This is a genomic window from Paenibacillus sp. PsM32 (assembly GCF_030433815.1).
GTDB lineage: Bacteria > Bacillota > Bacilli > Paenibacillales > Paenibacillaceae > Saccharibacillus > Saccharibacillus kyungheensis.
On sequence record NZ_JARUWY010000001.1, the window covers coordinates 461,371 to 519,041 of the forward strand.

Consider the following 57,671-nt stretch of genomic DNA (forward strand, 5'->3'; position numbering starts at 1 on the left):
AGCTACTAGCAAAATAACAACGATCCATAACCATTGCATACCAATCCCTGTTACCGCTTCTGTTGGAGTTAATTTGCCTGTAATCATATTGACAGGAAAAAAGACAATATAGGAAAAAGGCAACATGCCTAATAATTTGGCGATAGTCTCTCCGAAAATCGTTAATGGAAATACACTGCCACTAGCAATATAAATAATCAACGATAACGTATAAAATAATCCGGTAGATTCTGTTAGCCAGAAAGCAATACCACTAAGTGCATAATAAATGACAAAATTCAGTAACAGAGCGCCGGGTAATGCAATCAGATAACGTAGCGCACTATCCCAACCGACAGGAACATGTAGACCGATCCGCAACCAGATCAATACGACCGCTGCAAATACAATAACAAGAACAGACTGAACAGCTTTGGCTCCAAGAAATTTCAAAATGCGATATGCAAAATAATTTAATGGCTGTACCAAAAATTTACCTAATCCGCCTTCTTTGATATCGCCAGCGATCTCGTATTCAAATCCGGCTGCGACTAATTTGCCTGTGACTGCCGCCATAATGATATAGATCAGCATTTCTTGAAACGTATATCCTACTATCGTTCCCTGACCGGAGGATTGAAAAATCGCTAACCATAAAAAAAACTGGGTCATCATTGGTACAAAAAAGCTCACCAGTTGAATCCAATAATTAGTCCGGTATTCCATTTCATTCTGGATCCCCATATGTAAAATTTTGCGATACACTTTATTGGGCATGGGGCAATCCACCTTTTTCGTACAGAATCGCAATCCCTTCTTCTAAAGGAATATCTTCTATCGTAAAATCGATCACTGGCAAATGATCCAGTATTTCTTTGGATTTGCGTAATACATCGTGTTTGCTTAATTCAAATACGACTTCCAATTCAGAGCGAGAACGAATCTTACCGTATCCATTTAAAGACAGTTCCGATACCGGTGCTGACAGTTGGATTTTGAGCAATTTCCAGGAACCGATCACATCATTTACACTTTTGAGATCACCATCGTAGACCAGTTGTCCATGATTGATAATCATCGTTCGTGAACACAAATCTTCAATATCACGCATATAATGACTGGTTAACAAAATCGTGGTATTGTACGTCTGATTGTATGTTTTGAAAAATTGTCTGATTTTACTTTGAGAAATAATATCAAGTCCGATAGTCGGCTCATCAAGCAAAATGACTTTCGGGCGATGAAGTAGCGAAGCAATCAATTCCATCTTCATCCGTTCGCCTAGAGACAGACGGCGTACTTGTACATGTAACTGTTCGCCTACACCGAGCAATTCTACCAGTTCATCCAGTGTGCGCTTATATTCAGTATCGTCCAGATCATAGATTAATTTGTTGAGTTCAAATGAATCGCTTGCAGGCAAATCCCACCACAATTGATTTTTTTGACCCATCACAATCGAGAACTGACGTTTAAATTCTTTTTTACGTTCCCACGGGGTATATCCAAGTACGGAAGCTTCTCCATCACTAGGATGTAGAATACCGGATAACATTTTGAGCGTTGTTGTTTTTCCTGCTCCATTGGGTCCAAGAAAGCCTACAATCTCGCCTTCGTTAATATCAAAGCTCAGATCGATCACTGCTTCTTTATGCAGTTTTTCCCGTTTGAATAAATTGGAAAATGATTTGCGTAAGCCGGGCTCTTTTTTGTAATATTCAAATGTTTTGGACAGTTGATTTAATGTGATAGCAGACAGATGACACGACCTCCTTCATGTTGCCTATTCCTATAGACGGACCTGATGTACCGTCATTCTCATGCGTTCTAATACCGCTTTTAATTCTGCTAATAAACGCAGACTGTGTTGAATATATTCTGGTAATTTATCACGATTAACACGTAGACCTATTTTGTACAATTGAAGCAGATGTCTTTTCCATGTTTGTCTGAGTTCATACAGATCTGATCGCAATAGATCTGTATAATGCTCACCGCCCATCAATCCTTCATACCGACTAATAAATTGCTCGGTATATTGTAATAAATGCATCAAGCTCTCTATCCGTAACTGGTAATATAACGTATCGCAATTGGCTCGAAATTGTTCATCATCCATATCTAACAAACGATCCAGATCACAGAACAAAACAGCATAGGCAGACCAACTTTCTTGCAAAAATTGCTCTAAATGAAGATCACACGCTTGAATGACTTTTTTTACACTCAACTCTTCTGCTGGATTGCCATTGAGATACGCGTATTCTGATATGCCTTCTAACAATAAAGTGAGATTGGTTTTGCCACTATAACTAAGCACATGCCCTGACTCTTCTAACAAAAAATGATCAGATACATACGCTTCATCTTGCTTCATATCTAACCCGTACAATTGGATAACATGCCCTTTACTCGGGTTATTTTGATACACGGGATGGAAATTTAGACAATGACTTTGTAAATGTAAAAGAATACTTTTTCCATTTTCCAAAGCATTAGACCAATCCTGCAAAATCAAAAAATCGTTTCGCTTTGAAAGCGAAGGATCGATAGTGACATGTTTTACTTCAACCTGTGTATTGGTTGACCATTGAGATAACAAATCCGCCATCGGACGTAGACCAAATGAATCGAAATTCCCTTTGTACGAGATCGACAACCCGTTGCAAAGAAAATACAAATCAGCTTCATCGGTATATACACCTTGACGCAGTAGCAAAGCGTGCAGGCTAGCATAAAAGCAATGCTGTCCTGGCGCTCCTACTGTTTCAGGCAAAACTTGTTTGGCAAGTGACCTTTTAAACATATTGGGCTAATATATTTTCAATTCGGCGTAACGTCGATAATTCTTCCAATAGTAGATTATCATCGTCGATCATGATATTTAGATGGTTTTCCAACTCTACAATTAATTCGACTGCCGATAATGAATTAAGACCGTATTCTCGTAGATCATCGTCTGGCTGTAGATTTTCCAGATCGCCTAGAGCCATTTTTAACACTTGAGCAAGCAATGGTACAACCTGTTGTTCACTTACTTCCATCGTTGTGCCTCCTTTTAACATATCGTTGACGATCACTTGGTTATAATCCTGCAATAATATGTTCTAATTGTTCTTCCAGTCGCTGCGCTTCCTTTTGAGTATCTGCAATTACAATCGCAAAAATCCGATTGTTATACCCGCTGGTAGTTTTACTGGCTGATAATGTACCTGCCGTATAAATCCATACACCAAATGGATGCAAAGACGTATACAACAGATCATGCTCTTCCAACGTCTGACAAAGGGCTTGATAAGTTAAGCGCTCTTTCGTAATATGCCGGAAATAACGAGAACGAAATATTCTAAGTCCAAACACTTGCGGTAATAATGAAATATACGTGGATAACGTAAAACGCCCGTTAATTTCGATAACAGGAATCAACTCGCCACTTTCATCAATAAAAGCATCTATCGAAGCGATCCCGCGATACTGCTTTTCATACAAATAGTGCCCTAATTCCATCGCATATTGACGGGATTGCTGCCGAATCGTTTCGCTTACACCTGAAGGCATATACGACCCAATATAGACAGTGCCATCCACAATCTGACGTTTGAGTGAAAAGACTTCTACATCTCCATCAGGATGAATATAAATCTGGTAATTCAGATCCATTTGCTTTTTGTGCCAGCGTTCCACCAACCATGCTTGGTCTGGATTATTTTGCTTGCGTGCAAAACGGCTCATTACACTCAGCGTTGCATCAAGCTTTTGCGTACCTTGTAATAAATATAAGCCTTTGCCAGAAGCGCCATAAGGTTCTTTAATAATAATTTGCGCTTCTGCATCAGCTGTACCTATCGCCAAACACTCACGTCTAATCTCTTCTACCGTCGCACATACGGTTCCGCTACTGACAGGGAATCCTAATTCAATCGCTGCTTGGCGACTGAATATTTTGTCATTGACTAATTTACAGATATCCGAAGGCGCTCCGATATACGGAATCTCACAAGTACGCGCAATTTCTTCTTCCCACTGTGTAACAGCATAAGGAACCAGATACGTTTCTTCATAAGCTGCACGCCCTTGCATACCGTATAACTGCAATCGTTCTAACAGCGCTTCATCTTGCAAAATTAATTGCGATATCGATACAAAAGGATCATCACTTTCCCCTTCAGGAATCTCGATTCGAGGTAACTCAAAACCCAGATTTTCCAACATATCTAGATAATCCGGGTCTGGTTGTTTACGCAAAATCATAATATCCTGCTTACGACAGAGTAAAAGATTCATCTCTTCTATTCGATTGACTACTTCTTGTTCCTGGGGATCACTCACTCCTTTGCTGATATTATGCCAGACCGATTCAGCGCCAATATTAAAAATCCATACTAAGCGACCTTTATCACGCCGATCGGTCAAAGCATCCATTAAAGATAGCTGCTGTCTCATAAACTCCCTCCGCTCTTAAATATAGTCGAGCGAATTGACTGTACCTGCACCATGTAGATACAATACACTGCACTTCGAGCACGCAGGCGTTAGCCCTTCTTTATTAATAATATGTCTTACATTTTCATATTCTTCAGAATCCCAGATTTCTTTCAAGCTTTTCTCTTTCAAGTTCCCTACGGTAAACTCGGAAAAGAATTTACAAGGCATAACACTACCATCCGGTACAATATCTGTACGTGATGTTAACGCTAGACAGTGATTAGAACAACGACTTGTCATTTCATCACCATGAATAAATTTATCAATTTCATCGTAATCTAGACCTGGTTGATAACGAACACGGATTTTCCAGATACGATCATTGATCTTATGCAAGTCTTCCATCAATGCATCCATACGATCTGGATTGATTTTATATTTAAATGCATGCCAGCTACTGATATGACGCTCATCCAACTGACGCAACCACTGGAATTTTTCTGAGAAATACGTATCCATTTTGAGCGATGTTTCCCGTGAAATATACCAAGGGAAGCACAGCATCACTAGATCTAACTTTTTCGATTCGAAAAATTCTAGCAATTCAGTCATACGTCCAATCATATTGTCATTAATAACCGCATGAACAGAAATTCTGCCTTTGTATAATCCTTGATCACGTAATTCAACTAGGCGATCAATTTGTGCCATTGTTTTTTGAAATGTGCCTTTACCACGAATCAGGTTATGCTCATATTCAAATCCTTCAACAGCAATAAGTAACTCTAAATTTTCAGAGAGATCCAAAATAGGTTCCAAAAATTTGTCGATCAGCAATCCATTCGTACAGATTGTCATCTCACGACGATCGTTTTGAATATATTCTAATATTTGTCCAAATTGACGGTGGAACATCGGTTCTCCGCCCCATAGATACAAGCGAGATTTAGCTTCTTTGGTATCATCCAACAGTTGTTTGAAAATAGCCGGGTCCAGATCCATGTTCTGTTCCGCTTTATCCATTTGATGATGATATCCATCTTCATTCCATTGGAAACAGTGTGTACACCGTAGATTACAACGGTTGGTTAATTTAATCCCTAGAGATTGAGGGATAGGCGTTTTGTATGTCGGATCTTTAATCTGATTACGGTAAGAGACAGTTGCATTACGAACAGTTCGTTTGATCAATTGGAATTCTTTGCGGTCAATGGTTACTTCGCTTCTTGGTTGCAAAAAAAACACCTCTTCCTTTGAATTCAATGTTCAAAGCATACTTGAATCTGATGACGCATAGCATCATAAGCCCGATAAGTGTCAGAAAAAGTGATTTTGTACACAATTTGTACATCAATATGTGTTAGCGGTATTCGATAAAATCGGTTTGGAATAAGTACCTAAGCGTGTAATTATGGTTAATAAGTGTTAGCGCTTTAATTTTTATGTAAGCGCTTATAACGTGTTGACCTTTTCTTCAGTCAGATTGTCTTGACCTGTCTCATGACTCACAAAATTGCAGAACGCTTGTATAGAACCCAAATGCTCCATATCAAACTCTTCAAAATCAATTTCGACATTAAAGTCATCTTCTACACGTAAAATAAAATGAATCAATTGGATTGAATCCAGTCCGGCATCGTGAATAATATCAGAATCGCGGTCTAGACGTGTCAAACAGGAAGGGTCTTGTTTTACCTCACTAATCATAGTAATAATTTGCTCTACAGAAACCGGGGATTGCTGCATTCTAATTCCTCCTTCTAGATATAGATGTATCGAGTGGCGAGAATCAGGTAAAGCACGATTACACATGAAGAATATAATGAACTAAAAATGGTGCTGTACAGCTGATAATCCCATGCACCAATTAATGGAATTATATGCATATATATTCATCTATATTCCAGAAATAGTCAATCCTTATAATAAGAAACTGGTCAAAAGACCCAACGTGCATAATTACCACTAAAAAAAACACTACTCGTATGTGAAAACCACATGAGTAGTGTTTGTTCAATCGTTTTACAACACTTTTTGATCTTTGTTTTACAGAAAGCAAGTAGATACCCCTGTAATTATTTTGTCGAAATCATGCATGAATCTGAATACATTTTGTCCGTTTATTGACAAATTAAGAAGATTTTTCAGACACAATTTCGTCACTTTCTACTAGAGCATTATTTTGATCCAATGAATGATTTAATATATCGATCAATTGTTTTAATTCATCAATACTGTTTGCGATACTGCTTACTCGTGTTGATTGTTCTTGTAAGCTCGAAGTCATTTGTTCAATAGAAGCACTCGATTGTTCTGTAACCGCGGAGATCGTGCCTGTTTCTAATACAGAATGGCGAATACCTTCGATCAATTCTTTGATCATACCACCGATTTCTACCGAGCAATCTGATACTGTATTAGCTTCTGTCATAATATCTCCAAAAGATGATTCTGTCTGTTCGGCAGAGAGCTGAATCACATCAATCGCTTCTTTCCCTTGCTGAATACGACCGGATACTACTTCTGTCTGATCATGAATACGATGCAAAATATCGGTAATCAAGACGGTCGATTGCTGTGCTTCACTAGCTAGATCACGAATTTCAGTAGCGATAACAGCGAAGCCACGACCATGTTCTCCAGCGCGTGAAGCTTCGATGCCTGCGTTAAATGACAGCATATTGGTTTGACGAGCTATATTTTCGATAGCTTGAGAAACGGAAGAAATTTCTTGTGCATAATTACGTAAAGTATCCATTGCAGCATGTGTGTTATCAATCGTCTGACCTACTTCATGCACACCTTCACGTAGACGGATCACTTGCTCATTGCCTGAACGTGTTAAGGAAGCAGTTCGTTCAGCAAGCTCTGTCATGTGATTAGCAGTATTACCAATATTGCGGATAAATGTTTCTGAATTTTGCATCGATGTATTAATTTCGCCAATACTACTTGCTTGGGAATCAATACCTTTAGCAATTTCATTAAACCCTGTATTTAATTCTTTACCTATGCGATCGGTATCTTCTGCATTACGTTGCAATTGTCCACTAAACTCGGTCAATTCTTGTGCAGAACGTTCTACTTCTTGAAGTAAATTATCAATTTGCGTTTTTTGTTGATGCAAGTTGCTCATCATTTTCTGACCCAAAATACAAATCGATACACCAGCAGATCCAACCATGATCGTTACGACCACTAGTACAATAATATCCAATACAGAGATCGTTGTAACGATAGGATCAAATAGTAGCAACACTGCTTCTAAAACAACAGCATAGATAGTCGCTACAATACTTACACGCATATTCAAGTAAACGACAGAAAGCGTCACATAGATTAGAAAAGCAGACCATGAAGCTTGAGAAGGAAGTACCCAGATCACTGCCGTACAAGCGATAAATGATAATGGTGTTAATAGATATTTACCTATAGATAAATGATTGGTCTTTTTGAAAATAAAGAAAGCAGCTGGTACCAAAATACATACGCAAACGATTAAATATAACCATGCATACAAATCAACCAGATGAAGAAAATACATTGCTCCATAAATAGGAACACAACTGGTTAAAATAATAGCCAATGTATATAGCAAAAGCTTAGAAGCTAATCTTTCATAAGGTGTTGCTTTTGTTTTGTCATTTTGTGTTAATACGCTGTTCATAAGCGCCTCCTTCGATGTGTTGAATTCTCATTAGTGAAATAGTTCTATTTTACTATTTCGTCAAAATTCAGCAAAAAGTTTACAGTTAATTTACTAAATTTTTTAGTTATTTTTTTGCATAAATAATCACGTAAAAAAGCAGTAACTCTGAGATCAGAATTACTGCCTTTTTCTCCTATATGAACAGCTTATAACATTGGACTTCTGCGTGCAGGTACTGTTTTTTCAAAAGCATAAGCGATTCGGATCAAATCAGGTTCTTTGTACGCTGTACTCATAAAGCTGATTCCGAAAGGCATACCGTCTCTACGATATCCTGCGGGTACAATAATCGCTGGATAACCACCTACTGCTGGTGCATCGGTATGCCAGGATGGCGTAAAGATGGCATCCAACTGATGTTCTTGAAGCAGACGGTCGATTCCTTCTTCACGCGCCTGACGCCAGTTGTTAAGACGTGCTTGAATGTATTTGGCTTCTGTTAATGTACCTGATGTTTCATACTGAGCTTTGATTAAAATCTCCTGACCATATTTAAGTGCATCTTGATGATGAAGATGATTATAATCAATCATATCTTGCAGTGTACGAATTCTGGAATGTGCTCCTAACGTGGATAGATAACTATTCAGAGCAGACTTGAATTCGTATAATAATACTGTCATGTCTTCTGATACAATTTCTGGAAGATCGGTATGTTCTATAATCACTGCTCCAGCATGATACATCGCTTCTATGGAAGCTTCGATAATTGACTTTTCTTCGTCACTACATTGCTGTTCAAATGCCCGGTTAATGCCTATTCTCGCTCCACGTAGTCCTTCTGGATCAAGATAAGCGGTATAATCAAGCGCAGGTGTTGGTGAAATTTGTGTCGATACATCTTGTTCATCTTTGCCTGTTAGTGCACTTAACAAAATGGCTGCATCTTCTACATTTCTTGCCATCGGCCCGGCTGTATCTTGTGTATACGTAATCGGTACAATTCCTGTGCGGCTAATTAATCCCAGTGTAGGCTTGATACCTACCAGACTGTTTTTACCTGACGGATTCAGAATCGAACCTGATGTCTCTGTGCCTACAGCGACTGCACATAGATTGGCTGCTACAGCCGCTCCCGAGCCTGCGCTTGAACCGCCTACATCTAATCGTCCGGGGCCATACGGGTTAAGAGTCTGCCCTCCGCGAGCACTATATCCATTTTTCATATTAAAAGCCATAAAGTTCGCCATTTCAGTTAGATTGGTTTTGCCTAAAATAACCGCTCCAGCGTTGCGTAATTGCTTCACTAAAAAAGCATCTTCCGGTGCAAATGAATCTGCTAATGCCAGCGATCCTGCACTGGTATGCATATGATCGCCTGTATTAATATTGTCTTTGATCAATACAGGTATGCCATGCAGTTCACTACGAACATGTCCTTGAGCTCGTTCTTGATCCATTTGAGTAGCCATATAGATAGCATCTGGATTCAGTTCTATTACAGATCGCAACATCGGCCCATCCTGATCTATTTCTGCTATACGCTGCATATATAAAGAGGTTAACGATACAGAAGTCTGTTCTCCTGCCTCCATCCATTGTTGCAGATCTCGAATACGTGCCTCTTGTAAAGGAAAATCGATCATATCTGTGCCCCTTTCAACTTTGCTTACAATCTTCTATCGATTCTATAATTGATTGGTCTGTTGTGCAAATGTTAACCTGTATCTATGTATCATTATAGTGTACAAAAAAAGAACCTGACATGTAGATTCAGATTCTTTTGCTCAATGGTATCGTAATCCGTTATCTATTAGCTTAACCATACACCTATCCCTACAACAGCAGCCAGTATACCCACGCCAATCAACAAATTCGTAGCTTCATATAGAAAAGAATACCCTTTGTGTTCTCTGCTTTCTCGTTCTTTATGTTTGAATTGAGCGGCTCTTTGTGCATTTTCATCAAGTGGACGGTCTCCTAGATTAGTAAACATCTCATTCATCTTATTCAACTCCTTCGTCTTTTCAATATTTTAACAGACTTTGGTGGATGCTGTAAAATGGGGCGGTTTACATTTATCATCATTTCGTTAAAATATAAAGACAGTCTATTACTTCTTTATCTATACATATTTATTATAGAAGTAATAACAGAAAGCATCACTATAGAATACGAAGTAAAGGATGGAGCCTACAGATGGAATTACTGATTAAGCAAGTCGAAAATGAATATGAATTGGATCATTGCCTGTTTGTTCGCAAAGCCGTATTTGTGAATGAACAGGGTGTACCTTTGGACGAAGAATACGATGAGTGGGATAATGCAAGTACAACTATTCCGCATATTATTGTATATGATGGTGAGACACCTGTGGCGACTTCACGTCTGCGTGTTGTTGAAGGAGTAGCCAAGTTAGAGCGTATCTGTGTATTACAAGAATATCGTAAGTATGGTGTTGGCAAAATGCTTGTTGACCATATGGAACAATTAGCAAAAGAACAAGGGCTAACTCAAGCCAAATTACATGGTCAGACACAAGCAGCAGCTTTTTACGAGCGCTTAGGATATGTACAATCTTCTGATGTATTTTTGGAATCCGATATTCCTCATGTCTTGTTCACCAAATCATTATCATAATAGGTAATTATTCATAAACATGAAATAGTCTATAATTATACATGATCTACTGACTATAAAATAAAACTTTACACAATCAAGGAGTTGTTGCACTTGTCTATATTATCTTTATCTCAACAGCAACAACTCCTTATTGTGGAAGAGTTGCGTAGCCGATGCGATGCTCATACAATTATTATTTTTGGTTCGGTTGCCAAAGGTACGATGCGACCTGAAAGTGATATCGATATTGCTTATTTATCTTCTATACGCAGATCGACATACCAGCGATTTCGGATGGGGCAACAAGTAGCCGACTTATTGGAGCGAGATGTAGATTTGATTGATTTTCAAGAAGCAAGCACTGTATTTCAGATTCAGATCGCTACTACAGGAATTGTATTATATGAAGAAAATCCTTTGCTAAGGCAACTCTCCTATATGCAGGCTTTTCGCGAGTATGTACAATTGAATGATAAGCGACAATATCTACTAGATCACTTTATAGAGAAAAGAGGCACGCTATGAATCAAGATATTTTACTTAACAAAACGGCTACGATTCGTCGCTGTGTTGCCCGTATTCATGAAGAATATGCCGGCGAAGAAGATAATTTATTCAACTATACCAAGCAAGATTCGATTATTTTAAATCTTCAACGGGCTTGCGAAGCTTGTCTTGATCTAGCGATATATATTATTTCTGAACGTAATCTTGGAGTACCGCAGAGCAGTCGAGATGTGTTTGATCTGCTTTTTCGCAATGGAATATTGGATAAAGAACTGAACCAAAGTATCAAAGCCATGGTCGGTTTTCGGAATATAGCTATTCATGATTATCAAGGTGTACAGGTAGAAATTATTCAAGGCATTATAGAAGAACAATTGGATGATTTTGAAAAGTTTATTGCTGCGATCAGCGCTTAATGAATCAAAGATACTGTTATCAAAAAAACCGAACACTTTTGATTGAATAGAGATTCAAAAGGTTCGGCTTAATTGATTATGAATTAAATTGTTTTAAGACTACATTCTCAAAAATGGCTTTGCCACCTTCTGCAAATAGACTGATTCCTTGATCTTCTTTGTTCGGGAAAACCAGACTCGAATATGCCACTGTACCATCATCTACAAACACTTCGATACTATTTTTGTCCACTAACACTTTCAAATGAACTTTTTTCTTATCGGTATTAAATGCCGCCTGACTTTCCAGACTTTTTCCATTGGTATCAGGATGTCCGGTGTATGCTCGGTTCACATACGTATACTTGCCTTCTACGAACACTCCTACATCCACATGACGGCTTTTGTCCGCCGATTCTCTTAGACGTAATCCTACATTTTTCAAGTCAGACCACGAAATATCAGCATCTAACTGATAAGAAGCTCCGCTCATAGGGAGTGCTTCCGTGCCTTCTACTTCTATTCGTTGAACGGTCTGAGTAGATGCAGGAATCTGGCTGATTGCTCCGATCGGTTGCGAAGATAGATCATAGGATTGACCATTGAATCGAAGTCGTATTTTACGAACAATCGAATCCATGCCGTTAAATCCTTCTTTCATCGTCGGTGTATTGTTCACATAATCCCAATTGTTCATCCAGCCAAAAGCATAACGTTGTTCATACGGATTAGAAGCTCCAGCAATCTCAAATGTTACTGCCGCATACCAATCAAATCCATGATCCAACCATTTCGGCTCTTTGCGGTCAGCTATAAATTTCTTGCCATTAAAACTTCCTGTCCAGTAAGCATACGTATTTGGATTACCTGCTCCGCGACCATTAGCGCTTGCACCCAGTACCCATTTATAAGCTCCATTGGCGGCTTGCATCAGGTACAGATCAGGACATTCCAGTATCCCTACATTATCTGTAAGAAATCCACTGGTATACGTCCAATGCTTCAGATTAGTCGATGTGTAAAAGCCTATTTTGTTTCCTTCTGCCATTAACATAATCCAGTGTTTGGAACGAGCATCCCATGTTATTTTTGGATCACGAAAATCCGCAGTTCCGGGATTGGATAAAATAGGTTTTTTTCCATAAGGCGTAAAGGTATTACCTCCATTTTTGCTATACCATAGATACTGTTCTTGTGCTCCTCCATTAGCTGAAGGTTGCGTTACGATAGCGATAAAAGCATTTTTACCAAATCCAGCGGTATTGTTCGTATCGACAACGACAGAACCTGACCATGGATCACCATTTTTATTTGTATATTTAGGAATGGCTACTCCATGATCTTGCCAGTGAATCAGATCGGTAGAAGTAGCATGACGCCATTCGGTGCCATTGCCATTCGGATAATCTTTGTTATAGAGATAATAGTAGTGATACTTTCCTTTAAAATAAATAGGACGTTGCGGATCGTTTTTCCATTTGTCCGGTACTGTAAAATGATAATCAGGACGTTCGCTACTGACAGATGTTGCATTTGTATTAGAAGCGCTATAGTTAGGAAGACTGTTCTGAGTACTCTGAGTGCTTCCTTTTGCACTAGTCTGTGTGAAAAAGTAGAGTAAGGCACCTAATATAATACATCCGAACACACTGAGAACAACGAGTGTCCGGCGATATTTCGATGCGTGGTTGCTGTTGTTCAAGTGAGCACCTCCATATATTAGTGTTTCCTTTTTGAGACTGCATTTCAATCTACAGATAAAAGCAATAAAGGAAAAGAAAATGCCGCTCTTTGACGGACATTTTCTTTTCCTGTCTCTTTATTGAATCTTCAAGACTTATTGATTTAGAACGTATTTAATTAGAAGTGACTTGACCTTGCTCTAAAATGCTATTAGGAACGACTTTGGTTTCACTACCGTTAATTTCTACTTCAAAGCTTGGTGCAAATGTAGAATGATGATCGGTATAGAATCCTCTGTTGGTCATATAGCTTGTAATTACAACTTTGTTGCCTTTTACTTGTGGAATTGCGAAATGAGCATAATTCCATGTAACATCACGTTTGTTCAAATCTTGGTGTAATACCAGTCCACTACCGTTAAGTGGTTTGTAAGGCCCATCAATTGAATCAGCTACATATCCAAGCATGTAGATATCTTCTGCATCAACACCATCTACGAACATTTTAGCACCACGTGTATCTGTGAATAGGTACCATTTGCCGTCTTTTTCAAAAATGTTAGCACGTTCGATCTCATCGGTTACTGTATTGGAAGCAATCAATGGTTTCATTACTTTTTTAAGAGAATAATCGTTATTCAATTCAATAATACCTAATGCACCGTTCGCAATCGTCATGTAATTACGACTCGGGTTATTCATTACTTTTTGGTATTCTGATTTGAAAAATTCGTCATCTCCACCATAGTAAGCTTTGTTTGAGAACATAGATTGACCTTGATAACCTGTTTCAGAACCTGTATTTGCTTCAAATACTAGATATTTGTGTCCATTGTCTTCTACATAATGCGGATCTCTTAATGTGTGGTTATCGGAATAATCACCAGCACGGAATGCTTGATCAACTGTTTGATACATTTTGCCATCACCATCAAAAATAGACTTGAGGTCTTCTACACCGTTGATCTGAAGTGTTCCATTAGAAGGTTCAGACACATTGATTTGAGCAGTGGTTAATGTTTGTTTACCGAAAAATCCTTTGTCTACATCCCACGGTTGACGGTTAGTATAGAACAAACGCACTTTGCCCTCTTTGGTCATTGTTGCAGAACCTGACCATTCTTCAGATTGATTATTTAAGATCGTATCGTTAGGAACCATTTTGTCGTTGTCTTTAAATACACGACCTGCATTTTTCCATGCATCTAATGATTGGTCACCTGCTTTTTTGTAGAACAGATAAATAAATGTATCTGACGATACTTTTGGATCTCCTGCTAATCCAAACACGACTTCATATCCATTATAGTTCGCTACAGTACCATCTGCATTTTGCAATGGCCATGTATCCCATACATCAAGATCAATCGTATTACCATTTGTATCTTTACCTTTAGCAGACGGAATGTTACGAATGGTAGATGCATCAAATTGTGGAACTTGATAGCGAGATTCTTTTTGCTGACTAGCTATTTTCAATGCATCAAAGCGTGTAAGATGTGTAAATCCATAAGTATCATTAAAAACAGATGATGGTGTTTCTACAGCAGGTGTTGGTGGAGTTGGCTGTGTACCATTTCCGTAATCTGATTCTGAACCACTTGCAAAAACAGAAGTTCCTCCTGTTAGCATAGTAGCCGCCATCATTATAGCAGCTGTTTTTCTTGAGAAATTCTTGATTTTCATTGTGTTCTTCCTCTCTAATTTCAAATTGTGGCTGTTTTGGCGCACAAAAAAGACCTAAAAATTCCTCTGAAGAACGAACGACACTTGTCGCCCGGATTCCTCACGGAGTTTTTAGGTCTTGCCTGCTTTACCAGTAACACACCCGAATATGCTGTTGCTGACATTTATTCTATAGGGCAAATCGATAACACACTATAGACTGAATGAATCAATTTGCAAAAAGAGGGAAAAGGATAATTCTGTAAATTTTCATTGATTTTCACGATATTTAGTCTTATTTTCACTGTTTCAAAGTTTACAATTTTGTAATCTACGAGAATTTATCCATACTTTGTACCTAGTCAATTGTATATTTATGCTATTCACTGCAACCTATCGACTCGGGTCGTTAGTCTATATGAATAGTTATTTTTGGTATGATTAGCGACTTTTATTCCGCTATCCACAGAATCATAAGCGACTGTACAAGTGATTTCTTTTATATTATCAGGAGCTATGACCCAGTCTTTCCCGTAGACGATTCACTTCGATCGTCATCAATACGCACTGACTCTCTGTAAAAGTATAATCATATTCATCTTCCATATTCTCTGCCATCTCTTCTACTTGCTCATATAATGTTTTATATTTCTCTACAGCAATCTGAATCAACTCGCGATTAAGCTCACTTCCTGGCTGATCTTTTTCATATTCTTGAAGAATACTTTTCAGTTGGCTGATCAAACGCTCATAATCGGCTGACTTATGATCCAGTGGTTGGTGTAACATGTATTCGATATCTTTCACCATATCTTTGATCATGGCTGCCATGCTTGCGGCTGTTTCTTGAGCTCCTGCATTCATTCGTGCGGTATGAATATGCATTGCAATATATCCGACTTCATCTTCAGGAATATCGATCTGCAAGTGCTGTGTAATCAACTGCTTCGCATGTAGCCCAATTTCAAACTCTGCGGGATACAGCAATCGAATCTCTTCTAATAAGGTGTTATGAATAATCATGCCATTGCGCAGACGTTCTAGAGCAAATGACAAATGATCGGTTAAGGCAATATGAATATGTTCATTAAAAGAAACTTGTAATTCTTGTTCTGCATACGAAATAATCCGTTCAGATACAGCGATCTCTTCTTCGGGCAACTTTTGTAGCATTTCTTGAAGGTACCCGTAACGCTCCTGATCTTCCAATACAAATAGCTTTTCGATCCGCTGGGTATCTACGATATCGTTTTTCCCTTTTTCAAAAGAAATACCGCCGCCCATAGCGATCTTTTCTTGTCCATGATCATCGACGACCACAGCATTATTATTGAGAATCTTTTTGATCTTCATAAGCTCCTCCTGTGAATTTACGAACAAAATGTGAGATATTGTATCGGAAAGCTGGCTTTTCTACCCCTAGCAACAGAGTCGTCAAAAACGCAATTCCGGCTGCGAGCAAAAAGCCTATCATATAATGAATAAAATTCAGTTCTCCAAAAGGAACAATATAGACTAGCATAGGAATCCCTGTTAATCCAAATGAGCTGGCTACTACGTGATGCAGACCGACATAAGCGCCTCCTACTGCTCCACCGATCGCTGCACTTAGAAAGGGGCGACCTAACTTGAGATTTACCCCAAGTGCAATCGGTTCTGTAATACCGAGAAAAGCGGTAATCGATCCAGATAAAGCGACTTTTCTTAATTCAGGATTACGAGTCGCCAAATAGACAGCCAGTCCTGCCCCGCCTTGTGCCATATTCGCCATCGACCAGATAGGCAATAGAAAATTAACACCTACATGAGGATCTGAGATAAGTGCAATCTCAAGCGCTTGTATCCCTTGATGTAGACCGGTTAATACAATCGTGCTATAAATACCACCAAGAATAAATCCGAACAATGTTCCGCCGTACGTGAAGAGATATTCTAACCACTGACCTATCCATTCTCCAAGCCAGATCGCTATTGGACTGATTAATAAAATAGCAAGCGTACCGCCTGTAATTAGACTGATCGCTGGAGCGAGAAGTGTAGATGCAGAGGGTGGCAGAATACGACGGATTCCTTTTTCTATCCATGCCATCACTAAGGAAGCTAAAATAATCGGCATCATTGCACCTTGATAACTAAATTGAGGTGCTACCATTGTATTCACTCCCTGCATGGTTGTATGACCAATTAAGATCGCCAGATCAGGCTGAGACATCGCAATACCCAGTACTGCTCCTATCGCCGGAGTACCTCCAAATCGTTTTACTGCATGATAACCGAACAGCACACTAATCACTTGAAAAGCAGAACTTGTCAGCAATCCAAGTAATCGGAACCATACTGCATCTTCTGCTACCCAACTCGAAGATTGTAAAATGGTAACAAGCCCTAATAAAATACCTGCTGCTATAAACAGCGGTAATATAGGAATCAAAATATCTGAAAACACTGTCGCTACCTGTATAATACGCCCGGCTATTCCCCGTCTGCGATAAGGATGCTGGGATTCTGATAACTGATCGACTTGCGGTGCTGTATCAGCTTGACCGTCTACAGGTGGCTGTAGATGAGCTGAGTTTTCATACTGGCGAAGTACAATATTCATTTTCCGATGTAATTTATAGACAAGTTCAGGGCCGACAATAATCTGCAATTGTCCGGGCAATCTATTAATATTTTGCACTTCTTTGATCTGTTGCAGTTCCGCTTCGTTGATTGGATGATCATTTTTTAATTTCAATCGGATACGTGTTGTACAGTGCATCACTTCTACTAGATTATCAGGCCCACCGGATAAATGGATAAGACGTCGAGCAAGCTCTTCGGTCGGGTTGCCCTGCGCATATCGTTTACGAGAAGATGGCAGATTTTTTTGATCTGACAACGCTATTCCTCCTTTATCAGGTTGAGTCCAGAACGTATAAGCCTACTTATCTTTGGATCGTAGCGTAGTTTTGGAATATTCTGAAATGTTCATAAGATGTATAAAGTAACAACTTTGTAGTATAGGATAGTTTACGGATTATGACAATCTTTCGTGTAAATTACTGAATAGATAATGAAGATCGTATACGATGATTTATTTGTGTATATGCAAAAAGTGTTGCTATACACCTTAGACTAATATAGTCAGGTATATAGCAACACTCCGGTTTACTTATAATAAAGGATCATGTATATATTTAGGATAAGTTCATAACGATACGGCGAATATCTTCGAGCGGCACTTTGGGCTTACGGTCATATGTAACTAGACCATTGATCTCCTGCTCTACATCGGTGAGCTGGGTATAACAGAATCCTTGCACGATCGGAGAGCGATGCAGTGGACGAATAACAGCGGCTAAACGTTGTAGATAATCTTCATCATTGTCTGCACCTGAATAGCCCCAGCCTTCCCACTCACTTTTTTTATACGCGATTCCGCCAAATTCTGTGATCAGAATTGGTTGCCCTTGATACGTTGCTCCGCCGACAAAAATCTCACGATTACCGGGTAGACTATGTACAGCCTTTTCAATCGAAGCATAACGTTCATCTAACACTTTTTCTTGCCATGCATAATCATGAATCGCTACCAGATCAGTCTCCATCATTTCCCAGCCATCATTGTAAATAACAGGACGTGTGTCATCGAGTGACTTGGTTAAATGATATAGTGTTAGTCCATGCTGTTGTTGACGCTGATCATTTTTCACATTCGGGATGCCCCAGCTTTCATTCATCGGCACCCAGACCACAATCGATGGATGATTATAATCACGCTCAAGCACTTCTTGCCATTCCTGTGTGAATCGACGTACGTATTCTTCCGAATAATTATAAGCATTTGCCGCTTCTCCCCAGACTAGCAGACCTTTGCGATCACACCAGTATAGAAAGCGTGGATCTTCCATTTTCTGATGCTTACGCACTCCATTAAAGCCCATTGCTTGTGTTAATTCAATATCTTGAATAAATGCTTCATCCGACGGTGCAGTTAAGATTCCATCAGGGAAATAACCTTGATCGAGTACTAGACGTAGAAAGTACGGACGATTATTTAAATGAAGCTTTCCATTTTCTATCGAAATTTTACGCATCCCAAAGTACGATTGTACAGAATCAATAACAACATCCTGCTCTACTAACTCTAGCTGAATATCGTATAGATGTGGTTTTTCCGGTGACCACCAGCGTCCCAATTCATGATCGTTAAAATCATGTAAACCAATCGAACGTGTATGTTCTGTATGAGTCACTACAAATTCATCCTGTGCAACAAACTCGCCTGCAAATGTAATCGTTAATCGTGTCCGTAATTCTTTTTGCATTGTCGCTGGAGAATAAAATAACCGCACTTTGATTTCATTCTGATCAATATCAGCCGTAAATTTAGCTTTGCGAATATGAGCAGGGTCAACCGCTTCGAGCCATACTGTCTGCCAGATGCCAGTAGTACGTGTATAGAAAATGCTAGCCGAGTCTTCTTTCCAGTATTGCTTGCCCCGCGGTAATGTCACATCTTGACTATAATCTTCTACACGCAATACGATTTCGTTATGATCTGCTTCTAATAGTTCGGTAATATCCGCTTGAAAAGGAGTATGTCCACCTTCATGAAATGCCGCCCATTTTCCATTGATCCAGACAGTTGCTGTATAATCCACCGCTCCAAAATGTAAAATCGTGCGCTTGCTTTTCCAATCCGCTGGCACTTCTATAGATTTGCGATACCAGACCAGATCATGAAATCCTGTATCTCCAATACCACTCAATTCACTTTGAAAAGTAAACGGAACTTGAATACGCTGATCAAATACATCTTGTCGATCCAGATGCCATTTCTGCTGATCACCGACACGCTCATCGTCAAATGCAAATTCCCATGTTCCATTTAGATTGATCCAGTCTGCTCGTTCAAATTGTGGTCTTGGATATTCAGAGCGAGTTGTTGTTGCAGTCATAATTGTAATTCCTCCTTTGAATGGTAAGCGCTTGTATAATGATGCTTCAACTATATTCTTATTCGTTAACTACTCAAAAATACTGACTTTATAACTCTTTGCCACCTGTAAACGCTATTCCTTTAATAATCTGCTTCTGGAAAATTAAAAATACAATCAATACCGGAATCGCTGCCAGCGCATTAGCAGTCATTGGAAGTGCATACTGCTGTACATAAGAACTCTGGAACATCGGCAATCCTAAAGTAATCGTCATATACGCTTTGTCCGAAATCGAGATCAGTGGCCATACATAATCATTCCATGCCCCAATAAAGCTAAAAATACCTAAAGCCGCTAAGGCAGGACGAGACAATGGTAAAAAGATGCTATACCAGACTTTAAAAAATCCGGCTCCATCAATTCGGGCTGCTTCTTCAAGGTCTTTCGGTAATCCATCAAAAAATTGCTTGAGGATAAAAATACCCATCGGCCCCGCAACCGCAGGCAAAATAAGTGAAGTTCGTGTGCCAAGCAGACCTAGATCTCTCATAAAAAGATACAGCGGAATCAATGTCGCTTCTGCTGGAATCATCAGTCCGGATAAAAATAAAAGAAACATAAATTTACTACCCGGAAAGGTAATCCGAGAAAATGCATAAGCCGCCATCGAAGATAAGATCAGTACAAGCGCTGTGGTGATCACTGACACCATTAAGCTGTTGCCCATCCAACCGAAGATGGGAGCTTGACTCAATACTTTCTCGTAGTTTGCAAATGAAAGATGAAATCCATTACCAAATACATTTTCTCCTTCTGGCGTAAACGATAAAGCTAACATCCAGACAACAGGAATCAGAAAAAATATCGCCAGTACTACAGCTACAATACGAATAAAATAATAATAGATGCGATCCATCATAGATGACTCTCTCCTTTCTAAGATTCCAGTCTCCGCAAAATAAAGGTCTGCACTAAAGAGATCACCAGAATAACGATCATAAGCACAAAAGCAATCGCTGACGCATATCCCATCTGGAACGTCTGAAATCCATTTTCATAAATCGAGAATACGACTGTTTTGGTTGCTCCTGCTGGCCCTCCGCCTGTAATCAATTTGGATTGACCAAAGATTTTGAACGAAGCGATAGTCTGAAGCACAATCACCAGTATGGTAATGCGTGATAATGATGGCAAAGTGATATACCAGAACGTCTGCCAGCGATTCGCGCCTTCGATCTGCCCTGCTTCATAAAAAGAGGCTGGAATATCTTGAAGCCCTGCTAGAAATAAAATAAATACAAATCCTACTGTCCACCAGATGGTAGACATAATAATAGCCGCCCAAGCTAGAGTCGGTTGTGACAACCAGAAAATTTCTTCATGAATCAGTCCTAATGCACGCAAAATCTGATTAAACAATCCTGTATACGGCTGTAAAAAAATCACCCAAATACTAGAGATCACAGAAACAGATAATACATATGGCATGAAAACAGAAATTCGGAAAAAAGACTGTCCACGACGTATCCCATGAACCAGAATAGCTAACAGTAGACCAATTCCACTGACTAATGGCACACTGATGATTGTAAATATTACGGTATGCATCAAATTACTACGGAACTCTTCATCTGCAATTAAGTTGGTATAGTTTTGAAATCCTACAAATACTTTATCTCCTAGCAAAGACCAATCATAAAAGCTAATACGTAACCCGTACAAAATCGGAAATAAAGAAAAGAGCGCAAAGAAAATTGTATACGGCAAAATCATTAATATGCCTGTTATCCATCCTTGATGCGCTAAAGATTTGGTGCCCATAATCGTCTACTCCTTTCCAAAGTAAGATCAAACAAAAGAAGCGGTATGATCTTGATATCGCTCCGCTTCTTTTGTCATAACTTATTGTTCCCTCTTGCTGTCTTTATTTGCCGGTAATTTTGTTTGTCGAAGCATCTGCTTTTTGAAGGGTAGTCGCTGGATCTTGCTGACCTGCTAACATTTTTTCAAATTCTTTCACAACATTATCGTTGACCTGTCCTTGTTTTTCGTTACGAGGCCAGTATTTTACAAAGTCAGCCGATTGAGCATAATCGCTACGATATGGCATATCTTTGAACTCTTTGGAATCGAGTACTTTGGTAACGCTTGGAATATGCCCTGCTTTTGCCCACATATCTCCATGCTCTGCTAACCAATTCGCAAACGTTAATGCTGCTTGTTGTTTGGCTGGATCTTCCTGACTGTGTTTGGGCAAAGCTAATGTATGCGAATCGCCCCATGTAGCAGGTTGATCATAGATTTGTGGCATCGGTACAACCGCAAAGTCTAATCCTTTAATATTTTCAAATGAACCGGTACTCCATACTCCTGTAATTAATACAGCCGCTCGTTGATCTTGGAATAACTTCACCGCATCATTCACATTCGGTGGAATTAATTTGGATGTATATAAGCTGTTCACGTATTCTAATGCTTGCTGCGCTTGTGGATTGTTAAGCGCTGCTTGGCCATTGTCATCATAGAACTTACCGCCACCGGTTAACTGGTTATAGAATCCCCAGAACATCCAGTAAGCATCAATCCGTACGCTAGGTTGTGCTAGTGGAGCCACATCTGCTGGAACAGCCTCTTTAATTTGGGTTAGAAATGCAGTGAATCCTTCTGGTGATGGGTCGTATACGGGTTTGCCATCTTTCAACACACCTGCTTTTTCCAGATATGTTTTGTTGTAATACATTACGATGGCATGGGTATCTAATGGAATCGAGTAATGCTTACCATCATAGATCGTAGATTCTAGAATTGTAGGATTAAATTCATCCCAGTTGACTTTGGAACCTGCGGCAAGATCATCCAGTGGAGTCACATAACCAGCAGGTACAAATTGAGGCATCCGCGAGGAGTGCAATACCGCTAGATCAGGTGCTTGATCGGAAGCTAAAGACGTTTGTAATTTGGTATAATAATCTTCTGAGCGGTTACTCAGTTGTTCGACTTGAATATCTGGATTTTCCTGATTGAACTTATCGACCATAGCCGTCATAAATTCTCCATCGCCACCACTGAATGGTGTCCAGAATGAGATTTGTGTTTTACCGCCTGTTTTACCACTTTCCGAACTACTGGCAGGTGCGCTCCCTCCAGCACAAGCAGATAAGATTAACATCGCCATCAGCAATATACATCCGGCTTGAATACCTTTTGTTTTTCTCATTAATACAACCCCCTTATCGAATAAATAAGTATGTGCGTTTTTTAGATAACGCTTACATTTAGAATCTTAATTCATTCTTTAAGGGGGAACCATGACGCTTTTTTCGATGCTATAGACATATATTTAGGTCTGTCTAGTTAGGCAGTTCTTTTATTAAAGATCATAACTAAAGAATCTACCTGTAAATTACACAGGATGTTGGTAATGACGACGACTATCCCGATACTGCTTGGGTGTAGTACCCGTTTCTGTTTTGAATACTCGATTAAAATGACGAATATTCACAAATCCTGTATCATAAGCAATCGTAGCAATTTTTTCATCGGTATGAATCAATCGCTTGATCGCTTCTCGAATTCGTATCTCTGTCAGCACTTCGACAAATGAATGCCCTAATCGATGTTTGAACAGACTACTGAGATAAGAAGCATTCAAGTAGACTTTTTCTGCCATTAGACTTAGAGTGATCGGCTCTGCATAATGTTCTTCAAGATAACGCACCACCTGATCAACCGCATGGATCACATGCCCTTCTTTGCGCTGAATGAGATCGTATAACGAATACAATAATTCTCCGCAATATTGTGCGAGTTGCTGACGCTCATTAATCAACAACACATGTTGTAAGATCATACCCATGTCTTGTTTATTCAGCCATTCGCTAAGTACTTTGTAATCCAGTGCAATCTCATAACACTCTAATAATATTTTGCATATTTGTTGCTGGATCACTTCTGGATGATTCATTTGCCTGCATAATCGTTCGATAAAAGCTTGCACTTGTCTTGTTAATTCTTGCCCATTTTCCTGTGCTAATAACTGTTCCAAAAAGTGTCTGTCTGCTGCCTGCAATCGAGATAACGGCATCGTATTCGTCGCTGAAGATTCATAAACCAGCACTTGATCTCCTCCCGAAATTAAACGATATAACAGAGCAGTCTCTGCTTCACGATAAGATTTCGGTACCGATTCTAGATCGTCTACTCCACCACCGATCCCAATCGTAACGGTCATTTGAGAGATGCGCTTAATAGTGCGAATTAATTGTCCTGACAATGATCTGATTTGCTGTGCTGTGGCTTCACTTCGATCACTATTAATCAGAGCAATCACTTTATGATGATCTATAAATGTATATCCTTGTAAAGGTTCTATGATCATCTCACGCACAAATTGCTGAATATACAAAAAGAATAATTCAGGATCATTCTGACGATAACGCTGTTCTGTAACCGAATCTCGATCCAATTGCACAATCAGACAATATATTCCGTTATGAGGAAAAGAAATACTGGCTTGATCGAATAATTCACCTTCATCATAAGCTATATTGCCATGAATTAGACTACTCAATAACTGCTGTCTAATCACTTGTTGACTGAGTATATGTTCTACTACAGATTGAGATTCACTTTCTTTGCTCAATTCTGCTTCTACTTTGCATAATGCGGTATACAGTTCTTCTTTATTCACCGGCTTGAGCAAATAATCTCTAGCCCCGCTACGAATCGAACTGCGAGCATACTCAAAATCATTATGTCCACTTAGCACAATACAGCGAATAGTAGGATACTGTTCTGCCAGTGTTGCTTGCAGTTGAATACCATCCATACGAGGCATCCGTATATCGGTGATTACCAAATGAGGACGTTGAGACTGAATCATTTCCAACGCTTCCAATCCATCTCTGGCTTCACCAATAACTGTCCATTCTAGATTAGATTCATGAATTAAATGAGTTATTCCTTTGCGAAAAATCATCTCATCATCAACAATTAAAACGTTATACATAAGAAGAGTCTCCTTTCTTCAAGTCATCTTAATAGATCATGTCAGATGTAGGCATCACAATAGTAACGCGCAACCCTCCTTCGTGCCGATTATGCAACGTAATGCCATAATCATTGCCATACTTGAGAGCAATTCTGCGATGAACATTAACCAACCCATGACCTCCCGGGCCTTCTGGCAAAATACCTGCTTCCATATGAAGATGTTGCTCTTCGATCCATTCTTGCTCCATCCCCGGGCCGTTATCAATCACATCTATCTGAATCTGCTCCTGCTCTATATGAACGTTTATCTGAATATAAATATCACCACGACCTCGTTCTAAGCCATGAATAATTGCATTTTCTACTAATGGTTGTAGTGTCAGACGAATAATAGGGCTGGATAACAGCGATGGGTCTGCATGAATCGTATACGTTAAGCGCTCATCATACCGAATACGCTGAATCGAAAGGTATCCTCGGACATGATCCAATTCTTGCTCGATCGTTACTTCACTATGATCACTGCCGATACTATACCGGAGTAATGCACTAAGATGATTGGTCATTTGAACCACTTCACGATTGCCTTCAAGCTCCGCATACATACTGATCGAACCGAGTGTATTGTACAAAAAATGAGGATTGATCTGGCTTTGAAGTGAAGCAATCTGCGCATTTTTTTCCCGAATCTCTGTTTCATATAATCGATAAGTTAATGTCCCTAGACGGGATACCATAATATTAAAAGTACGACTCAAATGACCGATTTCATCTGTTTGATGAACAGGTAATGTAATATCAAACTCACCACGTTCTACAAGCTTCATAGAATCGCGTAGTACACTGAGCGGTCTTGTAATTCGCATCGCATGAAAGATAGATACAATCACCGAGATAATCAGACAGATTCCGCCTAACCAGATCATTTGCCGATTAACCTGCTCGGCATCTTGTACTAATACTGCTACAGGAACTGCTTGCAGTACGGTCCAATGAGTTACAGGTGAGGTCTGATACGTGAGCAGTACCGATTGCTTGCCATTATGAATCGTTAACGTACCTTCTCCTCCATACTGCTGTAGCGTAGGATCGTCGACAGGAAAAGAAGGGCTTTTATAAATTAATTGCTTATGCTGATCGATCATTGCAAATAACGATGTAGGCGAACCTGCCAGATGTGTAATCCGATCAGTCAATGCCTCGGCAGGCACATCAATCACCAGCACGCCTAATTCTTTGCCATTATCCAGACTACGAATTTTACGAGCAATCGAAAACACTTGATACACCGTTCCGTTATCCGATAACACTGCATGAGGAGCGATAAAATACCCTTTGCCTGACAATTCAGTATCTAACGCTAATAATCGTTCTCGATCCCCTGACTCTGCAAATCTGCCCGGACTATCAGGCAATTCTACATATGAAGAATGTGTATGATTGGTAAATAAAGCGACGCCTGCAATATCAACACGCCCATTCACCCGAATACGCCGTACAAAGCTTTCTAACAATAAGCGATCTTCATATCGATCAATCACTTGATCTTGTGTATCCTGTTCTAGATAATCCATAATTTCTGGTGACTGATACGGCAATACAGATAATAAGACTAACTCATTCATATACGCATCCAAATTCGATGTGAACTCTCGCACTACATCTGCTTGATATTGACCTGCATTGGTTTGAATCGAATCCGAGTACCCTATACTAGAAATCCATGAAGAAATGATCAATGGAATCGAAATTAATGTAATATTCATAATAATCAGCCGGGTAACTAATCGCATATTTTTCCAGCGACGAATCCAATTTTTGATAGATATCTGCATGACTTACTCCTTCAAAATCTGATTAATCAAAGGCTCTAAATGATCAAGCATCTGATCTACACTTTGCTTACCGTACCAGATTTTCTCCAATTCATTAATCAGTGCATCGCTGATCATAATTTGCTTCGGATTGCTGGGGAAATATTCAACATGGTTGGCTTCATCTACATATTCTTTTCGCAAAGGTAGTGAAAGATAAGCTTGTGATAATGCTTCCGATTGTACCGCAGGCACATGCCCAGCTTCTCCCCATAATGCTCCATGCTTGGCTAACCAGTATGCAAATTTGACAGCCGCCAGTACTTTTTCTGGATCTTGTTCATGATGGGTTGGAAAAGCAAGCGTATGTGCATCTCCCCATGATCCTGCATGGTCATAGATTTGCGGAAATGGCATTACACCAAAATCCAAATCAGGTACTTTTTCAAAAGAACCGATAGACCATACGCCTAGAAAAAGCATTGCTGCTTTCCCTTGAGCAAATTCATTCGAAGCATCATTAATATTAGGCGGAATTAACTGTTGCTCATATAAGGAAGTGACTAATTCTAAAGAGCGCTTAGCGGCTGGCATATCAACAGCCGCACGTTGTCCGTCAGCTGTATACAATTGTCCTCCCCCTTCGATCTGCGCATACAATGACCACCACAACCATAACGAATCGATCCGTACATTCGGTACAGCAAGTGGTGCTACATCCTGTGGAATATGCTTTTGTAAGGTCTGCAAAAAGTCTACAAATCCTTTTTCTCCTGGCTGTATCTGCACCTGTCCATCACGATACAATCCTGCTTTGGCTAACCACTTTTTGTTATAATACAATACGCTAAAATGTGTATCTAAAGGAATCGCATAATGATTGGTCTGCATCATCGTTCTTGCCAGAATAGACGGATTGAAGTCTTGCCAGTTCACACCTGCTTGAGAAGAGACAGTATTTATATTTTGGATAAAATCGGCGGGTATATATTGAGCGAACATCGACGCATGTATGATCGCCACATCCGGCGCTTCTTCAGTAACGATAGCTGTCGATAATTTGGTATAGTAATCATCTGATTTATTATTTTTCATCGTCACGACAATATGATCGGTATTTTCTTGGTTGTATCGTTGTACCAGTTCATTCATAAAAGAAATATCTCCACCGCTAAAAGGTGTCCAAAATGATATCTGAATAGGATCTGTAGTCGATAGATTAGCTACTGACTGTGGATGAGAACGATCACCTATAAACGGTGATATTCCGCTTCGATATAGACTGTAACCGAGTATGCCAATGATGACTATTATCACCAAAAGCAACCCATATAATTTTAACCTTGTCATAGGCAACCAATATTGCTTGATCCATCTCACCATATAACCTAACCTCACTTTGCAGATGTACTCGATATAAAGCAAAACAAAGCATATGAATTACGCCTAATGTACCTGTTTGATCTCAAAGTGTAAACGGTTAAACTCTTCATTCAGACCTTCCCGTTCATATCTCCAATAGAATGTCTATCCATCCAAAATATCGTCCTGTTCCCCGACATTATTCTGCGTTACAGTTCGTATTGTAAGCGTTATCTATTTACTATACTGAAAGGGGCTGAATCAATGAAACGTCATCGCTTGATCATTAAAGGAGGAGTTTTATTTTTGTTATTCACTTTACTTATGAGCACCAGTATTAGTATCGCTTCTGCGGCATCTGTCCAAAAACAGTTTTATAATGTCATTATGCAGGATGGTGCAGATCCGTGGATGTATAAACATACTGATGGATTCTATTATTTCACAAAAACGACAGGTAACAATGTCACGATCTGGAAATCTTCTACATTAACCGGTATTGATGCGGCTGAAAAGCGTGAAATTACAACAGGTGGCCAAAATGTATGGGCTCCTGAAATTCATTTTCTAAATGGAGCATGGTACATTTACTATGCCAAAGACGACGGTGATAATGCGAATCATCGTATGTATGTGATGCAGAATACCAGCAGTAACCCGATGCAAGGCACTTGGGTAGATAAAGGTCAGATCACAGATACTACCAACCGCTGGGCAATCGATGGGACTCCATTATCGGTGAACGGGCAGTTGTATTTTATCTGGTCAGGCTGGGAAGGTTCAGACAATGTACGACAAAATCTATATATCGCTCATATGAGTAACCCATGGACGATCGATTCAGCGCGTGTTGAGATTGCTCGTCCTACGTATGCATGGGAGACTAATCACCAACCGAATGTCAACGAAGGCCCTCAAGTGGTGATCAAAAATAACAAAATCAATCTAATCTATTCGGCTAGTGGAAGCTGGACAAATGATTATGCGCTAGGTCTAATTACAGCACAGACCAATAGCAATTTATTAAGCCCTTCGGCATGGAGCAAACGCGCTCAACCTGTATTTGCTTCTGCTAATGGGGTGTATGGACCCGGTCATGCTTCATTTACTACCTCTCCTGATGGCAAAGAAGATTGGATCGTTTATCATTCTGCCAAATTTAATAATGCAGGTTGGAACCGGGAAATTCGTACACAGAAATTTAGCTGGAATACAGACAATACACCTCAATTCGGTCAACCTCTTAATCCTAATGTGCAGATCTCTATTCCATCCGGTGAACCGGATCGTACCCGTTATGAAGGGGAACAAGGAACATTCGGTGGAGCGGCTTATGCTTCTTCAAGCCCTAATGGTTCAGGACTATCCAAAGCAGGTCATATCGATACAGACGGTAGTTATGTACAATATACGGTGAATATCCCGACTACAGGAACGTATATGCTAGCTGCACGTACAGGTAATGGCACAGATGGATTGGATTGGTCTACTCTTCGACTATCGGTCGATAGCGGCAATCCAACAGACTTTTTTATTACCAATAAAGGTTGGGAAAATTGGGGATTATCGACGCAACGTCTATCGTTGACAGCAGGTAATCATACGATTCGTTTTAGCAAAGGAAATGGTTACGGAGAATTAGACTTTTTCGATCTCGTACCTATCAAATAAAAACAATATACTTTTCGATTTAGATTAAAAGCTACTTCATATTCGATACATCATTACAGCGATGTCTTGTACAAACTAAAAAATCCTGTCTACTCCAGCGATATTCCGCTAGGTAGACAGGATTTTTTTATATAAAAGTTAGTATTTATAGAATCTAGCATTTCTTGATAACAAAGAAATGGTTATGCAGAAGGTACGGCTGTTTTGGCATCAGATGGTTGCTGACGTCTGGAAATAAAGAACAATGCTACCCAGATCAACAAAAATCCAACCAATTGAGCCCATGTTAATAATTGTCCAAATACGATCCAGTTAATAACTACACCGACTAATGGGAAGCTTAGTTCTGCTAGTGTAGCTACAGAAGCTTTGGTTGTAGACAACCCTTTGTAGTACATTAATAGACTTAGCAAGCCTGGCAACAATGCTTGACCTAGCAAATTCAGAGATACGGCTGCAATTCCACCAGAATCAGCAGATAAGCTCCAAGCTGCACCTTCATGCCATGTTAATACAAGCAACAACGGTAAAGCCATAATAAAGCGTAATGATGTTACGGTCTCATATTTCATCTGACCTACCATTAAGCGTCCCATCACTGTAGATCCACCCCATAATGCGGCTGCACCTAGAGCAAATAGACTACCAACTTGTACAAATTCACTCATATGTCCGATAGGAATAGCGAATCCAAATGTTAAAATATACGTTCCTACTAATGCTAAAGCAAATAACCAACCAAATCCACGCGGTAATACTTCTTTTAAAATAATTCGAGCTAATACAATCGCAAAGATCGGTTGTAATTTCTGTAATAACAAGACAGCATTGAGATTACCATGAGCCAGTCCCATCGTGAATAGAATCGTAGCAATCGCCGATCCACCCCAGGATAAGAACAACAATGCTCCGATATGACGCATTTTCAATCCTTTTAATTCAGCACGGTTGACCCATAATACAGGAGCCGCCGCTAGAAAAACAATCAAATGCTCCAACAATACCAATTGAGTTGAAGTCATTGTTTTGAGTAAAATAATTCGAAACAGTGGATCAACGCCCCATAACGCTGCTCCTACAAAAACGAGCCAAAATCCACTTTTAATATGACGCTGTCTAGCTGATGATGCTGTTTTGATGTTATAACTTGCATTTTCCATGATTCAAACTCCCTACGTGATTAGAATTTGAATATGAGATCTCATACGGAAAGCCCCCGTTATCAACGTACAATAAACGGGGGCTTGATCAAATAAACGTGCAACTGTATTTTACAATACACTGGCAAGCTTATTGGTTGATCTTCTCCCATCCGGACTGTACCGTCGGCTCTGGATTCTCACCAGATCAGTCATTTTTCAAAAAAGAAAAATGAGTCGCGGGCTACCCTTTCTTTCAGTTATAAAAGAAACGTTCACCGCCGGTCGGGAATTGCACCCTACCCCGAAGATCTCTATTCGATTTTGGTTTGTTAGTATAAAGAAGCTACTCTCATGTTTAACCATGAAAATAAGATTTGAAAACTTTCTTGTATGAAACATTCAATATATCTCATTATAAAGATACTTTTAGTAACTTGCAATAGTTTCGTACAAATAAATAGTTTGCAATATATTTAAATCCTTAATTCCGATCAATTAACTATACTATACAATAAATAGAATGAATGTCTAGTAGCTATCAAATGTTTCTATAGATACATTGATTTTGTAAATGAGAGTAGTCTACAACCCTAGTTATTTATATTACTCTATTGTCACATATCTGTAACAGTTGTATAATCATAGAGGATTTACATCTTTACACAATAAGTAGTACATAACTGAGAGGGGTAGAAAAATTTGGATTACAATTCGCAAAACAATGGTTACCCGCCTGCGCAACCGGATCAACGCACAGGAGTATTAACATTCAAAGATTGGATGCTTACGATTTTATTAATAATTATTCCGTTCGTAAATATCGTAATGTTATTTGTATGGGCATTCGGTGCAAATACCAATGTATCTAAAGCTAACTTTGCTAAAGCTTACTTGATCTGGTTGGCTATCGGTATTGTTGTATCTATTATTTTCTCTATTTTATTTGGTTCTTTAATGGCTGCAACAATGAGCAATATGGACCGTAGCGGATATTAATAGCAAACAAAAAGAAGCACCTCGCAGGGTGCTTCTTTTTTGTCTACTTTTAGATGATATGCTTTTAATAACGATCTAAAACTAACTGTGTTTTCAATGAATCTTGAGGCACTAACCAACCTTCTTGATTCAAATAGTTCATTAATTGCTGACGATCAGTTGCAGCAGTGTTGTAATCATCGGTTTTGAACGAAATCTCAATTACAGGCTCAGTACCTGTACCGGAAGCATTACGAATCGGCCAAATTTCTACGTCTACATCGATTCCGTTCCAGCTACCTTCATATTTACTCGCCATCACCGGGCCATACGAGCGCGATGCTTTTAACTGCTTTTCACCCCAGCTTGATCCATCTTTCCACTTTTTCAATTTACCTGGCAGATTATCGACAAGCAAAGATAATGCTTTACTATCCGCAGGCAATGTTGCTCCTGATGTTGTTGCTTTTGATTTTTTATCGTTAGACAGGCTTAATGTCTGCTTGCTGTATCCCCAATCGACTTCTGCTTCATAGTTCGTATCGGAAGCATCAAATCCTTGTTGATTAGCCAGTGTTAATGCTGCATCAATATTTCCATTTGCAATACTGTAACGTTTTTTATACGTCATTTCAAAATTATCTTTATCTTCTTTTTTGCGGAAACGTACATTCCAGCCTTCGCTGTCCAATTGCTTATCACTTGTATCGAAATACTCTACAGCAATTTTTTGCGCTTTGGCAGGTAGATCAAACGCATCTTGTACCTCAGATTGAATCGTCAGGTCGCTGTTCAAAATATCATCGTCCAGCATAAATTTAACCTCATACGTTGGTGTGAGATTGGCGGCTTTGGCATCAACAACAGATGTAGATTGTGGAATATACAACCCTGCGAACAACACACTGCTTAACAACACCAATGGAGCTTTTTTACCTAATTTCAATCCTAAATTCATTTGCAAATTCTCCCCTGTCTGTGGAATATCATTTGACTACTATTCCAATGTAACAGTGAAAAATGATAGCGGAATCAACATATCTAATTGATTTCGTAAAACATATCTATAGTTTCTATATGCTATTCATCACTTTTTCGATAGCGATCATCTATATACAATAGAATATCGATCTAACCAAACGATTTTACAAACTGATGAATCAGCCCTGAATAATGACGTTGACTGTTGTATACATAATAAATGTAACGATGAAAAGGTGTATTCGGTAATGGTCGCATATGAAGTAGACCTTGTTGCACTTCTTCTTCCACTGCCATTTTAGACAAAAACGAAACATATTCGCCTAACATCACCGACTTCTTAATCGCTTCCGGTGAATCCAGTTCCATATACTGCTCTGACCATACCCCTACACTACTCATCCAACGATCACTTAATTGACGGGTACTTGATTCACTCCCATGCAAAACAAATCTACTTTGCCGTAGCGTATCTATATGCAACTCTTCATAGTCTGCTAACGGATGATTCGGTGCAAAAATAGCAACCATTTCATCTTCATCTACTAATCCTTTTACCAATGAAGGATGTTCAAAAGGTTCTGTTAGCATAATGCCCAGATCGATTTCATGATTGATCAACATTTCACGAATTACAGGTGAAGGCTTAACCGCAATCGAAATACTGACACCTGGATAAGCGCGACTGAAATCATTAATAATAGAAGGTAATAAATAAGTAGCCGGTACATAACTCGCTCCGATACGCAGATTGCCACGTTCCAAAGCGCCAAATTCTTGCACTACTCTTCTGGATTCTGCCGCGAGAGCATTAATTTTGATGGCATAATGAAGTAATGCCTTGCCTGGTTCTTTGAGCATCACTTTGCCTCCTCTAGATTCGAACAAAGCAACGCCCATTTCTTTTTCTAAGCTTTTCATATGAAATGTAACTGTAGGTTGCTTGAGCCCTAACTCATCTGCAACTGCTGTGATTTTGTGATGACGATCCAATAATTCCACGATTTGTAATTTGATCAAATTCATCGATGAACCCCCTGTAACTGCTTTTCTTTCACCGTACCATAGAAACATTCGATGATTGTCAAAAGGAACACACTAAAAACTTAATGTTGCGTTTACATTCCCCACATACCCCGTGCAAATTGAGCAGATATACTACGTATAGAAAGTAGTTCAGGGCAGCAATGATACATCTTTATGTATGCCGATGAACAAGCGTCAAAGATAGGTGGAATACACAATGACAGCATTAACGATTCAAGGCATCAGCAAATCTTTTGAGGGTGTACAAGCTTTGCAAGCGACTGATCTTGTGATCGCTTCTGGCAAATTCACCACATTACTAGGGCCTTCCGGTTGTGGCAAAACGACATTGTTACGCATGATCGCCGGACTAGAGACTCCCGATCAAGGAGAATTACGAATAGCAAACGATATTCTGTATTCTTCCAAGCAACGTAAAAATGTACCTCCACATCGCCGGGGATTCGGGATGGTCTTTCAAGAGTTTGCGCTATGGCCTCATTTAACTGTTTTTGAAAATGTAGCTTTCAGTCTACGAGCTTCCGGTCAGAAAAAAGATATTCAAGCACGTGTGCTCACAGCACTGGAACAAGTTCGTTTGCAAGGGATGGAACAACGCTATCCGCATCAACTTTCTGGTGGACAACAACAACGTGTCGCTTTTGCTAGAGCGATCGTGATGCAACCCCGATTAATTTTGTTCGATGAACCGCTCAGTGCATTGGATGCGATTTTGCGTGATGAAATGCGAACCGAATTAATGAATCTGGTACAGCAATTAGGTGTTACTGCTCTCTATGTGACTCATGATCAGACAGAAGCGATGGCAATGTCAGATGAGATTATTGTGATGCAGTCAGGGTCTATTTTACAGCGTGGAACACCAGAGCAAATTTATCGACAGCCTTCTCATCCATTTGTCGCTCGCTTTATTGGTCATTCCAACTGGATTGATAACGGTCATCAGATGGTTCGCCCTGAGCATATCCGCTGGTACAGCAATCATTCTCCTGACGAACATATACATACCGGAATGATCAAGCAGGTCAGTTATATGGGCGATCGTTATGAGATTCTATTGGATATGGGCGAAGAACGTCTATGGACAGCGTATCAAGATGAACGCATGACTGTGGGTGAATCGGTCACTATTTATATTTCTGCACACCATGTGCATACACTGAATCCCGTCCCTGTCTAACCGATGATCTTGATCCCCTTTTATACGCTAGACTTTTAATTCAAATATGGATTCAACCACTTTAGGAGGAATAAATAATGAAATGGAATCAATTATGGCAAAAAGGAAGTTTACTTGCTCTAACAGCAATCTTAGGAACAACACTGGCAGGTTGTAGCACTTCTACAGGCGCATCCGGTTCAGCACAATCACCAACCAAAGATGCGGGCACACTTGTTGTCTATAGTGCAGGCCCTGAAGGATTAGCCAAAAAAATTCAAGCAGGTTTTGAAGCCAAAACAGGTATCAAAGTAGAAATGTTTCAGGGCACTACAGGCAAGATTCTTTCTCGTATGGAAGCTGAAAAAGCAAATCCTGTGGTTGATGTGGTTGTACTTGCTTCTCTTCCCTCGATGCAAGCTTTAGCCAAACAAGATATGACGCTTGCTTATCCAGAAGCAGTGAATCACGATAAATTGGTCAAAGACTGGTCAGATACAGATGGCAAATATTTTAGCTACAGTGCATCTGCATTAGGTATTGTATATAACACTAAACAAGTAACGACTCCACCGACATCATGGGCAGACCTAGCGAAGCCTGAATGGAAAGACAAAGTCAATATTCCTGATCCTTCATTATCTGGTTCTGCACTTGATTTTATTACCGGTTATTTAAGTGCTGAAGGTGATAAAGGCTGGTCATTATTTGAACAGTATAAGCAAAATGGGGTTGCGATCGCAGGAGCCAATCAAGAAGCGCTTGATCCTGTTATCACTGGTGCCAAATCAGCTGTAGCCGCTGGTGTCGATTATATGGCGTACAAAGCCAAAGCAGATGGTGAACCTGTTGATATCGTCTATCCAAAAGAAGGCACAGTCATTAGCCCTCGTCCAGCAGCCATTATCAAAACAAGCCAACATGCCGATCAAGCCAAACAATTTATTGATTATCTGCTGTCAGATGAAGCACAACAAATGGTAACTAGTGCTTATCTATTGCCAGGTAGAACCGATATTACGGCTGACAATCGTACAAACCTGAACGATATTCCAACATATCCTGTGAAATGGGACTGGATGGGCGAACACAGCGAAGAAACAACAACCAAATTTACGAACCTATACAAATAAGTGGTGATCCTATGATGAAAACAAAGACTAATCAAACTTTATTCTCCTATCAAAAAATCAGTACGGCTGCGGCATTTTTGCTGCTCGCCGTACTAATTCTATTTCCGCTTCTGATGATCTTCCGAACAGCGATTGAACAAAATGGTGTGATTGATCTTATGGCTCCTTTACGTCTGCTCGGTCAAAGTGATCTTACGTCGGTCATGTTCAGTACATTATGGCTAGGCTGTTGCGTTATTATCGCGACGACTGTTCTAGCTCTTCCTTTAGCTTGGATGATGGCCAAAACAGCGATCGGTAGACAACGCTGGTTAGATGTTGTTTTTTTAATTCCTTTTATGACTCCACCTTATATCGGTTCAATGGGTTGGATGTTATTTATGCAAAAGAACGGTTATATGGAGCAATTATTGCCTGCTTCAGCAACTATCACACCTGCTTTTTTCAGCTTTGGCGGTATGGTTATGATTATGAGTCTGCATCTATTTCCATTTCTATATCTTATTCTTCGCAATACGTTAGAGCAGATTGGCGGAAGCACAGAAGAAGCTGCTTCTGTACATGGTGCTTCATTTAGCTATCGGTTCCGACGCATTATTTTACCATTGCTATTATCCAGTTATGCGATGGGTGCATTATTGATTTTTGTCAAAACGATTGCTGAATTTGGTACACCTGCTACATTTGGTCGCAAAATTGGCTTTTATGTGATGACCTCTGAGATTCATAAATATATCTCTAGCTGGCCGATAGATTTTGGTAAAGCAACTTCACTGGCTTCTTTGCTGTTAACAGCTTGCTTATTGATGTGGTATATCCAGAGTATATTAAGCAGTCGCTATTCTTATCGCTTAACAGGTGGTAAAGGAGTACGAAGTAAAAAGTATTCGTTACGAGGCTGGAGCGGTATTATCTGCTGGTTGTATATCGGGATATTGCTGATTACGTCTATCGGGATTCCTTACTTTTCTGTGATTACAGCATCTTTATTACGCTTGCGCGGAACAGGGCTGGCGATGGGCAACTTTACATTACAGCATTATAGCGACTTATTAAGCTGGGGTTCTGAAAGTATGGAAGCACTGATTAATAGCTTTACACTTTCACTTGTAGCTGCGACTATTGCTGTACTGATCGGTACATTTCTAGCGCTCAAAGTAGGATATGGCAAACGATGGTCACAAAAATGGATCGATCTTCTTAGTTTAATGCCTAATACCGTACCCGGTATTGTTATTGTGGTGGGATTGATCTTATTCTGGAATTCTCCATGGATGCCCATCCCTCTTTACAATTCATACGGTATGGTTGTACTAACGTATATTATTTTATTTTTGCCGTACACTTTACAATATGTCAAAGCCAATAACGGGCAGATTGATCCTATTTTATTACAAGCGGGAGCGATTTCTGGTGGTCGTCCATTGTATGTATTTCGGCGGATTTTACTGCCACTGCTGGTTCCGGGTATGATCGCAGGTTGGACAATTACCTTTACAATTGCTAATCGCGAGTTGGTGGCTTCCCTGTTGATTTTGCCACCATCTATGCAGACTTCGGCAACTTATATTTTCGCTCAATTTGAACAAGGTGCTGTCTCAATGGGTATGGCGATGGCTGTAGTTTCAGTGGGGATTACAACAATCTTGCTACTGATGTTACAGACACTACCTGCTTATCGGAAGCAGCAATTATCATGATGGAACTTACTATACTTGGTGGCGCAGGTGAACATGGTCGATCCAGCTATCTACTCCAACAGGGGGAGCAGAGTCTATTGCTGGATTATGGTGTCAAAAAAGAAGGCGACGGACAATATCCGATCACACCTGATATCGATGAAATGGTCGCCAGTCTTCAAACTGTTTTTTTGTCTCATGCTCATGAAGATCATTGTATCGCTCTACCTTTATTATATAAACATGGTTATACCGGCGAGGTCTGGACAACCCGGGCAACGGTTGGACAATTACCTGCTTATTTTGAAGCATGGAAAAGGTATACCGATCACCGCTCGGCAACACGTCCGTACGATGACGAAGATCAACAACGCATCCAATTCCGTTATTTAGAAGATATTGTCCCACCGGGGAGGTGGAGCCCTTTGTTGCCTCATCTTGATGTATGTTGGGGACGAGCAGGTCATTTACCGGGTTCGATCTGGCTGGCACTGTGTTGGCATGATAAGTATATTTTCTTTTCAGGAGATTATACGTCTGAATCACAGTTGTTAGCCGCAGATCGTCCACTGCACCAGACACGATTAATTTCGAAAACGCAAACAATTCCGGGTATTATACCTGATCTGGATATAGCGATCATAGATGCTGCATATGGCGTTGATCCTGATCATCAAGATAATAAGCTAACTCAACTAAAAAGGCATATCGATGAGACGCTCCGGCAACAAGGAGCAGTTATGCTTCCTGTCCCTGTGTATGGACGAGGGCAAGAATTGATATTGTGGGCAAGTGAAGAGTATCCTGATACACCATTGCTCGTGGAAGCGGGCTTACTAAATAATTTGCGTTCTTTCACTACAGATACCTACTGGCTTCATGCTCAAGCATGCGCACGAATAGAACGTTTGCTACAACATCCGTATTTGTATGTGATGGAGGATGAACAATCTCGCAATGAACTGCCTGCGCAATACACATCGTTTATTTTATTTACCGATGATGGAATGATGCAATCGGTCAAAGCTCAACAACATTACGAGCGAATCGCTCACAATGAACATAATGCGGTGATTTTTACAGGTCATCTGGCTCATGGGTGCTTTGGACGCAGGCTGTTGCTTGATACCGAGCGAGAAGGGTGTAAAGTCTATTACGTACGCTACAAAGTCCATCAAGGGCTACCTGATGTAAGGCGTATGCTACTCGATCTCAAAAGCCCACCTGCTCTACTCGTCCATGCTACCAAGTCACGTACCGATGGACTTGCATTACGATTAGAACAAGAAGGCTTTCACCGGATACATTCTTTACTCCCACAAGACAAAATACAATTTTGAGTGACAGCGATGATCATGGGAAAGGCTATGCTTGAACATGATCATCGAATATCATCTTCTATTATCCTTTTGTAGTAAAAAGGCAACAAAAAAAGCGTACCATATTCATATCCTAGGATACGAACAGGTACGCTTTTTATGACGGTTCAAAACAGTTCGAAAACGTTTTGAAATTTCGCTCAACTTACGTCTTAGTTTTTCAAGCCGTATTTTTTGTTGAACTTGTCTACGCGGCCACCGATGTCTGCGTTTCTTTGTTTACCAGTGTAAAACGGGTGAGAAGCAGAACTAGTATCAACGCGAATCACTTGATAAGTGTTGCCATCTTCCCATTCCATAGTTTCGCCGGAAGTTTTAGTTGTTCCACTCAGGAACTTATATCCGCAACTTGGATCAAGAAAAATAGCTTGTTGGAATTTAGGATGTCCTTCTTTTTTCATGAGTATCACCTTCGTTCATAAAATTAATCGCACTTTTCTTATTATACACCGTTATATCGAAATGTCAAAGAACTTATGTTTTTTATTTGCAATTAATTTTAAGTCTTTTTCAAGATCATTTTGGGTTCGCATGCGTCCCTACTACAACTGTGGAATCTATAGTCTCTGTATGTTGTAATTGTTCTAATTCATAAGCTACTTGTTGGATCATATCTGCAAAAGCCGCCAATTCTTGAGAACGTCCTGCTTGATGGCGTGACCATTCTACATTTTTACCAAATTCAGATTGCACTTGATCAAGCTTGGTCATAATCACTTTCAAAGTCATACTGATATCTTGTAATGCATTCTGAGACGATCCTGCTAACTTTCTTACTTCCTGCGCTACAATACTGAATCCTCTACCATATTCACCAGCATGAGCCGCTTCAATCGAAGCATTAAGACCTAATAGATGGGTCTGTTCAGAAATCTCACGCATAACTGTACCCACTTTGCTGATTTCTTTGACCTCATGACCTAACTCGTCCATCTGTTGTAGTGAACTTTCTTGAGACTGTGCCATTTGATCTGCTGATTGTGAGATCACTCTTGCATTATCATTTAATTTAACGATCATTTCGCTCATCTGATTTACCGCTTCGGTTACAGCTGTTAACATATGTTGCTTTTGATTCGCCATTTCTTGAATACGATACTGCTCTCTTTCACCGTAAGCTTCAAGTACCAGTTGCGAATCTAAATTGAACATTTTGGTCAGAGCATGTAGCACTTTTATCCATTGATCTGGCAATTCGCGCTCTAATACAACCGTTGCAATATTGGTATAGGTCATATAAGTCCCTAGATAATAATCAGAATTAAGCCCTATTCGTGAATGAATACGACCAATCTTTAGCCTTTGCTCGATAAAGGATTCATCTATCGTTCCAGATGCTAATGAAATCCAATAATCACGCTGTGTTTGTTTGAGACGATCTATCGTAGAACCAGCTTGCTGAATAATATCATGTAATACCGGATATTGCTCTATATGATTGTAGAATTGATCAACAACCTCATCGACCACTTTCACAAATAAATCATAATGTTGATGCAGTAATTGCAAGTCAGCTTCTTTCAAGCCAATATATTGAAGTTGTTGCTGTCGTTGTGCAGATACTTCGATCATGCTTGATATCCCCTCTTTCTCTCTAATACATACACATATATTTATTCGTATTTTACCTTTTATTGTAAAATATAGCCAATTGAAAGTGTTAGTTGTATCTTTATGTGTAACATTAATGAACAATCGATTTGCAAACATACTATTATTCGATCTCTTCTGCTTCATGACTTCTATGTTATTATCCTGCTATGCTATACTTTCGAACATAACACTGAATATAAGTACTATGACATAGATATAAGATATACCTATCTAAAGGAGAGAATATCGTGGCTGTACAACGAGAAACCGAACTGTATCTTCCTATCAAACAATTTTTCACTGCTCAGGGGTATGATATCAAAAGTGAGGTTAAACATTGCGATCTAGTAGGCATACGAGAACAAGATCATGAACCCCTTATTATCGAAATCAAAAAAACATTCAATATTGCATTACTGCTTCAAGGTATCGAACGGCTGAAGCTCAGTTCTAACGTATATCTAGCTGTAGAAAAAAATCGCGCCAAAAAAGGAGCTCATAATCAGCGTTGGCGTGAGATTACTGAACTATGCCAGCGTCTAGGATTAGGATTGATTGTAGTGACGTTGTACAAAACAAAAGCTCCATTTGTAGAAATATTATGTAGTCCAACATTGTCTTCCAAGCCTGCCAAAGCGGTACGTCGTGGGAGTCGCAAACAACGATTATTACAAGAAATTGCCGAACGTAGCGGTGATTACAATCTAGGTGGCAGTACAGGAACTCCTCTGATTACCGCTTATCGCGAAAAAGCGCTGCGCATCGCTTCTGCGTTTGGTACTGACCTTTACTTATCTCCGCGACAATTGCGGGAACGAAGTGGTGTCGGTAGTACAGCAGCGATTATGCAGCGCAACTATTATGGTTGGTTTGAACGTGTAGCACGAGGTAGTTATCAATTGACCCCAGCAGGTATACGGGCTCTACAACAATATGCTCATGTGATCGAGAATCAGAAGTTGCTTTAACTGCGCAGTTCAGCAATACACTCCGAAATAAGATTCATCCCTAACAGCAGCTCATCCCGTCCAGGATGGGTAAAGTTGAGACGAATCGCACTGTTACCTTCATCGCTTGCATAACATCGTGCTCCTGGCAAAAAGGAGACACCTTTAGACATAGCATGTGTAAGTAACTCTTCTCCATCTAACTGATCCGGCAAAACAGCCCACAAAAACATACCGCCTGAAGGAACATCTACCTGAGTTCCTTGCCAGTTGGGACGTTTGAGCAATTCTAGCATTAATTTAATACGAATCTCATATTCGCGATTGAGCATTGTAATATGATTATCCCAATTGAAGCGAGGCGATTGTAATAGACGCAATAAAATCGCCTGATTCATCGAACTGGATTGCCAATCTGCTGTTTGCTTGGCAGCTGACATCACTTCAATCAAACGTTGATCTCCTGCTGCCCAACCTACGCGCAATGCAGGAGCGATAGTTTTGCTAAATGAACCAATATACAGGACATGATTCCCACCTTGCTCCCGATCCAATTGAAACAGACTCGGATAACGGCGGCGAAAAGAACGAACCGACTCCAGTCCATAACGCAAATCTCCATACGAATCGTCTTCAGCGATTAACAATTCATATCGCTTACAGAGCTCTAGAATAGCTTTTCGACGTTCCAAGCTCCATACTCTTCCTGTAGGATTCGCAAAGCTTGGTGAAGCGCACAGTAGCTTAGGACCATACGCTACAATAAGTCGCTCCAGATCTTCTGGAATCATTCCTTCTTCATCACAATCTACATGAAGTACATTTGCTCCTTGTAATCGAAGCACTTGCAGACACCCTGGCGAAGCCGGAGATTCTACCAGTACTGTATCTTCTCGATCGACATAAATACGCACTAACAAATCGATCGTTTGCTGACTGCCTGATGTTAACAAAATATCTTCAGGATCTACATTCAATTTCTGATCGATTTGCCAGCGCGTGTTCAGCCATTTCCGTAAAGCTAATGAACCTGCGGCTTCTCCATACTGAAGAACAAGAGGCCCTGCTGAGAATACAGCACCAGCAGCTTCTCCTAATTGTGCCAGCGGAAATAGTTCTTCTGCTGGTAATTCTTCAGCTAATGAAATCCATGATTCACGACGCTGCCTGTTATCAATCGACCTGACCGAAAATGAAGGCATATGACTCACACTTGCTGCAAAAGAAAATTCCACCGCTCCAGCCTCCTGTACGATGCTTTTTCAAGATCATACACCTGAACTTTAATCCAGAGCAACCTCTTTTACTGGAACAATACTTTCAGGTGGTGCAATTATGCTGGTCATAGGTGCATTATTAAAAGAAGCTGTATGCGAATACAACGTATATTTTTCGATAGCTTGAGCCCGGCTGTTTACACCAAGTTTATGATAAATTTTGCGTAAATAATTATCAACAGAACGTCGGCTCACACGGATCATATAAGCGATCTTATCGTATGTAAACCCCTGTGTAATTTGAATCATAATCGTGTGTTCGATTTTGGAAAGATCAAAATAACCATCGGTAGGAATTTCAGCAGGAATAGGAACTACTCCTTGATGAAGCCATGACAGAGGAATAACCGTTGATCCTTGACGCAGACTACTGATCAGATGTAACAATTGAGCTGGCGAAGATTCTTTCGATAACATGCCACTGGCACCCATACTCATGAGTCCTGCAAATAAGGATAAATGATTGTCGCTGGTAAGCACAATCACATGGCTATCTTTACTCGCTTGCTTAACTTGACGCAAATAAGATTGAACTGATCCTTCAGGTAACGCGTCATCAAGCAAAATGAGGTTAGGTTGAACACTTGCTACTAAAGCGACTCCATCTTTTACAGAACTGGCAGTTCCGATAACACTCAAATTGGCTGTCTCTTCTAGTATCATTTTTGTTCCAAGCATCAGCGCCGGATGATTATCAATAATGATAACCTTCCAAATGTCTTCCATTTTGATACTTCCCCCTTTATCAACAGCTATTAGTTACTGCTTATTAACATATATCTTGATATCGGCATCTTTCACTAGATTTTTAACGTTTTTTGGATATTTGTGGATATGATCTTATGCGAGAATTGGATAATAGAAGAATGATATTGGAAGAATATAGAATCTTATCTAGTAAGATAGACTGGCTATATCGGACATGTTAAAATGGATTTTGGTCAAAAATAAAAGCTTTATCGAGGTGAGTGAATATGCAGTCAAACGCAGAGTCTTCTTCCCGAACAACGATGCGACATCAGACAAACAAAGGGTCCTCTGCCAAATGGTTTTTAGTGTTTTGGATATTGATTATTGGACTGGGTGCAACGATCGCCTACTTATATAGCAATCATATGAAACAACAGATGATCGCGTCGATCAAAGCAGATACAGAACGGCAAATCGCTGTATTGCAACATGATTATGAGACTCGATTAAATGATATGTCTAAAGAAATGACCGCTTTGCAAAGTAAAGTCGATTCTTTTAATGAATTGCTTACATTTACGAAAGACAATGCCAGTAGCAAAACCGATAATAGCAACAAATTGTATACCCAACTCAATGAAGTGCAAAAGCAACTCAATACACTACAAAAGAAAATGGAATTGTTAAAATGACGATGCGTGTTAAAAAAATCAATCGTTTGTTGATGTTAGCGACAGCACCTTTTGCTGGATTGTTATTTATATTGGTATTTCAATCGAATCAGGTTGCCGTTCCTTTAGATATCCAAAAATATGCGCCAGTTAGTCAACTTAGCGATCAATCAGAACAGATTCTTACCCATCTGGATCAAGCTGAAAAAGTAGCTGTACAGACATCGTCATCGATTGAGCGCACAACCAAGTTATACAATCAGACCACATCGACGATGTCTCGTATTGTACAGACGGCTTCTACTCAAGCGAATAAGCCTGAACAAATTTACAATAAACGAATCACGTCCAAATTAGGAGCGGCTTCAGAGAAAGTAAATAGCAATCGAATCCATATTGAACTATACCGTCTGAATCCGGGCACGTACAAAGCATATGCTATGAAAATCAAACTAAAAGAACCTTCTGCTATGAATATGACACTGGGTAAAGATTCATTTGGCGGATCTGAAACGACACTGACTGCTGTTCAGCGATCAGGGGCAATAGCAGGTATTAATGCTGGAGGATTTGCAGATGGAGGAGGCAAGCGCTATCCACTCAGTACCACTGTACTCAATGGAAAATATCTAAATGGATTTCAATCGACATTCAAAGATTTATTTTTTGTTGGGATGAATAAGTCAGGGCAATTGATCGGTGGCAAATTTACAAGTAAAGCTAATCTGGATGCGTTAGACCCTTCATTTGGTGCTTCTTTTGTACCGGTATTGATTCAAAATGGAAAAAAAGTACCGATTCCTGCGAAATGGAAAGCTTCGCCTTTGCGTGCACCACGAACAGTGATTGGTAAATACAAAGACGATCAAATTATTGTTATCGTAGCCGATGGATACAATGAAAATGGTAGTTCTGGTGCAACTCTAGTCGAATTGCAAAACAAGTTATACAAAATGGGCGTTGTTGATGCTTATAATTTAGATGGCGGTGGCTCCACTTCGCTTATTTTGAACGGACGTGTAATCAATCATCCTTCCGATGGAAGCTTGCGTCCTGTTCCAACTCATTTTTTATTTTTCAAATAAGTATATGTACACCTATTATAGATAAGATAAAAATAACCTTCCAACACAATATCGTGCTGAAAGGTTATTTTTATTTCGCATTTTATCAAGATAATCTAACTATCTTAAAATTTAAAATGTTACTTATTTACTAAATTAAGCATTTTTAGGAATTAAATTCATTTCTTCCATACATTGAGCACATACATAACGCTCTTTGAATTCCCCTACTTCTTCCATTGATCCGCAAAATACGCATTTCGGACGATATCTTTCTAAAATGATATGATCCCCCTGTACTAAAATTTCTACAGGATCTCCTTCATTCATTTGATATCTTTTGCGCAAAGACTTTGGTAACACGATTCTTCCAAGTTGATCGACTTTACGTACAACGCCTGCTGGTTTCATACTAATACACACCTCACTAATATTTATACTTTGCTGATTGAAGCAGTAGAGAAATGAAGTCATTATAAAATTTGGAATATCAGCTATATATTCACTGAATTTTAGTACTTCCTTTTATTTCTCCACTTACTTCTTGAATCCTGCTAACTTTTATTATTTCCTACTAAAATTACGATACAGAGTCAATTCATACCAATTAATCTAAATGTAAAAAGTTAAGTTGGCGTAATGCTTCATATACGATAATGGCTGCTGAATTTGAAAGGTTCAGTGAACGCACATCATCTGACATTGGCAGACGCATAGCTGTATCTGCATTTGCTGCAATTAATTCAGGTGGTAATCCTTTAGTTTCTTTACCAAATACGAGAAAATCACCATCTTGAAATTGAAAATCAGAATATCTATTTTTCACTTTAGTTGTTGCAAAGAAAAAACGGTGATCTGAGTAGGTCTTTTGAACCTCTTCGAAAGAATCATGATATTCAATATTGACGGCATGCCAGTAATCGAGACCTGCTCTTTTCAATGTAGAATCGTCCGTTTTGAAGCCTAAAGGACGGACAAGATGCAGATGCGTTCCTGTAGCTGCGCATGTTCTAGCAATATTGCCGGTGTTTGCCGGGATCTCAGGTTCAACGAGTACAATGTGTAGTGCCATAGGTTTATTTCCACCTTTTATATAGTTCTTTTTGATTATAACCGATTTCGGTAAAATGCGACAGCTTTTGACAAAAATAATTGGAAATTTTTTTTAAAAAAGCCTTCCCAGAGGGGAAGGCTGTCATTCCTTAGTACATTCAGCCATTTTTGCTCTGAAATTCCTTCATAAACTCAACCAGAGCATTGCAGCTTTCATAAGGAACAGCGTTATAAATCGAAGCACGTAGACCGCCTACGCTACGGTGACCTTTCAAGCCTATAAATCCAGCTTCTTCCGAAGCTTTGACAAATGCTTTTTCTAATTCTTCAGATGCTAGACGGAATGTAACGTTCATGATCGAACGACTTTCAAGTTCAGCCGCCCCTTTATAAAAACCATTACTGTTATCAATCGCATCATAGATTAAAGTAGCTTTGGCTTCATTTTCACGCTGAATACCTTCAAGTCCACCTTTTTCTTCAATCCATTTTAAAACTTCATTTACCATATATATCGAAAAAGCAGGCGGTGTATTGTATAGCGAATTATTTTTAGCATGCGTGCTGTAACGGAATATCGATGGAATATGCTTAGGCGATTCGGTAATGAGTTCTTCTTTTGCAATAATGACGGTTACTCCAGAAGGTCCCAAATTCTTTTGCGCGCCTGCATAGACCATATCAAGCTTACTCATATCTAATGGACGACTCAAAATATCACTCGACATATCTACCACTAAAGGAATATCTCCTGTATCAGGAAACTTACTAAATTGTACGCCTTCAATCGTTTCATTAGAAGTGATATGCACATAAGCTGTATTTGCAGGTAGATCCAATTGGCTTAGATCAGGTAGCTTCATATACTTATCTTCTTCTGAGGAAGCGACAACCGTTGTGTCTCCTACTAACTTCGCTTCGCTTAACGCTTTGCTTGCCCAGCTTCCTGTAGCTACAAAACCTGCTGTCTTGCCTTCAGACAGTAGATTCATTGGAATCATAGCAAATTGAGTGCTAGCCCCTCCTTGTAAAAATAACACCTTGTAACCTTCCGGGTTGCCTAACAACGACAACAGACGATCCTGAGCTTCGCTATGTACCTTTTCATATACTGCGCCACGATGTGACATTTCCATAATAGACATTCCTGTATTTTGATAATCCACAAATTCTTTTTGTGCACGCTCTAATACTTCTAAAGGCAATGCAGCAGGTCCAGCATTAAAATTGTACGCTCTTTTTGTCATGTTGTTCTCCACCCTTTCAATTTCAACATTCCACTTTTTGTTTCGCCAGATCACTTTCCATTTCTGTAAGCACACTTATACTGCCAAGTGCTTAAATAGTAAGATGTAAGATATTTTGCTTTGCAAAAATCATTTCTTATTTCTCTGTCGCGCTTAGATAGTAAGATATTTTGCTACGCAAAAATCACTTCTCATTTTACTCGCCGCGCTTATAGTGCCAAGCGCTTAGATAGTAAGATATTTTGCTACGCAAAAATCACTTCTCATTTTACTCGTCGCACTTATAATGCCAAGTGCTTAAGCAGTAAGATATTTTGCTACACAAAAATCACTTCTCATTTTACTCGTCGCGCTTATAGTGCCAAGCGCTTAGATGTTAGGTTTGTGCTAAATGATTATCGCTATGATATCAGCTATTTTAGGGGTGATCAAGTGTCTTTTGTCACTTGCTATCTAACATAATGCGATATCTTGTGAACAAAATAAAATGTAATCGTTTTATTTTTCTACTCATATAAAAATCCTCCGGACATGATGTTCCGGAGGATTCTGATTACTTGATCTCTACGATCTAGTGTGTGAGATAAGTAATAATTAGCAATCGTAGTACAAGCTGAATTCGTGTGGATGTACGCGAATTGCAACATCTTTCGCTTCTGCACGTTTGAATGAAATGTAGTTTTGGATAAAGTCTGCTGTAAATACATCACCTTCAAGCAAGAAGTCGAAATCTTTTTCCAATTCATCCAAAGCTTCTTCCAAAGATGCTGGAACACTACGGATACCTACTTTATCTTCTTCAGGCAATTCATAAATATTTTTGTCAAAAGGACCATATCCTAATTCACGAGGATCCATTTTTTTCTTGATACCATCAAGACCAGCCATCAACATTGCAGAGAATGCAAGGTAAGGATTAGCTGTAGAATCCGGTGTACGGAATTCGATACGACAACCTTTAGGTGTTACAGAAGCAATCGGAATACGAACTGCTGCTGAACGGTTACCTTTCGAGAACACCAAGTTAACTGGAGCTTCATAACCAGGAACAAGACGTTTGAAAGAGTTCGTACTTGGGTTAGTCAATGCGATCAATGCTGGAGCATGATACAAGATACCGCCCAGGTAATGTAATGCCATTTCACTCAAGTTCGCATAAGCACCTTTTTCGTAGAACAAAGGCGTATCGCCATCAAAGATAGATTGGTGAACGTGCATACCGCTACCGTTATCACCGAATAAAGGTTTAGGCATAAACGTTGCTGTTTTGCCATATTGTTGTGCTGTGTTATGCACGATATATTTGTATTTCATTAAGTTATCAGCTGTTAATTTCAAAGTGTCAAAACGGAAGTTGATCTCTGCTTGTCCAGCAGTAGCTACTTCATGGTGATGACGCTCAATGCGAAGTCCTGCTTCTTCAAGCAAGCGACACATTTCGCTACGAATATCCTGTTGAGAATCGACAGGAGCTACTGGAACATATCCGCCTTTTTTACGGATTTTGAAACCAAGGTTACCGCCATCTTCTGTGCGGTTCGTGTTCCAGAATGCTTCGTTAGAATCAACGGAGTAAGAGGATACATTCACATCGCTTTGGTAACGTACATCATCAAAGATAAAGAACTCGGATTCAGGAGCAAAAAATGCTGCTGTTCCTACACCGCTTGTTTGCAGATATTCTTCCGCTTTCTCTGCAATACCGCGCGGATCACGTTCATAACGCTCGCCGTCCGGGGTGAAGATATTGCACATAATGTTCAACGTTGGATGAGCAGTAAAAGCGTCGATAAATACGGACTCCGGATCTGGCATCATCACCATATCAGACTCCTCAATACCGCGGAACCCAGGAATTGAAGAACCGTCAAACGCAACACCATTTACAAAAGTATCCTCATCCACTTCACTAGCTGGCAAAGAGATATGGTGAGCACGACCAGACAAATCCACAAAACGAAAATCAAACCACTCAATGTTGTTTTCTTGTGCAAGCTTCAATACGTTTTCTACCGCCATTTGTACTTTCCTCCCCAAATTTCCGAACATTACACTCTTTTTCGATGTCGAATGTTCATTCTCTCGATTTTTTTTCTGTCGTCATTATAAATCGTAAAACCTTACATCGTCAATAGCCTTTTTACATATCCCTAAAATTTATGTAAGATATGCTTACACTCATAGCTTACCAAAAAAGAAAACAGCTCGTCAATCCGTCAATTAAAAATCGGATAGAGTGAGCTGTTTTTTTAAACCTTACATGATTTTCTAAAATACTAATATATTCCAGCTATACCTAACATGAAAATTAGACAAGCTATGCAGAAATGGTTTTTGTTTTTGTACAGACATGTCCCTATTCAAATCAACTCAATTTTAAATAATATTCGGTTAATTTAAATATACTACACTTGGACAGAGGATTCAAAAAACGCTGCTGGTGCTTTGGCAGTGCTGAACGTTTTGCCAATAATAGGCGACAATTGTTCCAGATCGCGCAATAATTTAGCAAATTGATCCGGGAATAACGATTGTACACCATCACCAGTCATCGAATTATCAGGATCTGTATGCATTTCGATAATAAGACCGTCTGCTCCAGCAGCTACTGACGCTTTGGTCATAGGCTCTACCAGTTCACGACGTCCTGTACCATGACTTGGATCAGAAATGACAGGTAGATGGCTCAATTGTTGCAATACAGGAATAGCCGATAGATCAAGCGTGTTACGAGTGTATGTCTCAAACGTACGGATACCACGCTCACACAGCATTACATTAGGATTGCCACCTGCCAGAATGTATTCTGCTGCATTCAAAAATTCATCATATGTCGAACTGAATCCACGTTTAAGTAACACAGGCTTTTTGCTTTCTCCTAATTTGCGCAATAAATCAAAGTTCTGCATATTACGTGTACCGACTTGCAAAATATCAGCGTATTCACCACAGATATCTACATATTCCGGTGTCATTACTTCTGTAATCGTTAGCAGTCCATGTTTCTTCCCTGCTTCTGCCATCATAATTAGTCCTTCGACTCCTACACCTTGAAAGCTGTAAGGGCCTGTACGTGGCTTAAATGCTCCACCGCGTAATACTTGTCCACCAGCAGCTTTGACCAGACGAGCAATCTCATCAATCTGTTCTGCTGATTCCACTGCACAAGGACCACCCATAACAACTAATTCGCCACCACCGATCGATACATCGCCTATTTGGATTACCGTATTTTCAGGATGGAAATCACGACTCGCTAATTTGTAGGATTTGGAAATTTTCATCACTTTCTCTACGCCTTTCATCTGTTGTAAGTGCTCCATCAAGCGAGGTTCGGCTGTTCCAATAAGACCTATAACCGTATGATCTGCTCCCCGAGAAATATGGGCTTGTAAGCCTGCTTGTTCTATAACAGTAGTAATCTCTTTTACTTGCTCCTGCGGTGTTTGGTTCGATACGATAACGATCATTTGTAATCTCCCTCTCTGTATGTGTTGATGATGATATTAAAATAGATAGCTGACTATATAAAATGATTTGGATATGTGATATTTATTATATTTTTACATCATCACTTAGACGCTTGTTCGCTTTTAAGCTTTTAATCACTAAAGTAAATATACAGCACTCTGTTAGACATGTCAAGCTGTGTCATAGTACAAAATCTTGTACGCATAGTATAAAGAATATAAAAAGAAAAAGTGCCTTTCCCATCAAGGGTTAGACACTTTAAATACATCATTTCGTGGACAATGTCCATCAGTGACGGACAGGTTGATTGGTGGTTCTACCTTTTTTCTCACGCACAGGAGGCAATAAACGTTTAGGATCTACTGTTCTTACCATTTCCCATGTGGATTCATCGTCATTATCGTATTTTTCTAAATAGTTAATGACTTCTTTGGTAATTGGAGTTGGTGTAGACGCACCAGCCGTAACAGCTACTCTACTTTTGCCAACTAACCATTCACGTTTAAGCTCTGTAAGATCAGAGATACGGTAAGCCGTAACACCTGCGATTTCTTCGGATACCTGTGCTAGACGATTAGAGTTGTTACTACGCGGATCACCTACAACGATTACAAGCTCTGCTTGACCTGCTTGTTCTGCTACTGCTTCTTGACGAACTTGTGTCGCTAGACAAATCTCGTTATGCACTTCTGCTCCCGGGAATTTCTCTAGAAGTTTCTTCATAATTAAGCGAATATCCCATTGGCTCATTGTGGTCTGATTCGTAATTACAATCTTGCCTGCTGGAATCTCCAATTGATCGATCTCTTCTTCTTTTTCTATCAAGTAGACTTGATCCGGTGCAACACCAATCGCACCTTCAGGTTCAGGATGACCTTTTTTACCGATATAAATGATCTGATAACCTTCGCTTGCTTTATCCTTGATAAGATCGTGAGTACGCGTTACATCAGGACAGGTCGCATCTACAGTCGTTAATCCTTTTTCACGAGCTAGACGGCGCACTTCAGGAGACACACCATGAGCCGTAAAAATAACCGTTCCACTTTCGACTTGCTCAAGAATTTCTACACGATTAGGTCCATCTAATGTAATAATACCTTGATCTTCAAATGATTGAGTGACATGACTGTTATGCACAATCATACCGAGTATATAAATAGGCCGTGGTAAGTCAAGGTTCTTGGCAGCTTGCTGAGCAAGCACCATAGCATCTACTACACCATAACAATACCCACGCGGCGCAATCTTTACAATTTCCATGAAGGGGTACACCTGCTTTCTAGGGTTGGCTTATCTTACGAAAGAAGCAATAGCAACTTCATTATAACCCATTTGATAGGGCGCAGGAAAGGAAAGTAGCAAACCTAGCTTCAAAAAGTGACTATTGTTTGCTACTTGTTGTCTATTCTGGTTTTTTGGTATCAGAAATCTCGTTTTCAGGTTCAGCTTCAAATACAGGATCGATTTTATTTTCGACCGGTACAGCCGCTAATGGAAGCCAGATTACAAATGTTGTTCCTTTGCCTTTAGCGGTAACTACTTCTACAGAACCTGCATGCTCATCGATAATCCATTTCGCTATCGATAATCCCAGGCCTGTACCCGGCGTTACACCGCGCGATTCATCGGCTCGATAAAATCGCTCAAAAATATGAGGCACTTCTTCTTGATCCATACCGATACCTGTATCACTGATTCGAATCCCAATCTGATTTTGATACAATACGGTATCTAGAGATACTGTACCCTCTTTGGTATATTTAAAAGCATTCTCAATAAAAATAAACAACATTTGTTGTAGATAATCTTTGTTACCATAAATATGATAGTCGTCTAACGCCACAGTATTGGCTGGTTGCCATGTTGCTTTGTGCGGGATAAATTGGGCACGTCTCATCACATCATCCAGAAGAGCACCCGCAGGCAAGCTCTCCATCACGATCGTCTGCCCTGCATCGGCGCGAGCTAACGAAAGCATATCATTAACCAGGCGACTCATTCGTTTGGATTCATCTGCAATATCGTTAATCGATTCCATCGACAATTGCTTTAGACTTTCTTCATCTAAATGAGGAGCTTCATGAGGTTTTTTGTTCCAAGCTTTTTGTAATAAATCGACATTACCACGAATGGTGGTCAGTGGAGTACGTAATTCATGCGAAGCATCAGATACAAAGCGACGCTGTGCAGCATAGGCTTCTGCTAGGTCTTTATAAAACACTTCGGTTCTGCCTAACATTCCATTAACCGTACTAATCAACTGCCCGATTTCATCATGAGGTCCATCATAATCGATTCGTACACTAAGGTCTTTTCCTTTTTGGATCTGACTCGCCGCATCAATAACCTTTTCGATAGGAGCCATAGATTTGCGCGCCAAAAATAACCCTAATGTAAACGCAATAAACAATGTAGCTAATGATCCTACAATCAAAGTCACACGAAGATCATCAAATAACTGGCGAGCATCGGTCATGTCTGCCGCTACTATAATGACACCCACTATAGTTATATGATTATTAATCTGACCGGGTATCCCATCATAAGCAACCAAATAAGTACGATCATTATATTGAATTTGTTTTAATTCATTAGGTATTTTATTCGCAGGAGGTGCTTGTAGAAAAGAGCCATTGATGTTGTTATTAATCCCATTAACATAATTTTTAATTTTCACTCGAAAACCAGCATTTGTTAAACGATCATGATCTTTCGGTGATAAAAAAATATCGACTTGCTTATCATTTAAGGTAACCACAGTCGTGTCTGTTTTGCTAATCTGATCGATTAGACGATTCTGTAAATCTTGATACGTATTAAAATAAACAAATCCATAAATCGCTATACTAAAAAGCATCAAAGTCACTGCCAGTATCCCCGAATACCATACCGTCAGTCTTAAACGTATTGACATACTGTCAGCTCCTTCATTCTCTAGCTGTTATTTCTTAAAATATAGCCAGCACCACGGATCGTCTGAATCAGACGTTTGCCACCATGTTCTTCTGTTTTCTGACGAAGCATCGCAATATATACTTCAAGTACGTTTGATTCTCCGCTATAGTCATAACCCCAAATTTTATCCATAATCAAATCTCTTGATAATACACGTTTCGGATTTTGCATAAATAAATGTAACAATTCAAATTCTTTCGCTGTTAATTCGAGTCGTTGCCCATCTCGTGTAACTTCACGCGCATCAGGATCTATCGTTAAGTCTTCAAATGCTAGACGTGTACTTGTAGAAGCTTCGGATTCAGGTTTGCGTCGTAACAACGCTCTAACCCGTGCCAACATTTCTTCTAGCGCAAATGGTTTGACCAGATAATCATCTGCTCCAGCATCCAAGCCTTTTACACGGTTCTCTACTTCATCTTTTGCTGTTAACATCAAAATAGGCACAGAACTACCAGCTTCACGTACACGACGACAGACTTCAAATCCATCCACCTGTGGCATCATCACATCTAATACCATTAGCGCAGGATCATTTTCTAGCATCTGTTTTAATCCTTCTGCTCCATTAGAAGCAGTCAATACTTCATATCCTTCAAACGCTAATCCACGACGTAACATCGAAATAATTTTTTCATCATCATCAATAATTAAAATAGTTGCTCTCATCGGTCTTACCCCTTTACTATGTCTTTTTTAGTAAACATTATGATTGTTATTTCTTCTATTGTAACAATGAATAGTTATTTGTCGATACAGTCATAAGAAAGGCGGAAAGGTATGCCCTTTCCGCCTTTCTGTATCACTTATGATCTTGTAGTATGATCTATCATATACTCAGTACAACTAAGCATATTGATTTCGTAACTTTCTATTATTGACCTGTACCGCCTGTACTTGGAGAAGTCGTATCAAAGTCATTGCGATTACCGATCGTTACTTTAAGATCCATCGTTTTACCATTACGAATCACATTCAGTGTAGCCGAATCGCCAACTTTTAGTTTTTGAATAGCTGCGACTAGATCCTGACTGTTTGTATATTTTGTACCATTGATTCCTGTAATTACGTCATAAGAACGTAGATCAGCTTGATAAGCAGGAGATCTGTACAATACTTCTGTAACTACAGAACCTTCTGTAGTATCAATACCCAACTGTTTGGATACTTCAGCTGTCAATGACATAAGAGAAGCACCGATAAATGGAACAGGTGTTGTTGGGATTTTCTCACCTTTTTTCAGTTGATCCACTACATTTAAGATCACATTAGAAGGAATCGCAAACCCAATCCCTTGTGCATCTTCACTAACCGCTGTATTCATACCGATAACTTGTCCATTCATATTAAGCAATGGACCACCGGAGTTACCAGGGTTGATAGAAGCATCAGTTTGCAATAAATGAGTGTAATCGGTAGATTGTCCATTGGATGCATCAGATGCTGTAATGCTACGTTCTTTAGCACTTAACACCCCTGCTGTTACAGTATGGTCAAATCCTTGAGGATTACCGATCGCTACTAACCAGCTTCCGATCGCCACATTATCAGAGTTACCTAGAGTCACAGATGGGAACGTTTCTCCAGATTTAGGTTCGATTTTTAGTACAGCAAGGTCAAGATCTGTACTTTTACCCATTAATTTAGCAGTGTACGGTGTTTTGTTGTTTTCAAGAGTTACTTGAATCACATCTGCTTCACCGACTACATGCGCATTTGTTAAGATATATCCAGATTTATCAAAAATAAATCCAGATCCAATACCGAGTGGAGTAAGAGAACCCGAAGAACCGCCACTGCTATCTCCGCCATTGCCTCCACCTTCATTACTTCCTCCGCCTTGATCACCGAAGAAGAAACGATAAGCTGGATCATTGTAAGGACTGTTTCCGCCGCTAGCTGCACCGGATTTGGACAACGTTTCAATTTTTACAACAGCAGGGCTAGCACTTTTTGCTACTTCAGCTACATCTGCTGATCCAGCAGGCAATGCTGCTTGCGTTACAGAATTATCTGTTGTAACAGCAGAAGCAGGAGCGATATTGGTTGTCGTTGTTGATTCTGACTCTGGGGTAAATAGATTAGCACGATCTGCACCAAACATCCCTGCTGTCATAATCAACATCCCTGCTAATATAGAAGCAATAACTGTTTTGGCAGAAGTTTTAGGTTTGTTGTATTGAAATTGACTGGTTTTGCGGTTGCCATTGTTATCATCATGATTTCCATTTAGAGAATCAATATGATCTGTACGTGGCGGTGGAGTTGAACTCGTTGGATACACTGGACGACTAGATTGTGATGGAGTCATTTCCATTTTTCTAGCTTCCTGAGCAGGTTCTTGTCGAACTTCCTCCCCATCTTTATCTTTGCTTAGTGATTGGAAAGGACCATATGAGTAATAATGCGATTGGTCTGATGAAGAATCATTATTCGAGTTCGATTCGTTGGTATTACGGTTTGCTGTATCATTGTTTTGGCCATCAGGATTGAAGCCATTATTCAAATCATTTTTGTTCTTTTCGTCCATTGAAGTCAACCTCCCAAGGTTCCCATGATATTAAAATAACCGGATGTGTTATTTGCTACATCCTTATATTCGCTTATTAACCTTAATCTCACCTTAAAAACAATTAAAAAGAAAATAAATCCTAGATGAGTAAGTTAATATACCATAAGTTTAGGAAATGTTATCAATTTTTGTATATGTGAATACACTAATGTTGACTGACCCAACCTTTGCGATGAGCATAAATAGCCAGTTGCGTCCGATCCTCTAATTCGCATTTCATCAACAAATTACTGACATGTGTTTTGACTGTTTTGATACTTATATGTAATTCTTCAGCAATTTCTTTGTTACTCATGCCTTCTGCAATCAACATCAACACTTCACGTTCACGAACGGTCAATTGAGAAGCTTCATTTTGTACAGTACTGCGTTGACGAATCCCTCTAGTAAGCGCTTGAGAAATATCACCGGTCATCACAGGCATCCCCCGGCTTGCTCCTTGCAGGGCATAGATTAACTCTTCAGCAGATACTGTTTTTAAAATATAACTGACCGCCCCTGCTTCAATCGCTTCTACCACCAGCTCGTCTTCCAAAAAGCTAGTTAAGATCACAATTTTCATCTGTGGATAATTCTCTAATACCAGACGGGTAGCTTCAACGCCGTTCATGACAGGCATCATCATATCCATCAAAATTAAATCAGGCATTTCGTGTTCATTACTTTGTTCTAACCAATCAAGCACTTCTCTACCGTTAGCCGCTTCGGCAATAATATGAAATTGCTCTTCTAGCATTAGATATGTTTTGAGACCCATTCGCACCATATCATGATCATCCGCTAACAGAATTTTTATTTTCTCCATCATGATTCTCCTCTTCTTCATGAATATCGAATTTGGGAATATGGATACGTATTGTTGTTCCAGCACCAGGTCGACTAATCACTTCTGCTTGTCCGCCTAACTTTTCAGCTCGTTCTGACATAATCGTTAATCCATACGAC

Annotated in this window: 51 protein-coding genes and 1 riboswitch (2 of these 52 only partly in view); of the genes, 12 read left to right on the plus strand and 39 right to left on the minus strand. The window is 39.6% G+C overall.

Features of this window, described 5'->3' with window-relative positions; translation table 11 throughout:
• From QCD85_RS02180 to QCD85_RS02225, 10 genes are all read right to left on the minus strand, one after another.
• On the minus strand, positions 1 to 756 hold the 5' portion of the coding sequence (locus QCD85_RS02180; RefSeq protein WP_301261509.1) for an ABC transporter permease. 51 nt of this gene lie to the left of the window's left edge; 756 of the gene's 807 nt are visible here — the first part of the coding sequence; its start codon is at positions 754 to 756; its stop codon lies beyond the left edge, outside the window.
• Positions 746 to 1,738 carry an ABC transporter ATP-binding protein gene (locus QCD85_RS02185; protein ID WP_301261950.1) on the minus strand — a complete coding sequence of 331 codons (993 nt, stop codon included), beginning with the start codon at positions 1,736 to 1,738 and terminating at the stop codon, positions 746 to 748. Before QCD85_RS02185 ends, QCD85_RS02180 begins: the two co-directional genes overlap by 11 nt.
• A 30-nt stretch (positions 1,739 to 1,768) precedes the next feature.
• The gene (locus QCD85_RS02190) at positions 1,769 to 2,785 is read right to left on the minus strand and encodes a BtrH N-terminal domain-containing protein (protein WP_301261510.1); all 1,017 of its coding nucleotides are present in this window, start codon (positions 2,783 to 2,785) and stop codon (positions 1,769 to 1,771) included.
• Positions 2,778 to 3,023: an acyl carrier protein gene (locus QCD85_RS02195; RefSeq protein ID WP_301261511.1), complete on the minus strand. Its 246-nt coding sequence runs from the start codon at positions 3,021 to 3,023 to the stop codon at positions 2,778 to 2,780. The genes QCD85_RS02190 and QCD85_RS02195 overlap by 8 nt, the downstream gene beginning before the upstream one ends.
• A 40-nt stretch (positions 3,024 to 3,063) precedes the next feature.
• Positions 3,064 to 4,422 carry a peptide ligase PGM1-related protein gene (locus QCD85_RS02200; protein WP_301261512.1) on the minus strand — a complete coding sequence of 453 codons (1,359 nt, stop codon included), beginning with the start codon at positions 4,420 to 4,422 and terminating at the stop codon, positions 3,064 to 3,066.
• A gap of 15 nt (positions 4,423 to 4,437) precedes the next feature.
• On the minus strand, positions 4,438 to 5,640 hold the full coding sequence (locus tag QCD85_RS02205) for a radical SAM/SPASM domain-containing protein (RefSeq protein ID WP_204824872.1): 1,203 nt from the start codon (positions 5,638 to 5,640) through the stop codon (positions 4,438 to 4,440).
• A 216-nt stretch (positions 5,641 to 5,856) separates the two neighbouring features.
• A complete protein-coding gene (locus QCD85_RS02210; RefSeq protein WP_204824873.1) occupies positions 5,857 to 6,150 on the minus strand; it encodes an acyl carrier protein in 294 nt (97 codons plus the stop codon).
• Positions 6,151 to 6,535: 385 nt separating this feature from the next.
• Complete coding sequence (locus QCD85_RS02215) at positions 6,536 to 8,071, minus strand: methyl-accepting chemotaxis protein (protein WP_301261513.1); 1,536 nt, start codon at positions 8,069 to 8,071, stop codon at positions 6,536 to 6,538.
• A gap of 188 nt (positions 8,072 to 8,259) precedes the next feature.
• Positions 8,260 to 9,699, minus strand: coding sequence for an amidase (locus tag QCD85_RS02220; protein WP_301261514.1), 1,440 nt, complete (start codon positions 9,697 to 9,699; stop codon positions 8,260 to 8,262).
• 167 nt (positions 9,700 to 9,866) lie between these two features.
• Positions 9,867 to 10,058 (minus strand): hypothetical protein, encoded by a 192-nt coding sequence (locus QCD85_RS02225; RefSeq protein WP_301261515.1) that lies wholly within the window; start codon positions 10,056 to 10,058, stop codon positions 9,867 to 9,869.
• A gap of 194 nt (positions 10,059 to 10,252) precedes the next feature.
• Between QCD85_RS02225 and QCD85_RS02230 the strand changes: the two genes are divergently transcribed.
• The 3 genes from QCD85_RS02230 (at position 10,253) to hepT (ending at position 11,598) form a co-directional block, all read left to right on the plus strand.
• Positions 10,253 to 10,693, plus strand: coding sequence for a GNAT family N-acetyltransferase (locus tag QCD85_RS02230; RefSeq protein WP_301261516.1), 441 nt, complete (start codon positions 10,253 to 10,255; stop codon positions 10,691 to 10,693).
• Between the two features lie 93 nt (positions 10,694 to 10,786).
• Positions 10,787 to 11,200 (plus strand): type VII toxin-antitoxin system MntA family adenylyltransferase antitoxin, encoded by a 414-nt coding sequence (gene mntA, locus QCD85_RS02235; RefSeq protein ID WP_301261517.1) that lies wholly within the window; start codon positions 10,787 to 10,789, stop codon positions 11,198 to 11,200.
• Entirely contained in the window at positions 11,197 to 11,598 is a 402-nt protein-coding gene (hepT, locus tag QCD85_RS02240; RefSeq protein WP_301261518.1) for a type VII toxin-antitoxin system HepT family RNase toxin, read from the plus strand. Before mntA ends, hepT begins: the two co-directional genes overlap by 4 nt.
• Before the next feature lie 76 nt (positions 11,599 to 11,674).
• On the opposite strand, the gene QCD85_RS02245 is transcribed toward hepT, so the two are convergent.
• From QCD85_RS02245 to QCD85_RS02295, 11 genes are all read right to left on the minus strand, one after another.
• Positions 11,675 to 13,279 carry a glycoside hydrolase family 32 protein gene (locus QCD85_RS02245; RefSeq protein WP_301261519.1) on the minus strand — a complete coding sequence of 535 codons (1,605 nt, stop codon included), beginning with the start codon at positions 13,277 to 13,279 and terminating at the stop codon, positions 11,675 to 11,677.
• A 154-nt stretch (positions 13,280 to 13,433) separates the two neighbouring features.
• Positions 13,434 to 14,945: a glycoside hydrolase family 68 protein gene (locus QCD85_RS02250; protein WP_301261520.1), complete on the minus strand. Its 1,512-nt coding sequence runs from the start codon at positions 14,943 to 14,945 to the stop codon at positions 13,434 to 13,436.
• A gap of 486 nt (positions 14,946 to 15,431) precedes the next feature.
• Positions 15,432 to 16,277: a PRD domain-containing protein gene (locus QCD85_RS02255; protein ID WP_301261521.1), complete on the minus strand. Its 846-nt coding sequence runs from the start codon at positions 16,275 to 16,277 to the stop codon at positions 15,432 to 15,434.
• A complete protein-coding gene (locus QCD85_RS02260) occupies positions 16,252 to 17,805 on the minus strand; it encodes a PTS transporter subunit EIIC (protein ID WP_301261522.1) in 1,554 nt (517 codons plus the stop codon). The genes QCD85_RS02255 and QCD85_RS02260 overlap by 26 nt, the downstream gene beginning before the upstream one ends.
• A gap of 298 nt (positions 17,806 to 18,103) precedes the next feature.
• Positions 18,104 to 19,867 (minus strand): glycoside hydrolase family 2 protein, encoded by a 1,764-nt coding sequence (locus QCD85_RS02265; RefSeq protein ID WP_301261523.1) that lies wholly within the window; start codon positions 19,865 to 19,867, stop codon positions 18,104 to 18,106.
• Positions 19,868 to 19,955: 88 nt separating this feature from the next.
• Positions 19,956 to 20,768, minus strand: coding sequence for a carbohydrate ABC transporter permease (locus QCD85_RS02270; protein WP_273615482.1), 813 nt, complete (start codon positions 20,766 to 20,768; stop codon positions 19,956 to 19,958).
• 17 nt (positions 20,769 to 20,785) lie between these two features.
• On the minus strand, positions 20,786 to 21,670 hold the full coding sequence (locus QCD85_RS02275; RefSeq protein ID WP_273615481.1) for a carbohydrate ABC transporter permease: 885 nt from the start codon (positions 21,668 to 21,670) through the stop codon (positions 20,786 to 20,788).
• 103 nt (positions 21,671 to 21,773) lie between these two features.
• Positions 21,774 to 23,066 carry an ABC transporter substrate-binding protein gene (locus QCD85_RS02280; RefSeq protein ID WP_301261524.1) on the minus strand — a complete coding sequence of 431 codons (1,293 nt, stop codon included), beginning with the start codon at positions 23,064 to 23,066 and terminating at the stop codon, positions 21,774 to 21,776.
• 186 nt (positions 23,067 to 23,252) lie between these two features.
• Positions 23,253 to 24,857: a response regulator gene (locus tag QCD85_RS02285; RefSeq protein ID WP_301261525.1), complete on the minus strand. Its 1,605-nt coding sequence runs from the start codon at positions 24,855 to 24,857 to the stop codon at positions 23,253 to 23,255.
• Positions 24,858 to 24,885: 28 nt separating this feature from the next.
• Positions 24,886 to 26,676: a cache domain-containing sensor histidine kinase gene (locus tag QCD85_RS02290; RefSeq protein ID WP_301261526.1), complete on the minus strand. Its 1,791-nt coding sequence runs from the start codon at positions 26,674 to 26,676 to the stop codon at positions 24,886 to 24,888.
• A gap of 3 nt (positions 26,677 to 26,679) precedes the next feature.
• On the minus strand, positions 26,680 to 27,972 hold the full coding sequence (locus QCD85_RS02295) for an extracellular solute-binding protein (RefSeq protein WP_301261527.1): 1,293 nt from the start codon (positions 27,970 to 27,972) through the stop codon (positions 26,680 to 26,682).
• A 369-nt stretch (positions 27,973 to 28,341) separates the two neighbouring features.
• On the opposite strand from QCD85_RS02295, the gene QCD85_RS02300 reads away from it, so the two are divergent.
• Positions 28,342 to 29,688 carry a family 43 glycosylhydrolase gene (locus QCD85_RS02300; protein WP_301261951.1) on the plus strand — a complete coding sequence of 449 codons (1,347 nt, stop codon included), beginning with the start codon at positions 28,342 to 28,344 and terminating at the stop codon, positions 29,686 to 29,688.
• Between the two features lie 182 nt (positions 29,689 to 29,870).
• On the opposite strand, the gene QCD85_RS02305 is transcribed toward QCD85_RS02300, so the two are convergent.
• Positions 29,871 to 30,848, minus strand: a complete 978-nt coding sequence (locus QCD85_RS02305; protein WP_204824889.1) for a DMT family transporter — start codon at positions 30,846 to 30,848, stop codon at positions 29,871 to 29,873.
• Between the two features lie 136 nt (positions 30,849 to 30,984).
• Positions 30,985 to 31,143: riboswitch (FMN riboswitch) on the minus strand.
• 386 nt (positions 31,144 to 31,529) lie between these two features.
• Between QCD85_RS02305 and QCD85_RS02310 the strand changes: the two genes are divergently transcribed.
• On the plus strand, positions 31,530 to 31,826 hold the full coding sequence (locus QCD85_RS02310; RefSeq protein ID WP_274170519.1) for a hypothetical protein: 297 nt from the start codon (positions 31,530 to 31,532) through the stop codon (positions 31,824 to 31,826).
• A 64-nt stretch (positions 31,827 to 31,890) separates the two neighbouring features.
• Here the strand turns inward: QCD85_RS02310 and QCD85_RS02315 are convergent, their stop codons facing one another.
• Together QCD85_RS02315 and QCD85_RS02320 are read right to left on the minus strand one after the other, a co-directional pair.
• The gene (locus QCD85_RS02315) at positions 31,891 to 32,763 is read right to left on the minus strand and encodes a hypothetical protein (protein ID WP_301261528.1); all 873 of its coding nucleotides are present in this window, start codon (positions 32,761 to 32,763) and stop codon (positions 31,891 to 31,893) included.
• 173 nt (positions 32,764 to 32,936) lie between these two features.
• The gene (locus QCD85_RS02320) at positions 32,937 to 33,812 is read right to left on the minus strand and encodes a LysR family transcriptional regulator (RefSeq protein ID WP_301261529.1); all 876 of its coding nucleotides are present in this window, start codon (positions 33,810 to 33,812) and stop codon (positions 32,937 to 32,939) included.
• Positions 33,813 to 34,029: 217 nt separating this feature from the next.
• On the opposite strand from QCD85_RS02320, the gene QCD85_RS02325 reads away from it, so the two are divergent.
• The 4 genes from QCD85_RS02325 (at position 34,030) to QCD85_RS02340 (ending at position 39,144) form a co-directional block, all read left to right on the plus strand.
• The gene (locus QCD85_RS02325; RefSeq protein ID WP_301261530.1) at positions 34,030 to 35,013 is read left to right on the plus strand and encodes an ABC transporter ATP-binding protein; all 984 of its coding nucleotides are present in this window, start codon (positions 34,030 to 34,032) and stop codon (positions 35,011 to 35,013) included.
• A gap of 77 nt (positions 35,014 to 35,090) precedes the next feature.
• Complete coding sequence (locus QCD85_RS02330; protein ID WP_273615471.1) at positions 35,091 to 36,125, plus strand: ABC transporter substrate-binding protein; 1,035 nt, start codon at positions 35,091 to 35,093, stop codon at positions 36,123 to 36,125.
• A gap of 11 nt (positions 36,126 to 36,136) precedes the next feature.
• Entirely contained in the window at positions 36,137 to 37,825 is a 1,689-nt protein-coding gene (locus tag QCD85_RS02335; protein ID WP_301261531.1) for an ABC transporter permease, read from the plus strand.
• The gene (locus tag QCD85_RS02340) at positions 37,822 to 39,144 is read left to right on the plus strand and encodes an MBL fold metallo-hydrolase (RefSeq protein ID WP_301261532.1); all 1,323 of its coding nucleotides are present in this window, start codon (positions 37,822 to 37,824) and stop codon (positions 39,142 to 39,144) included. Before QCD85_RS02335 ends, QCD85_RS02340 begins: the two co-directional genes overlap by 4 nt.
• 191 nt (positions 39,145 to 39,335) lie before the next feature.
• Here QCD85_RS02340 and QCD85_RS02345 read toward each other — a convergent pair whose 3' ends face one another.
• Complete coding sequence (locus QCD85_RS02345) at positions 39,336 to 39,584, minus strand: type B 50S ribosomal protein L31 (protein ID WP_069326918.1); 249 nt, start codon at positions 39,582 to 39,584, stop codon at positions 39,336 to 39,338.
• 115 nt (positions 39,585 to 39,699) lie between these two features.
• Positions 39,700 to 40,755, minus strand: a complete 1,056-nt coding sequence (locus QCD85_RS02350; protein WP_301261533.1) for a globin-coupled sensor protein — start codon at positions 40,753 to 40,755, stop codon at positions 39,700 to 39,702.
• Positions 40,756 to 41,024: 269 nt separating this feature from the next.
• Here QCD85_RS02350 and QCD85_RS02355 point away from each other — a divergent pair, with 269 nt between their 5' ends.
• Complete coding sequence (locus QCD85_RS02355; RefSeq protein ID WP_301261534.1) at positions 41,025 to 41,744, plus strand: DUF2161 domain-containing phosphodiesterase; 720 nt, start codon at positions 41,025 to 41,027, stop codon at positions 41,742 to 41,744.
• Here QCD85_RS02355 and QCD85_RS02360 read toward each other — a convergent pair.
• Both QCD85_RS02360 and QCD85_RS02365 read right to left on the minus strand, forming a co-directional pair.
• The gene (locus QCD85_RS02360) at positions 41,741 to 42,958 is read right to left on the minus strand and encodes an aminotransferase-like domain-containing protein (RefSeq protein ID WP_273615466.1); all 1,218 of its coding nucleotides are present in this window, start codon (positions 42,956 to 42,958) and stop codon (positions 41,741 to 41,743) included. The genes QCD85_RS02355 and QCD85_RS02360 overlap by 4 nt on opposite strands.
• A 48-nt stretch (positions 42,959 to 43,006) precedes the next feature.
• On the minus strand, positions 43,007 to 43,726 hold the full coding sequence (locus tag QCD85_RS02365) for a response regulator (RefSeq protein ID WP_274170528.1): 720 nt from the start codon (positions 43,724 to 43,726) through the stop codon (positions 43,007 to 43,009).
• 248 nt (positions 43,727 to 43,974) lie between these two features.
• Between QCD85_RS02365 and QCD85_RS02370 the strand changes: the two genes are divergently transcribed.
• Together QCD85_RS02370 and QCD85_RS02375 are read left to right on the plus strand one after the other, a co-directional pair.
• Positions 43,975 to 44,382, plus strand: a complete 408-nt coding sequence (locus QCD85_RS02370) for a hypothetical protein (RefSeq protein ID WP_441005592.1) — start codon at positions 43,975 to 43,977, stop codon at positions 44,380 to 44,382.
• Positions 44,379 to 45,446, plus strand: a complete 1,068-nt coding sequence (locus QCD85_RS02375; protein WP_301261535.1) for a phosphodiester glycosidase family protein — start codon at positions 44,379 to 44,381, stop codon at positions 45,444 to 45,446. The genes QCD85_RS02370 and QCD85_RS02375 overlap by 4 nt, the downstream gene beginning before the upstream one ends.
• Before the next feature lie 135 nt (positions 45,447 to 45,581).
• Here QCD85_RS02375 and QCD85_RS02380 read toward each other — a convergent pair whose 3' ends face one another.
• From QCD85_RS02380 to QCD85_RS02430, 11 genes are all read right to left on the minus strand, one after another.
• Positions 45,582 to 45,836, minus strand: coding sequence for an AbrB/MazE/SpoVT family DNA-binding domain-containing protein (locus QCD85_RS02380; protein ID WP_069326911.1), 255 nt, complete (start codon positions 45,834 to 45,836; stop codon positions 45,582 to 45,584).
• Positions 45,837 to 46,032: 196 nt separating this feature from the next.
• Positions 46,033 to 46,497 carry a tRNA (uridine(34)/cytosine(34)/5-carboxymethylaminomethyluridine(34)-2'-O)-methyltransferase TrmL gene (trmL, locus tag QCD85_RS02385; protein WP_204824902.1) on the minus strand — a complete coding sequence of 155 codons (465 nt, stop codon included), beginning with the start codon at positions 46,495 to 46,497 and terminating at the stop codon, positions 46,033 to 46,035.
• Positions 46,498 to 46,636: 139 nt separating this feature from the next.
• The gene (gene serC / locus QCD85_RS02390) at positions 46,637 to 47,725 is read right to left on the minus strand and encodes a 3-phosphoserine/phosphohydroxythreonine transaminase (protein WP_301261536.1); all 1,089 of its coding nucleotides are present in this window, start codon (positions 47,723 to 47,725) and stop codon (positions 46,637 to 46,639) included.
• Between the two features lie 594 nt (positions 47,726 to 48,319).
• Positions 48,320 to 49,744 (minus strand): type I glutamate--ammonia ligase, encoded by a 1,425-nt coding sequence (gene glnA / locus QCD85_RS02395; RefSeq protein WP_301261537.1) that lies wholly within the window; start codon positions 49,742 to 49,744, stop codon positions 48,320 to 48,322.
• A gap of 386 nt (positions 49,745 to 50,130) precedes the next feature.
• Complete coding sequence (gene aroF / locus QCD85_RS02400; RefSeq protein ID WP_274170532.1) at positions 50,131 to 51,195, minus strand: 3-deoxy-7-phosphoheptulonate synthase; 1,065 nt, start codon at positions 51,193 to 51,195, stop codon at positions 50,131 to 50,133.
• A 289-nt stretch (positions 51,196 to 51,484) separates the two neighbouring features.
• Positions 51,485 to 52,459 carry a 4-hydroxy-3-methylbut-2-enyl diphosphate reductase gene (locus QCD85_RS02405; protein WP_273615460.1) on the minus strand — a complete coding sequence of 325 codons (975 nt, stop codon included), beginning with the start codon at positions 52,457 to 52,459 and terminating at the stop codon, positions 51,485 to 51,487.
• Between the two features lie 142 nt (positions 52,460 to 52,601).
• Positions 52,602 to 54,113 carry a sensor histidine kinase gene (locus QCD85_RS02410; RefSeq protein ID WP_274170533.1) on the minus strand — a complete coding sequence of 504 codons (1,512 nt, stop codon included), beginning with the start codon at positions 54,111 to 54,113 and terminating at the stop codon, positions 52,602 to 52,604.
• Between the two features lie 20 nt (positions 54,114 to 54,133).
• Entirely contained in the window at positions 54,134 to 54,823 is a 690-nt protein-coding gene (locus QCD85_RS02415; RefSeq protein ID WP_273615458.1) for a response regulator transcription factor, read from the minus strand.
• Positions 54,824 to 55,028: 205 nt separating this feature from the next.
• Positions 55,029 to 56,684 (minus strand): S1C family serine protease, encoded by a 1,656-nt coding sequence (locus QCD85_RS02420; RefSeq protein ID WP_273615457.1) that lies wholly within the window; start codon positions 56,682 to 56,684, stop codon positions 55,029 to 55,031.
• Between the two features lie 187 nt (positions 56,685 to 56,871).
• Positions 56,872 to 57,531: a response regulator gene (locus tag QCD85_RS02425; RefSeq protein WP_274170535.1), complete on the minus strand. Its 660-nt coding sequence runs from the start codon at positions 57,529 to 57,531 to the stop codon at positions 56,872 to 56,874.
• Positions 57,500 to 57,671, minus strand: the 3' end of a protein-coding gene (locus QCD85_RS02430; RefSeq protein WP_273615455.1) for a sensor histidine kinase. 899 nt of this gene lie beyond the right edge of the window; 172 of the gene's 1,071 nt are visible here — the last part of the coding sequence; the start codon falls outside the window, past its right edge; the stop codon is at positions 57,500 to 57,502. Before QCD85_RS02430 ends, QCD85_RS02425 begins: the two co-directional genes overlap by 32 nt.

Excerpts from the sequence above, each read along its gene's own strand:
- QCD85_RS02190 (WP_301261510.1), bottom strand. The coding sequence starts at position 2,785 with ATGTTTAAAAGGTCACTTGCCAAACAAGTTTTGCCTGAAACAGTAGGA.
- QCD85_RS02195 (WP_301261511.1), bottom strand. The coding sequence starts at position 3,023 with ATGGAAGTAAGTGAACAACAGGTTGTACCATTGCTTGCTCAAGTGTTA.
- QCD85_RS02200 (WP_301261512.1), bottom strand. The coding sequence starts at position 4,422 with ATGAGACAGCAGCTATCTTTAATGGATGCTTTGACCGATCGGCGTGAT.
- QCD85_RS02210 (WP_204824873.1), bottom strand. The coding sequence starts at position 6,150 with ATGCAGCAATCCCCGGTTTCTGTAGAGCAAATTATTACTATGATTAGT.
- QCD85_RS02215 (WP_301261513.1), bottom strand. The coding sequence starts at position 8,071 with ATGAACAGCGTATTAACACAAAATGACAAAACAAAAGCAACACCTTAT.
- QCD85_RS02220 (WP_301261514.1), bottom strand. The coding sequence starts at position 9,699 with ATGATCGATTTTCCTTTACAAGAGGCACGTATTCGAGATCTGCAACAA.
- QCD85_RS02225 (WP_301261515.1), bottom strand. The coding sequence starts at position 10,058 with ATGAATGAGATGTTTACTAATCTAGGAGACCGTCCACTTGATGAAAAT.
- QCD85_RS02230 (WP_301261516.1), top strand. The coding sequence starts at position 10,253 with ATGGAATTACTGATTAAGCAAGTCGAAAATGAATATGAATTGGATCAT.
- hepT (WP_301261518.1), top strand. The coding sequence starts at position 11,197 with ATGAATCAAGATATTTTACTTAACAAAACGGCTACGATTCGTCGCTGT.
- QCD85_RS02250 (WP_301261520.1), bottom strand. The coding sequence starts at position 14,945 with ATGAAAATCAAGAATTTCTCAAGAAAAACAGCTGCTATAATGATGGCG.
- QCD85_RS02255 (WP_301261521.1), bottom strand. The coding sequence starts at position 16,277 with ATGAAGATCAAAAAGATTCTCAATAATAATGCTGTGGTCGTCGATGAT.
- QCD85_RS02265 (WP_301261523.1), bottom strand. The coding sequence starts at position 19,867 with ATGACTGCAACAACAACTCGCTCTGAATATCCAAGACCACAATTTGAA.
- QCD85_RS02270 (WP_273615482.1), bottom strand. The coding sequence starts at position 20,768 with ATGATGGATCGCATCTATTATTATTTTATTCGTATTGTAGCTGTAGTA.
- QCD85_RS02275 (WP_273615481.1), bottom strand. The coding sequence starts at position 21,670 with ATGGGCACCAAATCTTTAGCGCATCAAGGATGGATAACAGGCATATTA.
- QCD85_RS02280 (WP_301261524.1), bottom strand. The coding sequence starts at position 23,066 with ATGAGAAAAACAAAAGGTATTCAAGCCGGATGTATATTGCTGATGGCG.
- QCD85_RS02285 (WP_301261525.1), bottom strand. The coding sequence starts at position 24,857 with ATGTATAACGTTTTAATTGTTGATGATGAGATGATTTTTCGCAAAGGA.
- QCD85_RS02290 (WP_301261526.1), bottom strand. The coding sequence starts at position 26,676 with ATGCAGATATCTATCAAAAATTGGATTCGTCGCTGGAAAAATATGCGA.
- QCD85_RS02300 (WP_301261951.1), top strand. The coding sequence starts at position 28,342 with ATGAGCACCAGTATTAGTATCGCTTCTGCGGCATCTGTCCAAAAACAG.
- QCD85_RS02305 (WP_204824889.1), bottom strand. The coding sequence starts at position 30,848 with ATGGAAAATGCAAGTTATAACATCAAAACAGCATCATCAGCTAGACAG.
- QCD85_RS02315 (WP_301261528.1), bottom strand. The coding sequence starts at position 32,763 with ATGAATTTAGGATTGAAATTAGGTAAAAAAGCTCCATTGGTGTTGTTA.
- QCD85_RS02320 (WP_301261529.1), bottom strand. The coding sequence starts at position 33,812 with ATGAATTTGATCAAATTACAAATCGTGGAATTATTGGATCGTCATCAC.
- QCD85_RS02325 (WP_301261530.1), top strand. The coding sequence starts at position 34,030 with ATGACAGCATTAACGATTCAAGGCATCAGCAAATCTTTTGAGGGTGTA.
- QCD85_RS02330 (WP_273615471.1), top strand. The coding sequence starts at position 35,091 with ATGAAATGGAATCAATTATGGCAAAAAGGAAGTTTACTTGCTCTAACA.
- QCD85_RS02335 (WP_301261531.1), top strand. The coding sequence starts at position 36,137 with ATGATGAAAACAAAGACTAATCAAACTTTATTCTCCTATCAAAAAATC.
- QCD85_RS02340 (WP_301261532.1), top strand. The coding sequence starts at position 37,822 with ATGATGGAACTTACTATACTTGGTGGCGCAGGTGAACATGGTCGATCC.
- QCD85_RS02345 (WP_069326918.1), bottom strand. The coding sequence starts at position 39,584 with ATGAAAAAAGAAGGACATCCTAAATTCCAACAAGCTATTTTTCTTGAT.
- QCD85_RS02350 (WP_301261533.1), bottom strand. The coding sequence starts at position 40,755 with ATGATCGAAGTATCTGCACAACGACAGCAACAACTTCAATATATTGGC.
- QCD85_RS02365 (WP_274170528.1), bottom strand. The coding sequence starts at position 43,726 with ATGGAAGACATTTGGAAGGTTATCATTATTGATAATCATCCGGCGCTG.
- QCD85_RS02370 (WP_441005592.1), top strand. The coding sequence starts at position 43,975 with ATGCAGTCAAACGCAGAGTCTTCTTCCCGAACAACGATGCGACATCAG.
- QCD85_RS02375 (WP_301261535.1), top strand. The coding sequence starts at position 44,379 with ATGACGATGCGTGTTAAAAAAATCAATCGTTTGTTGATGTTAGCGACA.
- QCD85_RS02380 (WP_069326911.1), bottom strand. The coding sequence starts at position 45,836 with ATGAAACCAGCAGGCGTTGTACGTAAAGTCGATCAACTTGGAAGAATC.
- trmL (WP_204824902.1), bottom strand. The coding sequence starts at position 46,497 with ATGGCACTACACATTGTACTCGTTGAACCTGAGATCCCGGCAAACACC.
- serC (WP_301261536.1), bottom strand. The coding sequence starts at position 47,725 with ATGACAAAAAGAGCGTACAATTTTAATGCTGGACCTGCTGCATTGCCT.
- glnA (WP_301261537.1), bottom strand. The coding sequence starts at position 49,744 with ATGGCGGTAGAAAACGTATTGAAGCTTGCACAAGAAAACAACATTGAG.
- aroF (WP_274170532.1), bottom strand. The coding sequence starts at position 51,195 with ATGATCGTTATCGTATCGAACCAAACACCGCAGGAGCAAGTAAAAGAG.
- QCD85_RS02405 (WP_273615460.1), bottom strand. The coding sequence starts at position 52,459 with ATGGAAATTGTAAAGATTGCGCCGCGTGGGTATTGTTATGGTGTAGTA.
- QCD85_RS02410 (WP_274170533.1), bottom strand. The coding sequence starts at position 54,113 with ATGTCAATACGTTTAAGACTGACGGTATGGTATTCGGGGATACTGGCA.
- QCD85_RS02415 (WP_273615458.1), bottom strand. The coding sequence starts at position 54,823 with ATGAGAGCAACTATTTTAATTATTGATGATGATGAAAAAATTATTTCG.
- QCD85_RS02420 (WP_273615457.1), bottom strand. The coding sequence starts at position 56,684 with ATGGACGAAAAGAACAAAAATGATTTGAATAATGGCTTCAATCCTGAT.
- QCD85_RS02425 (WP_274170535.1), bottom strand. The coding sequence starts at position 57,531 with ATGGAGAAAATAAAAATTCTGTTAGCGGATGATCATGATATGGTGCGA.